Raw genomic sequence first — 52,939 nt, forward strand, 5'->3', positions numbered from 1 at the left:
CCACCGCGTTCATGTCGTCCGGGTTCGTGATGGTCTGCATGGATGCACGGTTCAGTGTGCCGTCCGGATTCACGGCCACCTTGCCGGAGGTATCGGGGACCTGCTTGACACATACAATAATCTTCATTTTAACCTTTACCTCCTACTCTTATTTCACGCCCAGGCGGCTGGAAATAACCATGCGCTGGACCTCGGATGTACCTTCGTAGATCTCGGTGATCTTCGCGTCGCGCATCATGCGCTCCACGGGATACTCACGGGTGTAGCCGTAGCCGCCGAAGAGCTGCACGGCGCGGCGTGTGACGTCCGAAGCGGACTCCGCCGCATACAGCTTGGCCATGGAGGCATCCATGGCGTAATCCTCATGCAGCTGCTTTTTGCAGGCAGCGGCATAGACCAGATACTGCGCCGCCTGCATACGGGTATGCATATCGGCGATCTGGAACTGTGTATTCTGGAACTGGCTCAGGCGCTTGCCAAACTGGACACGCTCCTGTGTGTACTTCACGGCCTCGTTGACCGCGCCCTCGCCCAGACCCAGTGCCTGGGCGGCGATACCGATACGGCCGCCGTCCAGCGTCTGCATGGCGATCTTGAAGCCCTTGCCTACCTTACCCAGCAAATTCTCCTTGGGGACAATGCAGTCCTCGAAGATCAGATCGCAGGTAGAGGAGCCGCGAATACCCATCTTCTTTTCATGCTTGCCGGTGGAGAAGCCGGGGAAGCTCTTTTCCACGATGAAGGCGGAAATGCCGTGGTTGCCGGCCTTTTTGTCGGTCATGGCAAACACCACGAAGGTTTCCGCCACATTACCGTTGGTAATGAAGCACTTCGTGCCGTTGAGCACATAGTGGTCGCCTTCCAGCACGGCAGTGGTCTGCTGGCCGGAGGCGTCGGTGCCGGCGCCGGGCTCGGTCAGGCCGAAGGCGCCCAGCTTGCGGCCGGAGAGCAGGTCGGGCAGATACTTGCGCTTTTGCTCTTCCGTACCGTTTTCAAAAATGGGCGCGCAGCACAAAGAGGTATGCGCGGAAACGATGACTGCGGTGGTACCGCAAACCTTGGCCAGCTCCTCCACGCACATGGCGTAGGAGAGAACGTCGCCGCCGGCGCCGCCGTATTCCTTGGGGAAGTAAATGCCCAGCATACCCAGCTTCGCCATCTTCTCGACGGTCTCCGTGGGGAACCGCTCTTCCTCGTCGAGCTCCTCAGCCAGAGGCTTGACCTCGGTCTCGGCGAATTCACGGTACATCTTGCGGAGCATCTGCTGCTCGTTTGTCAGATGAAAATCCATACCATCCACTCCTTAATAATATAGAAATTATTTGGAATAATCGTAGAAGCCCTTCCCGGACTTACGGCCAAGCAGGCCGCCGCGAACCATCTTGCGCAGCAGCAGCGCGGGACGATACTTGGGATCGCCGGTCTCGCCAAAGAGCGTCTCCATGATGGCAAGGCACACATCGAGGCCGATGAAATCGCCCAGAGCCAAGGGGCCCATGGGATGGTTGGCGCCCAGCATCATGGCCTTATCGATATCCGCCACGGAGGCAACGCCAGTCTCCACAAGGCCGGCGGCCTCGTTGATCATGGGGACCAAAATCTTGTTGACCACAAAGCCGGGGGCCTCCGCCACCTCGACAGGCTCCTTGCCGATGTCCTGAGAGAGCTTGTAAATCGTATCAAAGGTCTCCTGGGTGGTGTTGGCGCCGCGAATGATCTCCACCAGCTTCATGCTGGGCACAGGGTTGAAGAAATGCATACCGATGACGGGGTGCTTGAGGCCAAGACCCATCTCGGTGATGGACAAAGAGGAGGTGTTGGAGGCAAAAATGGTGCTCTCCTTGCAGATGCCGTCCAGCTCGCCCAGCAGTTCCTTCTTGGTGGCCATCTCTTCCTTCACGCACTCGATCACCAGATCCACATCGGCGCAGGCGGACTTCTCCTCCACCAGAATGTTTGCCAGCAGCGCGTCCATGGCCTCCTGGGCCATCTTGCCTTTTTCCACGCGCTTTTGCAGGGAGGCGGCCAGCTTATCCTTGTGCTTTTGTGCGGACGCAACGGAGCTTGCATACATCAAAGCGGTGTGACCCTTTGCGGCAAAAACCTGCGCGATGCCGCTGCCCATGGTACCTGCGCCAAAAATTGCTACTTTCATAATGTTCCTCCTGTTATAAATTTCAATCGTTTCGATTCCCCTTCACATCGTCCTTTGACCTGCGGGGAAAGAGCAAACACGAGACTTTGCTAATTTACTCACAAACTTTATTATAGGGTCCCCGGGGCCATTTATCAAGTCAAACTTGCCCGATGCACCCGTCAAATTTCGTTTTTTTACACTTTATACAAATTTATTTCTAAATTTTATACAAGTCGTTAATCTATTAACACATTATTGCAGTCTGTCCCATCCCTTCTTGCCGGGAAATCATTTACAGCGATGGTTTTCTGTGGTACAATCACCATCGCGGCCGGTTTTGGACGGCCGTTTTGTTTTCAACAAAAGACAATCAGCCCGGGAGGATATTCCTTATGCGTATGCGGAAAAAGAAAAATCTGGTCCCCCGAATGGACCGGTGCGGTGACTTTTTGATTCGGGACCCTTATGAGCGGCAGGGCAAATGGCGGGAACTGATGCCCCAGGCCCGGGAAGTCCGGCTGGAGCTGGGCTGCGGAAAAGGGCGCTTCACCGCCGGTACGGCGGCAGCGGAAAAGGACGTTTTATTTATCGCGGTGGAGCGGGTGCCGGACGCCATGGTGGTCGCCATGGAGCGCTGCGTCAGAGCCGGGCTCACCAATGTGTATTTCATCGACGCCGACGCGGATCAGCTCCCCTGCTTTTTTGCCCCCGGCGAGGTGGACCGCATTTATGTCAACTTCTGCGATCCGTGGCTCAGCAATCGCCACGCCAAGCGCCGCCTGACCCACGGGAATTTTCTCAAGCTCTATCGGCAGGTCTTGAAAATGGGCGGGCAGCTGCACTTTAAAACGGACAATCAGCCGCTATTCGAGTTTTCCGTGGAGGAGATCCCCGCCTTCGGGTTTACCCTGTCGGAGGTCACACAAAATCTCCACGAAAACGGCCCCGTGGGCGTCATGACCGACTATGAAGCCAAGTTTCATGAGCAGGGTCTGCCCATCTACCGGTGCGTTGGCACCATGATTCCATGGGAGGAACCCTTCCCCGCAAGCCCCCATACTGTGGCGGACCGCTGGCTGGACGCCTTTGCCGCTACCGTCTCCGAGGCGGATCTGGGCGCGCATGTGCTGGCGGAGGAGCAGGCTCTTTGGCATGTGTTCTCCCAGCGTCTTGTTCCCTGTCTGGAGGGCGCGGCAGCCCGGGAAGCGCTCTCAAGGCTTCCGGACGCTTCTTGCTACGTTTTCTGCGCAAACCCGCCCCAGGACCATTTAAAGCAGGTGCGGCCCATTGCCGTGGGTGAGATTGCCGCTTTGCCCGCGGAGGAGACTTGGTATCTGATGGATAAGGATTTTTCATGGACCTACGTCCATACCGGCGCGGCGGATTGCGGGCCATACTTTTGCAAGCTGGACTCTTAAGACCAAAAAAAGACAGTGCTCTGCAATCAGAGCACTGTCTTTTTATATGTGCGAAGGAATCAGGCCTTCTTGGCGATCTCGGTCAGCTGGGTGAACGCAGCAGCGTCGTTGACAGCCAGCTCGGCCAGCATCTTGCGGTTGATCTCGATGCCGGTGGTCTTGAGACCGTGCATGAAGGAGGAATAATTCATTCCATTGATCTTGCAGGCAGCGGAAATACGGGTGATCCACAGGGACCGGAAGTCACGCTTCTTCAGCCGACGACCGGCATAAGCGTAGCTCAGGGACTTCATAACTGCCTGATTGGCAACCCGGAAATGCTTGGACTTAGAACCCCAATAGCCCTTGGCCATCTTCAGGGTTTTACTTCTTCTTTTGCGCGTCATCATCGCGCCTTTTACTCTAGCCATTGTGTAAAGCCTCCTATTCTAAACGTCTCGTATCTTACTTGTAAGGGATCATCTTGCGGACAGCGTCCACATTGGTGGTATCCGCATAGCCGCCGGCACGCAGACGACGAGTACGCTTGGTATCCTTCTTGGTCAGGATGTGGCTCTTGAAGGCCTTGGCGCGCTTGACCTTGCCGGTCTTGGTGAGGTTGAATCTTTTTTTGGCGCCGCTATGGGTTTTCAGCTTAGGCATGGTGGTAGCTCCTTCCGTGTGTTTGAAAATCTTTGGTTATTTATGATTTGCCAGCCTTGGGAGACAGGAAGATCGACATCATGCGCCCTTCCAGCTTGGCGGATTTGTCCAGATTGGCGGTCTCGGCACACTGTTCGGCAAACCGGCCCAGTATTTCTCTGCCGATGTCGGTGTGAGCCATCTCACGGCCGCGGAAGCGGACGGAGACCTTGACGCGGTTGCCGTCGGCAATGAACTTCTGGATATTCTTGAGCTTCGTGTTGAAATCTCCGATGTCGATGCCCGGAGACATCCGGATCTCCTTGATCTCGACCACATGCTGATTCTTTCTGGCTTCCTTTTCCTTCTTGCTCTGCTCAAAGCGGAATTTACCGTAGTTCATCAGCTTGCAGACCGGGGGGACAGCCTGAGGAGAGATCTTAACCAGATCCAGACCCTGCTCATCGGCAATTTTGAGCGCCTCAGCGGGCGTCACAATGCCGAGCTGCTCGCCCTCGGAGCCGATCAGTCGGATCTCCTTGTCACTGATCTCTTCGTTCAGTTCATGCACTAACTTAGCTATAGTCGAAGCACCTCCATTTCAAAATAACAAAACGCGGACACCAAATCCGGCATCCGCGCAACAACAAACTGCCGCATAGGCAGTTGATCACAACGATGTTAACCTCTTTGCCGGTGGCTGGAGGTGAGGCGGATGCAAGCAGCCTTCTTTGTTTTGCTTGTTTAGTATATCAGCCCAATCCTTCTTTGTCAATAGAATTCTTTTCCTTTTTTCTGTATACTTTTCTCCTCTTTGGAAAGAATAGCGTCTGTACTCAAAAGAGCCGAAAGGGGGTGTCCTTATGCAGAGTCGTGACAATAACCAGAATCGCACGCAGAACGAGCGTAACCAGAATCAGCAGCAGAACCAGAATGAGCGTAACCAGCAGCAGAACCAGAACGAGCGCAATCAGAAGGAAAATCGCAAGTAACTCCCCTCTCTTCCCTTTCCAGACACGCGGCGGATGATACCTCCCGCCGCGTGTTTTTTCTTTCCCTCTTGTCTTTCCGGAATTTGGTGTGATATGATGAAGAAAAATTTCACATTTCAGGATTGGATGAATCACGATGACACGTCAAGAAAAGCTCCCCGGCTACCTCTTTGCCCTCTTTACCATCACCGTATGGGGCTCCACCTTCATCTCCAGCAAACTGCTGCTGGAATTTTACACGCCCTCCCAGATCATGCTGACCCGGTTTTTGCTGGCCTACGGCGCCCTTTGGCTGCTGCGGCCCCGGAAGCTGTCCCTTTCCCGGAAGCAGGAAGCCGCCTTCTTTTTGCTGGGCCTTGCGGGCTGCTCCATCTACTTTTACACGGAGAACACCGCCCTTACATACACGCTGGCATCCAATGTCAGCATCCTTGTAGCCGCCGCCCCCATTTTCACCGCGGTTCTCGCCCACTTTACAGGCGAGGAGTCCTTTCGCCGGAGCACATTTTTCGGATTCCTGACGGCATTTTCCGGCGTGGTACTGGTGGTGTGCAACGGCACCTTTATTCTCAAGCTGAATCCCCGGGGCGATCTTCTGGCGCTGGCAGCCGCACTCTGCTGGGCCGTCTATTCCGTTTTGCTGCGGCGGGTAAGTCAGGGGCTGGACCCCATTCTGGTCACACGGCGGACGCTGTTCTGGGGCGTGGTCACCGCGTTTCCTCTGGTGGCGCTGGAGGGACTTCCCTATCCCGTGTCGCCGCTGTCCATGCCGCTGGTCACCGGAAACTTCCTCTTTCTGGGGCTGATCGGCAGCGCGCTTTGCTATGTGCTGTGGAACAAAGCCTTCCACCTGCTGGGCGTGGTATCCACCAATAATTTCATCTATCTCAATCCGTTTGTCACCATCGTGGCCGCCCGCCTCTTTTTAAAGGAGTCCATCTCCCCGCTGGCTCTGCTGGGCGCGATCCTCATCACCGTGGGCGTGGTGGTCTCCCAGCGTCCGGCGAGGCAGGTCGTTTCGCAAACGGCCGAATTCCATTCCTGAGCGAGCGCCGGTCTTTCCCACGGAGCGGACACAAAGCCGCTCCCCCGTTATTTTTTATTTTGGAGAGGAGTCCGTGCCATGAAGAATGTTCGATACGGCAAGTGTGTGAAATGCGGCAGGACCTACGCTGCCGTGCCGGATCTCACCACCTGCACCTGCGGCGGTATTCTGGACATCGTCTACGACTACGATTACATTAAGGAGCGCCTCACCAAGCAAACGCTCGCCGCCCGGAGCGAGCATACCATGTGGCGATACCGGGAGCTGCTGCCGGTGGAGGAGACCACCGCGCCCACGCCCCTGCGGGTGGGCTGGTCCCCGCTGTATGAAGAGCCGCGCCTTGCCGCGCAGTTGGGTTTGAAGCAATTGTGGGTAAAGGACGACGGGCAGAATCCCACCGCCTCCTTAAAGGACCGGGCCTCCGCCATGGCGGTCGCCAAGGCGCGAGAGGCCGGCGCGCAGGTCATCGCCTGCTCCTCCACGGGGAACGCCGCTTCCTCTCTGGCCGGGAACGCCGCGGCGGCGGGCCTTGCAACCTATATTTTCGTGCCGTCCCGGGCGCCCAAGGGGAAGGTGGCCCAGCTGATGACCTTCGGCGCCACCGTCATTTCCGTGCAGGGCAGCTATGAGGACACCTTTGAGCTTTCCAAGGCCGCCATTGACCGCTGGGGCTGGTACAACCGCAACGCCGCCATCAATCCCTACCTCTCCGAGGGGAAGAAAACGGTGTCGCTGGAGATCATGGAACAGCTCCACTGGCAGGTCCCGGATTACATCGCCATCTCCGTGGGCGACGGGTGCACCATCGCCGGTCTTTGGAAGGGCTTGAAGGACCTGTATGCCATCGGCTTTATTGACCGTCTGCCCCGCCTGATCTCCGCGCAGGCAGTGGGCTGCTGCCCCCTGAACCGGGCCATTGAGACGGGGGAGCCCTGGCATCCCATGGAGGAAAACACGCTGGCGGATTCCATCGCCGTGGGCGTTCCCCGGAACGCCGATAAGGCGCTTTCCGCCATTCGGGAATCCCACGGTCTCACGGTCAATGTCTCCGACGCGGAGATCATGGACGCCCAGAAGCTGCTGGGCCACACCTGCGGCGTGTTCGGCGAGCCTGCCGGCGTCACCGGAACGGCAGGCGTGAAAAAGCTTTGTGAGGCCGGGATTTTGGGAAGCGGCGACAGCGTGGTGTCCGTGGTGACAGGAAACGGGCTGAAGGACGTGGCCAACGCCATCAAGGCCTGCGGGGACCCCATCTCCATCCCCTCCGACATGGACCGCCTGCTGGAGGCGTTTTCCGAGCGGGGACTTTCAATCAAGTGAGATGAGATGCGCGCCCTTTCCGGGCACATATTGAAGTTTTGGAACGGCCGCATACTGTTTTTTGCCAAAAAAATGTAAGCGACCGCCCATTTTGATTTCAAATCTTCTTATGTCTGTGAAAAGCAAATTTACTTTACATTATTTGCAATTTCTTGCTTATTCTACAATTTTCGCAGTGCATATGCTGACAAGCGTTTTTGCTTTACAATGTTTTTACAAAAAAGGCGGCTGCCCGTGGGCAGCCGCCTTTTTCGCTTCATCCGGTCGCCGCTCCCGGCGTTTTCCCGCAAAGAATTTTCTCAAACTCCTTTGCGGCGATGCTCAATATCCGGGAGGAATCCTTTACCATGCAGATATGGCGCTCCGGGATGGGTTCCGCCAGGGGGATGCGGAATACCTCGCCCCGCTTGAGCGCGTCCAACGCAAGAGGCTCCGGCAAGAAGCCAAGCCCCAAATCGTTTTTCACCAGCGGCAGGATTTGATCTGCGGTGGCTGCCTCGGTATCCGCCCGCACCGAGAGGTTATGGAGCAAAAACAGCCTCTCGTAAAACCGATAGGTCATGGTCTCCTTTCCCAGCAGGATCAGCGGAAATTCCATCAGCTCGCGGAGCGTCAGCTTCCGTGCCGCAAGGGCGGAAAACTTCGGTCCCCCCACCAAGATCTCCTGAAAGGACCCCAATTGAACTTCCCGCAGAGGACCCTCCGCCCCTGTGGGGGTGGTGACCACCGCAAAATCCACCCGGCCGCCCCGCAGCGCCGCCAGCGCCTGGGGCGTGGAGTCGTTGGTGATCTGCAGGCGGATGCTGGGATACCGCATACGAAATTCCCTCATTTTTTGCAGCAGCATCACGTGCAGCGCCGTCTCACTGGCGCCGATGGAAACGCTGCCGGTCTCCAGCCCGCGGCTTCCGGACAGTTCTTCCTCCGCCGTCTGCAAGTGTTCGCAGGCGACCTGCACGTGGGAAAAAAGCAGCTCCCCCTCCGGCGTCAGCGAGACGCCCCGGTGGGACCGCAGCAGCAGCCGACAGCCAAGCTCCTGCTCCAGCTTGCTCATACACCGGCTCACATTGGGCTGATTGCTTCCCAGCAGATCAGCGGCTTTGGTCAGGCTTTGGTACTTTGCGGCGTAATAAAACACCCGATAATATTCGTAGTTGACGTTCACGGTTTCCTCCAACATGTATATATGACATATACAGCATACCAATAATACCTTTTACATCTGGTTCCCGCCCCAGTATACTGCAGAAGAAGCACAAAATCAATTGAAATGATGAAGCAGGAGGGATCCCTGTGCACTATCAGGACTTTTCCGCCGCCCAGCTGCAAGCGGAGCTGCGGCAGTGTACCGCGCAATACGAGGCGCACCAGCGCCGCGGTCTCTCTCTGGACCTTTCCAGAGGGAAACCGGGAAAAGACCAGCTGGCCCTTTCCATGGACCTGCTGGGCGTTTTGACCGCCCATAGCGTGACCGACAGCGAAAACGGCGTTGACTGCCGGAACTACGGCGGTCTGGAGGGAATCCCGGAAGCCCGGCGTTTGATGGCGGAGCTGCTGGGCGTCCGGGCGGAGGAGGTGCTGGTTGGCGGCAACAGCTCTCTTACGATCATGCACGCCATATTGACCCACGCCATGCTGGACGGCATTGCCGGCAGCACGCCATGGGTCCATGTCCCAGAGCGCAAATTCCTCTGCCCTGTGCCCGGCTATGACCGGCATTTCGCCATGACGGAGCACTTTGGCTTTCAGCTGATTCCCGTCCCCATGCTATCGGACGGTCCGGATATGGATTTGGTGGAACGTCTGGTTGCCGAGGATGAAACCATCAAGGGCATCTGGTGCGTGCCGAAATTCCAAAACCCCACGGGGGTCATGTTCAGCAACGAGGTGATTCGCCGCTTTGCCGCGCTCTCTCCCCGGGCCGCGGATTTCCGCATCTTCTGGGACAATGCCTACTGCGTCCACAGCCTGTACCCCGAGGACCCGGACGAGCAACTCGACCTGCTGCACACCTGCGAAGAGGCGGGGAATCCGGACCATGTCTATGAGTTCTGCTCCACCAGCAAGATGGCGTTTCCGGGGGGCGGCATCGCCGCCGTGGCGGCCAGCCCCGCAAACCTGATTGATTTGAAGCGGGCACTGCAATATGCCACCATCGGTCCGGATAAGCTCAATCAGCTGCGGCAGGCCCGTTATTTCCGGAACAAAGCAGCCGTCCAAGCCCATATGGCCCGGCACGCTGCCATTTTACGGCCCAAATTCGAGGCCGTCGAGCACATTCTAGAAGCGGAGCTGGGTGGGCTTGGCATCGCCGAGTGGACGACTCCCCGGGGCGGATATTTTCTCTCCTTCAACACCTTGCCCCACTGCGCGTCCAGAGTCATCTCCCTGTGCGCGGCAGCAGGCGTCAAATTTACGCCGGCAGGCGCCACCTTCCCCTGCGGGCACGATCCAAAGGACCGCAACATCCGCATCGCCCCGTCCTACGCGGCGCTGGAGGAGATCCGGCAGGCCACAGAGCTTCTTGCGCTGTGCACCAAGCTGGCCAGTCTTGAAGCGCTGCTGGGCGCCGGTTCGGACGGAAAAACGCGCTCATGAGTCTGCCTCCCCGCCCTCGGCGCGGCCAGATGTCGGAGGCGTTTTCCGCCGCCGTCTTTCTCTCCGTCTCCGGTGGCCTTCAGGACGCCTACACCTATCTTGCACGGGGCGAAGTGTTTGCCAACGCCCAGACCGGGAACATCGTGCTTTTGAGTCAGCATCTTTTTCGCTGGGACCTGCCGGGCACGCTGCGGTATTTTTTCCCGCTGGCGTCCTTTGCGCTGGGCGTGGCGGCAGCAGAGGGCATCCGCTGTCGCTGCCGGGACATGGTCCGCTTTCACTGGCGGCAGTGGGTCCTTCTTGCGGAGATTCTTCTTTTGCTGCTTGTGGGCTTTTTCCCGGCGTCTATGAACCTTCCCGCCAACGCAATCGTCTCCTTTTCCTGCGCCATGCAGGTGCAGGCGTTTCGCAAGGTGGACGGATGCGCATTCGCCAGCACCATGTGCATCGGGAATCTCCGCAGCGGCGTGGAGGCGTTTTGCGCCTATCGGCGCACGACGAACCGGGAAATTCTGCAAAAGGCCGGGCGGTACTTCTCCATGATCGTGCTTTTTGCGCTGGGGGCCGGACTGGGCGGCGTATGCATTCCGCTTCTCGGCAAGCGCACGATCTGGCTCTCCGCCCTTTTTCTCACGGGCAGCTTCGGCCTGATGTTTTTGCGGGAAGAGCGGGAGGATTCCCAAACCGCCGAAATCTCCTGATTCATTTCCGCCAGCTTCAATGAAATTCTTTCATTGAAAATGCGGATCAGCGTCCGGCAGCGCTCTTGATCTCCTGGAGCTCAAAGCGATAGGTTTGTGCGGCATCCGGGTATTTGACGTGGTCGACCTTTTCCAGAAACATGGCCAGCGGACGGACCCACAGCTCACCGTCGTCGTACAGCTTGTGGTAAACCACATATTCCTCGCCGGTCTCAGAATGCCTTGCAAGCTCCTCCACCAGATAATAGTCGCCCTTAAAATGGCGGTAAACATGCTTTACTTTCACTTCGCGCATCAGTGTTCGTCTCCTTCTTCTGCCGCCGCCTGAACGTTCTTTGTCGCGGCTGTTTGCGCGCGGCAATCGTTTTTCTTTGCGGGGCGTCTTTAAAAAATGTTTAAAAAAGCAACGGATGCGCAAGCTGCGCATCCGTTGTCTCATCTCCCCTTCCGGCGGCTTCGTCCCAACCTCGCGCTATGCGGGCATGGAAAAAACGCTCCGGCGCAGGGCTTTTTTCGGAATTATTCCTCGGGGGTCTCGTCGGACTCCTCGTCCAGGCTGCTCAGGTCAAATTCCAGTCTCTCGCCGCAGTTGGGGCACACGACAGCGCCGTCCTCCAGCACAGAGTCATCAAAATAGATGGTCTCCTCGCAGGTGGGGCAGGTGGTGGCGTAGCAGTCCTCATCCTCGTCCAGATCGTCCTCGTAATACTCGTCCTCGTCTTCGCCGAAAACGACATCCTCCACGTCCTCCAGATCGTCGCTCACGGCGTCCAGGCCGTCGGCCAGCTCCTCCTGCTCATTGTGCAGGTCCTCCAGCTCCAGTCCGATATCCTCCAGCACGTCGATCATGGCGGCAAGCAGCTTGCCCTCCTTCTTCTCGGTGTCCAGCTCCATGCCCTCAGCGAGGCCCTTTAAATAAGCAACCTTCTCAGTGATTTCCATAACAGTGCTCCTTTCGTTATTAAAAATGGTGGGTTTTCACAAAAAGTTCCCTGCGCAGGAGAATCAAAAGGGGGGACTTTGTGTCCCCCCTTATTGTTTTACTCCTTGCAGCGGCTCAGATACTCGCCGGTGCGGGTATCAATGGTGATTTTTTCACCTTCGTTGATGAACAGCGGCACCTTGATCTGTGCGCCGGTCTCTATCGTGGCGGACTTGGTCACGTTGGTGGCGGTGTCGCCCTTCACGCCCGGCTCAGTCTCCGTGACCACCAGATCCATAAAGTTGGGCACTTCCACCGCGAACACGCTGCCCTTGTAGCTCAGCAGCTTGCAGAGGGTGTTTTCCTTCACGAACTTGAACGCATCGCCCAGCACATCCCGGTTCAGGGGGGCCATGTCAAAGGTCTCGGGGTCCATAAAGTAGAACAGGTCGCCGTCGTTATAGCTGTACTCGGCCTCCTTGCGCTCCACAGAGGCCTGCTCGAACTTGGCGGTGGGGTTGAACGACTCCTCGCGAATCGCGCCGGTCATCACGTTTCTGTACTTGGTACGGACAAACGCGGCGCCCTTTCCGGGTTTCACATGCTGAAACTCCACGACGGTCATCACTTTGCCGTCCATCTCAAAGGTAACGCCGTTCCGGAACTCGCCGGCAGTAATCGTAGGCATAGGTTTTCCTCCTCACAAATCTGACGAGAAAACGACCTGCGGGAGGACATTTTCTCAAATTCCCAATATTCAGTAAAACAACCGATAACATTTTACCGTATGTTGCCCGCTATTGCAAGTATTTTTCAACCATTTCCTGGTTTTTTTAAGCGTCTTTTGCCACTTTGCGGCGGTAAGCGGCCTTAAACGGCGCCTGCATGGCATGAAGCACCTTTTGCCAGCACGTGACGGCGCCGCCCACCGGCTCCACCATCAGGGCAAGGACCCCTGCGCGATTGGCGGCCAGTACGTCCGTGAGCAGTTTGTCCCCCAGCATGGCCGTATGGGCCCGGTCCGTGCCCGCGCGGCGCATGGCCTCCTCCAGTCCGCGTGTGGAGGGCTTTTGGGCATGGCCTTGATAGGGTACGCCCAGACTGTCGCAAAATGCCGTTACCCGGTGGCCCGAGCGGTTGTTGGAGACGATCATAAACGCAATATCCGCCGCCTTCAGCTCCGCGATCCACGCGCGCAGGCTGTCATCCGGTTTTGACGTTTTTCTCGCCGCTAACGTATAATCGAGATCGCTGAGGAGCAGGCAGATCCCCCTGCTTTTCAGATATTCCGGCGTAATTTCCGCATAGCGGTCCACCAAACAGTCCGGGACGAGGGAAAACGGCATAACGAGCTCCTTATCCGCATAAAAATGATTGATGAACTCAGTATAACAGTTTTCGCCGCATCATACAAGGGGGGAATCCAATTTGCAGATTTATCTGGCTGTGACACCGGATGAGGCGCAGGATGCGTCCGCATACAGTCGCACGTTGGCCCACGTGGCCTACCGCATCGGAGGCGATTCCGTTTTGCTGCGGCAAAATCTGCTGCTGCGGACACGGGGTGGGCTGCTGTCCATCAGCGACCGGGAGGCGCCCCACATCGCGGACCCGGACGCCCTTTGCGCGGCGGCGGTGCGGGAGTGCGGCCGGTGGGGCTACACCGGCGTGGTTTTGGATTTTGAGGAAGCGCCACGGCCGGACCGGCTCGCCTTTGCGGAAAAGCTTGGCAGCGCCCTCGCCGCCGGGAAGCGGACGCTGTATCTGCCGGAATCCTACGCCGCAGCAGGCAAAAATGCGGTGATCCTGCTGTGCACGGCCCTCTCCGGCGGAAATTTCTCTCAGCACTTGCAGGAAACTGCTACTTTGCGGGGCGGCGCGGGGCGGGTGGCACTGGATATGCAGCGGCTGCGGATGGATTTTCGCCTTCCGGCCCGAAACGGCGAGGGGTAGCCTCTGTCCGCGGAGGCGCTGCGTGGGCTCATGGAGCGCGAAGCGCCCACAGTCTTTTTTTCTCAGGATCTGTGCGCCCGGTACTTCACCTATGTCAAGGACGCCAGCGCCCATTTCGTTCTCTTCGACGACGCCGACACGCTGCGCCAAAAGCTGCGCATCGGCGCCGGCATGGGCTTCAACGCCGCGTTTTTCATGTGGCCGGAGGTGCGGGACCTCGCCACGAAGCTGTTTTGCCGCGGATCGATGTAAAAAGAAAGCTGTGCCAATGGCACAGCTTTCTTTTTACGAATCAATAGAAACGCTTCTTGTTCTTGCGCGCGGCCTCAGACTTCTTGCGACGCTTGACGCTGGGGCTCTCATAATGCTCTCTTTTCCGAACCTCGGCAATCACGCCCGCCTTGGCACAGCTGCGCTTAAAACGCTTCAGTGCACTGTCGATGGACTCGCCGTCCTTCACGTGGATCTCAGACATCTATATTTCCCTCCCTCCGAGGTATCCGGCTATTTCCAGGACACTTTAAGGGCCATAACCTATGGCTTTAACACATGCATTATACCGGGGATACGAAAAGATGTCAAGGGTTTTTCAAAAATTGCCTGTCCAAATTCTGCGTGACCCAGTTAGAATGCCTGCTCACTGGGGCTTCACGATCAAATTGACCAAACGATTTTTGACCAAAATCGTTTTGACGATCTGCATGCCTTCCAAGGCCTTGCCGACCTTATCCACTTCCAGCGCGGCCTTGACCACGTCCGCCTCAAGGCTGTCTGCGGGCACGGAGATGCTCCCCTTCAGCTTTCCGTTCACCTGAACGGCCATATCCACCGTGGCGGCCACCGTCTTGCTCTGGTCAAACACGGGCCACTCGGCCTGACAGCACAGCTTGCCGCTCTTTTTCGCAAAGCCCAGCGTCTCCCACAGCTCTTCGGTAATATGGGGGGCAAACGGATTCAAAAGCAGCAGCAGGTAGCGCAGATCGCCCCGGGTGCAGCCGTTGGCGCTCAGCTCGTTGACCATGGTCATCTGCGCGGCGATGGCGGTATTGAGCTTGAGGTTGTCGATGTCCTCCGTGACCTTCTTGATGGTTTTGTGGATGATGGGTTCGTTGGCGGGCGTCACCGCGTCGCTCTCTCCGGCGCTCTCCGCCAGATTCCAAACACGGTCCAAAAACCGCTTGGAGCCCTTCACGGCGTCCGGAGACCATGTGGCGGCCTGCTCAAAATCGCCCACAAACATGATATAGAGCCGCATGGTGTCCGCGCCGTACTGGGCCACGATGTCGTTGGGATTGACCACGTTGCCCCGGGACTTGGACATCTTCTCGCCGCCCTCGCCCAGGATCATGCCGTGGCTGGTACGCTTGGCGTAAGGCTCCTTGGTGGGCACCACGCCGATATCATAGAGGAACTTATGCCAGAAGCGGGAGTAGAGCAGGTGCAGCGTGGTGTGCTCCATGCCGCCGTTGTACCAGTCCACGGGAGACCAGTATTCCAGCGCCTCCTTGGAGGCCAAGGCGTTTTCGTTGTGGGGGTCCATATACCGCAGGAAATACCAGCTGGAGCCTGCCCACTGGGGCATGGTGTCCGTCTCCCGCTGGGCCGCGCCGCCGCACTTGGGGCAGGTGGTATTCACCCAGTCGGTCATCTTTGCCAAGGGAGATTCGCCGGTATCCGTGACCTCGTAGCTGTCCACCTCCGGCAGCAGCAATGGCAGCTGCTCTTCCGGCAGCGGCACCCAGCCGCACTTGGGGCAGTTCACCAGCGGAATCGGCTCGCCCCAGTACCGCTGGCGGGAAAACACCCAGTCCCGCAGCTTGAAGTTCGTCTTGGGATGGCCGATGCCCTGCTCCGTGACCCACTTTTTCATGGTGGGGATGGCCTCCTTCACCGTCAGGCCATTGAGGAAGCCGGAGTTCACCATGATGCCGGTGTCGTCCTTGAGGGTAAAGGCCTCCTTGGAGACATCGCCGCCCCGGACCACCTCAATGATGGGGAGGGAGAACTTGGTGGCAAACTCCCAGTCGCGCTGATCGTGACCGGGCACGCCCATGACCGCGCCGGTGCCGTAGCTCAAGAGCACATAATCGGAAACATAGATGGGGATTTCCTTTTGATTGGCGGGGTTTACGGCGTTTACGCCCATCAGGCGCACGCCGGTTTTTTCCTTATTCAGCTCGCTGCGCTCAAAATCGGACTTGTGGGCGGCCTCTTCCCGGTAGGCTGCCACCTCGTCCCAGTTGGCGATGCGCTCCTTCCACTTTTCCAGGAAGGGGTGCTCCGGGGAGAGGACCATATAGGTGACGCCAAAGAGCGTGTCGCACCGGGTGGTATAGACGGTCATGGTGTCCCCGGCGGTGGTCCCGAAGTTCACCTCGGTGCCCTCGGACCGGCCAATCCAGTTGCGCTGCTGGATTTTCACCCGATTGATGAAATCCACGTCGTCCAGATCGTCGATCAATCGGTCGGCATACTTGGTGATGGCCAGCATCCACTGGCTCTTCTCCTTCCGGATGACCTCGCCGCCGCAGCGCTCGCAAACGCCCTCCACGACCTCCTCGTTGGCAAGGACAATCTTGCAGCGGGTGCACCAGTTCACGGGCATGGACGCCTTATAGGCAAGGCCCTTTTTGAACATCTGCAAAAAGCTCCACTGCGTCCACTTATAGTAACCGGGGTCGGTGGTGTTGACCTCCCGGTCCCAGTCGAAGGAATAGCCCAGCATGTGCAGCTGCTTGCGGAAGTTGGCGACGTTATCGTGGGTCACCTTGGCGGGATGGGTGTGGGTCTTGATGGCGTAGTTCTCCGTGGGCAGGCCGAAGGCGTCGTACCCGATGGGGAACAGCACGTTATAGCCCTGCATCCGCTTTTTGCGGCAGATGATATCCATGGCGGTGAAGGGGCGGGCATGGCCCACGTGCAGCCCCTGGGCGGAGGGGTAGGGAAACTCGATGAGGCCGAAGAACTTTTCCCGGCTCTCATCTCCGGTGACGGCGGTGAAGGGTTTCGTCTCCAGCCATTTCTGCTGCCATTTTTGCTCGATGGCGGTAAAATCGTACTTCATATCTTTCTCCTTGTGATTGGAAATAATAGGCAATTTAAAACGCCCCTGACCATACGGTCAGGGGCGTTGTCACGCGATACCACCCTGATTCGGCCGTCAGTCGCCCTGCCGGCCCTCAGTGATCGAAAACGATCTGGCCGGTAACGGGGCCGCCGTTTCGCCCTACTATACGTTCAGGCGAAAGACTCCGGGAGCAGTTATACGGACCTCCCCCACCGGCTCGCAGCAGCCGCCGGCTCTCTGAAGGCGGGATGATCCGTCGTTCTTCCCTTCCATGTCTTTATCAGAAGTATTTTACGGAGATTCGCGTACTTTGTCAAGGGAATTTCCGCATTTTCACTATTTTCCCCCGTTTCCCATGCTCAATTGGCGGGGTTTTCCACGGTTGCTCCGCTTATTCCGCAGTCAGCACGCCGCCAAGATCCAAGGGCTTGCCGTCGCTCCACAGCCGCTCCAGAGAATAGAAGGCCCGGGCCTCGGCGGAAAAGACGTGTACCGTCACGCAGCCGTAGTCCAGCAGGACCCAGGTACCGTCGCGGTAGCCCTCCCGGCGAAGGGGTTCCTCCCCCGCCTGCTCCTTCATTGCTTTCTCCACTGCACCGCACAATGCGTTGATCTGGGTGTTGGAGGTGCCGGTGGCGATGACGAAATAGTCCGCCAGCGTGGTGAGGTCCGTGATCTCGATGGCCGAGATCTCCTTGCCCTTTTTCTCGTCCAGGGCCTTTGCGGCAATAATTGCCAATTCCTTTGGTGTCATTCTATGTTTCCTTTCTTTTCTTGGATTCAGGCCGCCGGAGGCGGCTCAATAATCGAAAAATCGGGTTCCGCCGGCGTTTCCGGCTGCGCGGGGGTCTCCGGCTCTTGGGGCGTTGTCTCGCCGCCGGTGGCCGGGGGCGTGGTCGGGGGCGTCGGCGGCGTGGTCGGGGGCGTCGTCGGCGTCGTCGGCGTCGTGGGATTTGTCGTTCCGCCGGGCGTCGTTTCCGTTCCGCCGGAAGGCGGCGCGGTGGTTCCGGGGTCCGTCGTCGCACCGGGGTCCGTGGTGGCACCGGGGTCCGTCGTCGTACCGGGGGCCGTGACGGTGCCGATGATTTCCCCGGTCTCCGGGTCGATCAGATTGCCGTCCTCATCCACCACCGGCTCCGTGCTGGGCGTCTCCACAGGCTTGGAGGGCTTCACCGGCGCCTTGGCGGCCTTGCTGTCCTCCACATGGCCGCTGGTGGAGCTGACGGAACCGTCCCCATTGACGGACATGATGTCAAGGTCGCTCAGCGCAGAAGGCTCCACAAAGGGGCTGAGGTCATTGTTGACCAGATCCAGCAGCTCCTGCGCGTTGGGCACCACATAGGACAGCATGGCGCTGATGGAACGGCTGTAACACATTTTGGGCGTGTTGGGCATGGTGACGAAATTCACGTTCTCCACGCTCAGCCCGCCCATGACGGCCTGCTGCCCAAACCAGCAGAGATTGCTGAAGGAGAGGTCCGTCTCCACATTCTTTTGGAACACCTTGGCAAATTCGTTAATTTTTGTGACGTTTTTCACCTGCAAAAGCTGCTCCACCGTGGCCTTCAAGAACGATTGCTGGGTCTTGATGCGCCCCAGATCGCCGTCGGGGTAGCCGTACTTCATGTTATTGTCGTGGCGGTAGCGGATGACGCCCATGGCCTGCTTGCCGCTGAGGAGCTGATAGCCCTTATCGATGTGAATGGAGAGGTCCTGCAGGGGGTCGTCGTAATTCATGTTCCGGGGCACGTCGAAGTAGACGCCGCCGATGGCGTCCACGATCTCGCCCACAGCCTCCCACTCCACCACCACCTGATAGTCCGGCTCAAAGCCGACCAGCTGGGCGATTTCCTTGTACAGCGCCTTGATGCCCTTTTCCGCGCCGCCGTTATAATTATAGACGGCATTGATCTTTTTGATGTCCCAGCTGATATTGACCATGGTATCCCGGGGGATGGACATGACGGTGGCCTTCTGGTTGGTGACATCGTAGCTTGCCAGCAGCATGGTGTCCGTATTACCGCCGCCGCCGGTGTCTCTGCCGAGGATGAGGACGGTATAATAGTCCTTGCTCTTGCGCTCGCCCCCGGCCTTGGGGCGGACTCCCTCGCCGTAATCCAGTTCCTGTTTGGATTCGCCCTTGGTGCCGGGCAGCTCCGGGCGGACGAACAGGCTTTGGCAGGCCGCCACCACGCCCAGCACCACCGCCAAAATGATTGCCACGACCACCAGCAGCTTCTGGCGGCGGTTCAAGCGGCTCTTTTTCTGCTTTTTCGGTTTTTCTTCCAGACGACCCCCGCCCGCTTTTTTCTCTACTCTATGTCTTTCCACGGTATCTCTATCCTTTCAGTGCGTCCCGCGCCTCAATCGTCGCGTGGTGCACGGGATTGCCCATTTCCTGCATCTCTTTGACCGTCATCTCCAGCCCCAGCAGCAATCCCTGATCCAGATTCTCATAGCAGGCCTTGCGCAGGGTCTCCACTCCGGGAAAGTCTCTGGTCGGCTCGATGTAGTCGGCGAGATAAATAATTTTTTCCAGCAGCGTCATGCCGGCGTGGCCGGTGGTGTGCCACCAGATGGCGCGGTAGATTTCCTCATCCACGCCAAACACGTCCCGCGCCACGGCGGCGCCGGTCTTGGCATGGAGCAGCTTGAGCGCGGTTTGCTCCAGCTCGTCCAGCGGGATGTCATACTGCCGACAAAGGGCCAGCTGCGCCGCCATATCCAGTTTTTTCGTGCAGTCGTGCAGCAAGGCCGCCACCCGGGCCTTCTCCACGTCCGCGCCGTACCGCTCCGCCAGATGGATGGCCTCCTGCTCCGTGCCCAGCACGTGGGGGATGCGCTTATGCTTGAGGTAGCTCAGCGCCACGGGGCGCAGCTTAAGAAGCGGCAGGTGACAGAGGTTCGCGCCGGTCCCATAGAGGTTTTCCCGCAAAATGTATCCGTATACCGCCGGGGGAAGGCGTTTACTGCCCTCGCCCGCCGCCAGCTCCTCCCGCAGGCGGGTGGAGGAGACGTCGATAACGCCGGGGATGGTGAGGGTGAACAGCCGGGCCGTGGGGAAGCGTTTGTACAATGCGTCCCGCTGGGCGGAAAACAGTTCTTCCGTGTCCTCCTCCGTCCGGCCGAAGGCGGCGATCCCCGCCAGCGACAAGATGCGCTCCGGCTCGTGCCACGCTTGCAGCGTGAGGAACATATCCGTCCCCATCAAAAGCCACAGCTCATCCCGCGAATACTGTGCCTTCAGCTGGGCGAGGGTATCGGCGGTAAAGCTCTTCCCCTCCCGGTGGACCTCCAGATCCAGTACTTCCACCCGGTCCCCCAGCCCCAGCGCTTCCGCCGCCAGACGCGTCATTTCCAGACGCTGATCGGGGGTGGGGCTTCCGGCGGGCAGCGCCTTATGGGGCGGCAGTCCCGCCGGGACCAGCAGCAGTTTTTCCAGTTTCAGCAGTTCAAATACCGCCCGGGCGGCCGTGACGTGACCCAAATGGGGCGGATTGAAGGTGCCGCCATAAATACCGATTTTCATACGAAACCTTCCTGTGTGATTTGAAATGGGCGCTCAGTCTTTCTTCGCCCGCTGCGGCTTGCTCTTGACCAGCTGAATGCGCTTTTCCCGGGGCTTGGAATGACTCTCCCGGTACAGCACAAACTTCGTGCCGATGACCTGCACCACTTCGCTGCGGGTGATCTTTGCCAGTTCTCCCGCCGCGAGGCGCGCGTCGTATTCCACATTGTTTTCCAAAACCCGGCCCTTGATGAGCTCCCGGGCCTCCAGCGCGTCGTCCGCCTGCTTGACAAGGTTTTCGCCGATGCCGTCCTTGCCCACCTGCAAAATGGTGTCGATGGTGTTGGCCAATCCTCGCAGCTGGGCGCGCTGTTTGCTTGTCAGTTCCATATCATTCTCCTAAATATTTTTATAGACGTTTACTGCTTCCAATAAGTTTCCAGTTTTTCGACAAAAGCCGCCAAAGCCCTGCCGCGGTGAGAAAGCTCGCTCTTTTCCTCCGCCGTCAGCTGGGCGAAGGTCTTTGCCTTTTCCGGCACGAAGAACACCGGGTCGTATCCAAAGCCGCCCTCGCCCATGGGGGCAAAGGCGATGGTCCCCTCGCACCGGCCCTCCGCCGTCAGCTCATCGCCGTTTGGAAAGGCGCAGGCAATGGCACAGGCAAAATGGGCCGAGCGAGTGGTCTGCCCCCGCATGCTGTTTAAAAGCAGCGTGTAGCGCCCCCGGTCGTCCAGCCCCTCCCCGCCGTAGCGGGCGGAGTAGACCCCGGGGCCACCGTTCAGCGCGTCCACGCAAAGGCCGGAGTCGTCCGCGATGGCGGGAAGTCCCGCAGCGGCGCAGATGGCCTTGGCCTTCAGCATGGCATTTTCCGCGAAGGTGGTTCCGGTCTCCTCCACGTCCACGGTGACGCCCACGTCCGCAGGACTCGCCACCTCCACGCCAAAGCGGGACAGGATGGCGCTCATCTCTTTCAGTTTGCCCGGATTGTGGGTGGCAAGCACAAATTTCATACCGTCTCCTCCTCTTGGGCCAATCGGTCCAGTTTTCGATTTCGCAGCGTCAATAGCAGATCCACGCTCACCATCAAAACATCCACCACGTAAAACGCCACCACGTAGGTCACATTCCCGCTGATGAATTTTCCGGCCAGACCACAGAAATACCCCACAATGATGCACAGCTCAAAGGGCACGCTCTTCCCTTTCGCCGTCCGCGAGCGGAGGGACTTGGCAATATTGAAGGGCCAGGAGAGGCCAAAGCAAATGAGCATCAGCATCTCAAAGACCTGCGTCATGCCCTCTCACCCTCCAGCAGTGCTCGCTGCATTTGCAGCAGTTCTTTGTTTCCCTTGGCGCAAAGGCCCACCAGCGCCTGCTGCTCCAAAAGCGTGAAGGCCCGGCCCTCGCCGGTGCCCTGCAGCTCGATCAGCGCGCCTTCTTCGTTCATGATGCAGTTGAGATCCACCTGCGCGCGGCTATCCTCGCTGTATCGAAGGTCCAGCATAGGCTGCTCGTCCACGATACCGGCGGAGACGCCGGTGACATAGTGGCAAATGGGGTCCTCCGCCAGCACGCCGCGCTCCACCAGATTCCGGCAGGCCAGCGCTAAGGCAATGAATCCGCCGGTGACGGACGCGGTCCGGGTGCCGCCGTCCCCCTGCAAAACGTCGCAGTCCACGGTGATGGTCCGCTCTCCCAGCTTGGCAAGATCCACGGCGGCGCGGAGGGACCGGCCCACCAGCCGCTGGATCTCGGCGCTGCGGGGGGAGAGCTTGAGCTTGCTGACGTCCCGCTTACTGCGCTCCCGGTTGGCCCGAGGCAGCATGGAATACTCCGCAGTCACCCACCCGGTGCCCTCCGCCACGTGGGAGGGCGCCTTCTCCTCCACGCTGGCGCAGCAAAGGACCTTGGTGTCGCCGCAGGCGATCAGGCAGCTGCCCTCCGCAAATTTTACAAAGTCTGTGGTAATTTGAATGGGGCGCAGCTCGTCTGCCGCCCGTCCGTCAATTCTGGTCATGGTTTCTGATCCTCTTTTCCATCTTGTATCAACCGTTCCGGCGCATTTCCCCCGCCCGGTCATCCTCCTCAGATGATGGCCTCCACGTAGCTTTTCGCGTCGAAGGGACGAAGATCGTCGATTCCCTCGCCCACCCCCGCGAATTTCACCGGCACACCCAGCTCCCGGGCGATGGCCACGACGATGCCGCCCTTGGCGGTGCCGTCCAGCTTGGTGAGCACGATGCCGGTGAGACCGGCGGTCTCCTGAAAGGTCCGCGCCTGAATGAGTCCGTTTTGCCCCGTGGTGGCGTCCAGCACCAGCAGCGTCTCCCGGTCGCAGCCGGGGCACTCCCGGTCGATGATCTTGGAGAGCTTGGCAAGCTCCGCCATGAGATTGGCCTTGTTGTGCAGGCGGCCCGCCGTGTCGCACAGCACCACGTCCGCGCCCCGGGCCTTGGCGGCTTGCAGCGCGTCGAAGAGCACCGCGCCGGGGTCCGCGCCCTCATGCTGGCGAATCAGCTCGCAGCCGGCCCGCTCCGCCCAGATTTGCAGCTGGTCCGCCGCCGCCGCGCGGAAGGTGTCCCCCGCGCAGAGAAGGACATGCTTGCCCTTTTTTTTCAGCTGGTAGGCCAGCTTCCCGATGGAGGTGGTCTTGCCCACGCCGTTGACACCGATGAACAGCACCACGCTGGGCTGGGTACTGAGAGAGAGCGCCGTGTCGTCCACGGACATCTCCCCCGCCAAGATCTCCCGCAGCGCGGCGCGCACCGCCTCCTGCTCGTGGAGCTTCTCCTTCCGGACCCGCGTACGCAGCTTTTCCACCGCGTCCAGCGCGGTGTCCATGCCGATATCCGCCAGAATCAGCGTCTCTTCCAGCTCCTCAAAAAACGCCTCGTCGGCCTCCGTAAAGCCCGAGAACAGATTGGCGGTAATTTTTTTCAGTTTATCAAAAAAGCCCATGAACGTCCGTCCTTTGCCTGATTATTTTGCCTTGTAGTCAATTTCCGTACCGCAGTTTTTGCAAAATTCCCCGGGATCGTTTCCAAGCCACGCCCCGCAGCGGGGGCAGCGCACCAGCAAAACGTCCAGCGCAAGGCCCGCAAGCACCAGCAGCGCGCCCGGCGCCATCGCCGCTTCCCCGGCAAAAACCATCGTCGCGATTCCCCCGGCAAGCACACACATGGAAAGCCTCCGCCGCTTCCGCAGGCTCATCACGCCGCCTCCTCACTGAATTTTCAGCTCCTTGGCCATATCGTTGAGATTGATGGTCAGCATCTTGCTGACACCCTGTTCCTGCATGGTGACGCCGTAGAGCACGTCAGCCTCCTCCATGGTGCCGCGGCGGTGGGTGATGACGATGAACTGCGTCCTGCCTGCCAGCCGACGCATATAGCGGGCGTAGCGGGTGACGTTGGCGTCGTCCAGCGCGGCTTCGATCTCGTCCATGACGCAAAACGGCGTGGGATGGACCTTCAAAATGGAGAAGTACAGCGCAATGGCCACGAAAGCCTTCTCTCCGCCGGAGAGCAGGGAGATGGTTTTCAGCGTCTTGCCGGGGGGCTGGGCCTTGATCTCAATGCCACAGCCTAAGATATCCGTCTCGTCCTCCAGCTCCAGCGTGGCAACGCCGCCGCCGAACAGCTCCCCAAAGGTAACTCGGAAGCTCTCCGAGAGCAGCTTGAACTGCTCGGCAAAGATCACCGTCATTTGATTGGTGATCTCCTCGATGATCCGCTCCAGTTCGCCCTTCGCCTTGGCCACGTCGTTGCGCTGATCGCTCAGGTAGGTATAGCGGCCGTTCACCCGGTCAAATTCCTCAATGGCGCCGATGTTGATGGCGCCCAGCGCTCCGATGTCCCGTTTCAGCTCGCCGATGCGGCGGGTGGCCTTGGGGATGCTCTCCAGCTCTACGCGCTGGGCCTGCGCGTCGGAATGGCTTAGCTCATAGTGTTCCCACAACCGGTCCAAAATCTGCTTTTCCTCCAGCGCGGAGGTGGAGAGCTTCGCCTCCAGCCGGGAGGCGGCCCGCTCCAGATTCAGCAGCGTTTCATTCATTTCCTGACTTTCCCTGTTCCGGGCGGTACGCTCCGCCTCCAGCGCGATCTTCTCCTGATTCAGCGCCGTGAGCGCGTCGCGGAAGGCTTCGCCCCGGGCGGTGAGGTCCGAAAGCGTCTCCCGGCGCTTTGCGATCTCCCCGTTTGCCTCCTCGATCCTGCGCTGATAGGCGCGAAGGGTTTCCTCCTTCTGCGTACGGTCCCCGGTGAGGTCCGCCGCCACCTGACGCAAATCCGCGGCGCGGCGGGCGGTGGACGCGCGCTCGGCGGCAAGACCCGCCAGCTCCGTCTTTTTCCCGGTGATCTCCTCCGTCAGCGCGCCGGAGCGCGCCAGCAGCTCCGTCTGGCCGGAAAGCGCCTCCTCAATTTCGCGGCGGCACGCTTCCGCCACGGCGTCCTGCTCTCGGATCTGGACCTCCACCGCGGCGGACTTCGCGGTGTTGTCCGCAAGGCGGCCTGTGAGACTCTCCAGCTCCCCGTCCAGATCCTCCAGCTTCTCCCGGAGGGATTGCAGCAGGATATCGAAATGGTTTCGGATACCCTCCAGCCGCAGCACCTCGTCCTCGGCCCGGCGGCGCTGGGCCTCCGCCGTCTCCAGCTCATACCGGGCGGCGGCAAGCTCGCGGTTTGCCGTTTCCTCCGCCTCCTTGGCGGCGGAGAGCTTTTGGCGCATACTGTCCGCGCGGTCGTGGAGCTTGGCGAGCTCTGCGGCGCGGCTGAGCACGCCGGCGGACCGATTGGTGCTGCCGCCAGTCATGGAACCGCCGCGATTGATGACCTGCCCGTCCAGCGTCACGATGCGAAACGCATTGCGGTACTTACGGGCCATGGCGATGCCGCAGTCCATGTCCTCTACGATGACCGTCCTGCCCAGCAGGTTTTGGAAGATATTGGCATACGCCCCGTCAAATTGTACCAGGCGGGAGGCAAGGCCCACGAAGCCGAATTCCTTCTCCACGCCCCGCTCCCGCAGCTCGTCGCCCCGGATGGCGGTCAGCGGCAGGAAGGTGGCGCGCCCGGCGTCCCGCTGCTTGAGAAAGCCGATGGCGGCTTTGGCGTCCTCTTCCCGGTCCACCACGATGTTTTGAAGGCCCGCGCCCAGCGCGATCTCAATGGCCAGCGAATATTGCTGCTCGGTTTTCATCAGATTGGCCACCGGCCCGTGAATGCCCCGCAGGCTGCCCTTGGCCTGACAGACCAGCCTGACGGCCTTGGAAAAGCCCTCGTATTCCTTCTCCATCTCCGTCAGCAATCGGATGCGATCCTCCAGCGCGCCATTTTCCATGGTGAGCTTCAATCGCAATTCTGCGGCGGCGGCGGCTTTTTTCTCCCGCTCCTCCATCCGCAGGGCATGCCCGGCGATGATATTGGCGGCGGCAGTGGCGTCGTCCTGCGCATTTTCCAGTGCGCGGCGGTTGGTTTTGGACTCCTGCGCGCGATTTTCTAATTCCTGCTCGGCGGCGGTCCGCTCTGCCTGCGCGGCTTGAATGCGCTCCTCCACCTGACTTTTTTCCGCCGCCATGGCGGCGCTTTCCGCCCGGCAGTCCGCGCAAGCGGCCACGGCCATCGCCTCCCGGCCCCGCAGCGTCTCCACCTGAGACTGGGTGCCCCCCGCCTGCTCCGCCGCCTCCCGCGCCCGGGACAGCAGACTCTCCAGCGCGGTTTGCAGCGTCTCGATCTCCCCGTCGATCTCCGCAACCCGGGCCTCCTGCTCCGAAGCCTGCTTGGCAAGACCCCGGTTGCGGTTTTCCGTTTCCTCCAGCTCCGTCCGCGCCCGGGCAATGTTTTCCTCCTGATGGGCGATGGTGCTCTCCAGCACGGCGACGGCGGATTCCTGCTCCTTTACCTGTCCCTCCAGCGCGGCGGCTTCCCCGCGGACGCGCTCGGACGCCATGTCCTTTTCCCGCATCTGCTCGCCGTAGCGCTCCCCCTCGGCATAGAGGGCGTCCAGCGCGATGCGCGCCTCGTCCCGGGCGGTCTGGGCGGCGGCAAAATCCGCCTTGAGCTTCTGGGTGCCCGCCTTGAGGGCATCCAGATTTTCAAGCCACAGGGAAATTTCCAGAAGCCGCAGCTCGTCCCGCAGCACCAGATACTTCTTCGCCTTTTCCGCCTGCTCCCGGAGGGGCTCCACCTGCAATTCGAGTTCCGAGATTTTATCGTTGATGCGCACTAAGTTTTCCTCCGTGCGCTCCAGCTTGCGCTCCGCGTCCTCTTTCCGGTGGCGGAACTTGGAAATGCCCGCCGCCTCCTCAAAGATTTCCCGGCGCTCGCCGCTTTTGGCGGAGAGGATCTCGTCGATCTTGCCCTGCCCGATGATGGAGTAGCCCTCCTTGCCCATACCGGTGTCCATGAACAGCTCCATCACATCCCGCAGGCGGACGGACTGGCGGTTGATGTAATACTCGCTCTCCCCGCTGCGGTAGTAACGGCGGGTGACCGCCACCTCCGCTTCCTCCATGGCGGGGAAAATATGCTCTGTATTGTCGATGACCAGCGTTACCTGCGCAAATCCAACCTGAGAACGCTTTTCCGTTCCGCCGAAGATCACATCCTCCATCTTGGCGCCCCGCAGGCCCTTGGCGCTCTGTTCGCCCATGACCCAGCGGATGGCGTCGGAAATGTTGGATTTTCCCGAGCCGTTGGGTCCGACGATGGCGGTAATGTCCTCGCCAAAATTCAAAACCGTCTTATCCGGGAAGGACTTGAATCCCTGAATTTCGAGTGCTTTTAAGTACACGTTCTCACCTCTGCGAATCAACATACTATAACTAGTATATTATATCAGGAAAGTACCCGCATTTCAAGGAAAACCGAAAAAGGGACGCCGGCACACAAAACCGGCGTCCCTTGGTCCGGGCGGCGGGGCCGTCCGCGTCTCATTTTTGTTTTCTCTCCTGAATCTGGCGGTAAAGGCAGGCAAGGCCGTCAGCCAGGCCGCCCACCTGATCGATCAGTCCCAGTTTTACCGCCTCCTCCCCATAAATGACGCTGCCCACATCCGCCGCCATATCGTCCTTTTTCAGCATCAGGGATTGGAACTCCTCGGCGGAAATGTGGCTGTGACCGGAGACGAAGGCCACGATCCGATCCTGCAAACGCTGAAAATAGCTGTATGTCTGGGGCGCGGCGATGACGGTGCCGCTCATGCGGACCGGATGGATGGTCATGGCGGCGGAAGGCACCGCGAAGCTGCGCTGCGCCGCCACTGCCAGCGGTACGCCGATGGAGTGGCTTCCGCCCAGCACGATGGAGACGGTGGGCTTCGTCATCCCGGCGATCAGCTCGGCGATGGCAAGGCCCGCCTCCACGTCCCCACCCACCGTATTGAGCAAAAACAGCACGCCATCCACCTCTCCGGTTTCCTCCAGCTTGGCAAGAAGCGGCAGTACGTGCTCGTATTTGGTGGTTTTCGCGTTGTTGGAGGCCGTGGTGTGCCCTTCAATCTGTCCGATGATGGTGAGGCAGTAAACGGTGCCCTGCGGCGTTTTTGTGAGCGCGGAGCCAAAGTCCAGAATGCCCTGGGTCGTCTCCTCGTTCTTGGAGCAATCTTCCGCCGGCTGGTTTGCTTTTGTCGTTTCAGTCAATTGAATCCCTCGCTTTCCCTGCTATTGTCCGCACTTTTCGAAAAACTACACATAGCAATTGAATGAACGGGAAACGGTTGAAATTTTATGGAAATTTTACTATACTGTTCTTGTGTGTATTACCCAGGGGAACAGTCCCCAGTATGAAAGGAACGAGGAGAACAACATGAGACCGGATGGAACCCGGGTGCGGGGATTGACGCCCATTGTGCAGGCGCTTCCCTATATCATGCCAAAGCGATTTGACGCGCAGAACTGGGCCAGCGATTACGTGGACGAGGAGACCTTGCGGACCTATATTCGGGAAAAGCGCCGGCAGGGCCGTAGCGTCACGCACATGAGCATTCTGGCAGCCGCCTATTTCAAGGCGGCGCTGGAAAACCCGAAGGTAAACTATTTCGTGATGAACCGGAAGGTTTATCAGCGGAATCATTTTTCCTTCAGCTTCGTGATCCTTAAGACCCGGGCCGACGGCACGCCGGACGAAACGGCGCTGAAGGTCTTTCTGGACCCGGCGGACGACGTGTTCACCATCAGCCGGAAGATCCGCGAGCACGTGGACCGGAACTTGGAGGCCGCGCACAATAATCGCACCGACCGGTTTGCCAATACGGCGTTCGCCGTTCCGGGCCTTGCCCGGTTCGTGTTTTGGACGGCGTATCATCTGGACCTGCACGGGCTGCTGCCCAGAAAGATCATTGACCTCAGTCCCTTCCACACCAGTTTGTTCATTACAAATCTGGCGTCCATCAACACCCGGTTCATTTTCCACCACTGCTACGAATTCGGCACCACCAGCCTGTTCATCTGCATGGGCAAGCCGGTAAGCGATCCCGCCTGTCCCGCGGGGAGCCGCAAAAAGCAGCTGCCCCTCGGCGTGGTGATGGATGAACGGATTGCCACCGGAATCGAATATTCCCGCTTTTTCGCCGCCTTTGAACGGTATCTCAAGCAGCCCGAGCTGCTGGAAAACCGGCTGGACGGCAAGGAACTTCCGCTTCCGGCGGGCGTGTGAGGCATGGATATGAAAAAGACGTTTAAAAAACGGGTCTGGGCGTGGCTGCTGCACACCCGGCTCTACTTGCAGGCGCTGGTCAAATGGCTGGTGCTGGCCCTGGCTGCGGGACTCACCTGCGGCTTTGTAGGCTCTGTATTTCACATCGGCGTCCACCATGCCACCGCTTTGCGGGCGGCCCACCCATGGCTTTTATGGTGCCTTCCTCTGGCAGGGCTGCTGATCGTGGGCTTTTATAAGCTGACCCGAACCGAAGGGCAGGGTACAAACGACATCATCGACGCGGTCCATTTCGGAAAGGGGCTGTCCATCTTCCTGCTGCCCGCCATTTTCCTTGGCACGGTGCTTACGCACCTGTGCGGCGGTTCCGCCGGACGGGAGGGCGCCGCGCTGCAAATGGGCGGCACCATCGGGTATCATCTGGGCCAGCTGTTTCGTTTGGACGACCGGGACCTGCGCATCGCCACCATGACGGGCATGGCGGCCTTCTTCTCGGCGCTCTTTGGAACGCCGCTGGCGGCCACCGTGTTCGCCATCATGGTCATCAGCATCGGCGTGATGTATCACGCAGCCTTTATCCCCTGCCTCACCGCCTCTCTGGTGGCTTTTGGCGTGTCGCTTTCCATGGGCGTTGCCCCCACCCGCTTTGCGGTGACGGCTCCCCCGCTGGAGGCTTGGATGCTGGTGCGGGTGGCGGGATTGGCGGCGCTGTGCGCGCTGGTGTCCGTGCTCTTTTGCAGCACGCTCCACTTTGCGGAGCGTCAGATGCACCGCGCGCTCCCCAACGCCTGGGTCCGGGTCTTTGTGGGTGGCGGGGCGGTCATCGCCCTGACCTTCCTCTGCGGGACCACGGATTATAACGGTGCGGGCATGGAGTTGGTCACCGCCGCGGTGGAACAGGGCGCCGCCCATCCCGCAGCCTTCCTCTGGAAAATTCTCTTTACCGCCGTGACGCTTTCCGCCGGCTTCAAGGGCGGCGAGGTGGTCCCGTCGTTTTTCGTGGGCGCCACCTTTGGCTGCATGGTTGGCCCGCTGCTGGGGATTCCCGCGCCCTTTGCCGCCGCGGTGGGTCTGGTGGCCGTATTCTGCGGTGCCGTCAACTGCCCTGTGGCTTCCATTTTCCTCTCGGTGGAGCTGTTCGGAGCCGAGGGTCTGCTCTATTTTGCGCTGGCCTGCGGCATCAGCTACATGCTCTCCGGCTACAACGGGCTTTACTCCAGCCAGACCATCCTCTATTCCAAGCTCAAAGCGCAATACATCAACGTTCACACCAACGCCCACCATGCCGGGGCTCCCCACGCCAAACCGCCGGTGGCCGGCAGTGTGAAGGAATAAAATCCCGCCTCCTGCGGCATACTGTCGGAAACAACATTGCCCCGGGAGGCGCTATGATGGAAATTCTTACGCAAATCGGCCTGACTCTTCTCACGTCCCTGCTGTCCATCGCAGCTTTGTTCCTTCTTGCAAAGCTGATGGGGACCAAGCAGGTTTCCCAAATGACCATGTTCGACTACGTGGTGGGAATCACCATCGGCTCCATCGCGGCGGAGCTGGCCACGGAGCTGGAACAGCCCGCAAAGCCCCTGACCGCGCTGATCGTCTATGCCTTCACAGCGCTGGGGATCTCTCTTCTTACCAACAAGTCCATCAAGGCACGTACGCTGGTGACCGGCAAGCCGCTGGTTTTGCTGGAAAACGGTGTGATCTACCGGGAAAACCTGCTGAAGGCCCGACTGGATCTCAATGAATTTCTGACCTACTGCCGCATTGGCGGCTGGTTTGATCTCAACCAGCTGCAAACGGCGGTGCTGGAGCACAACGGCGTGGTGAGCTTTCTGCCCAAGGAGACGGACCGCCCCGCCACCCCCACGGATCTGGACCTGAATCCGAAGCAGTCTCTCGTACAAACGCCCTTTGTGATTGACGGCAAGCTCCTCTCCGACAATATCCGCCAGGCGGGGAAAGAGGAAGCCTGGGTCCACCGCTCCCTGCTGCGGCAGGGCTACCGGGACGAAAAAGAGGTCTTTCTCGCCGTGTGGGACGGCGGAGAGCGGCTGTCGGTATTCCCCATGGACCCAAAGAAAGCAAAAAAAGAGGGCTAAACAGCCCTCTTTTTTCATAGAATAGACCGGGTGATTTGATGTGATGAGAAACTGCGACTGCGATCCGCTGGCCTTCACCACCGCCGTCAACACGCTGGCGGTATCCATTGCCGGGCGACTGAACGACGCGGACCTTTCTTTGGCCGCAGCGGTTTTTACCCAGCTGGGAGACACCCTGGCTACCATTGCCGTGCAGCGGGAGCGCTGCAATAACGAGGAGGAGTCCGTGGTCTGAGACCGCCGCTCCCCCTCATTTTTATAGGCCCAGCAGCCGACGGGCCACCGTCACATTTTCCTCTTCCATTTCCTGCAGCCGCTTCACCGCCGCCGCCTGCTCCGTGGGGTGGGCGGCTTTTTTCAGGCAGCAGTCGATCATCTCCCGCAGATTGTCCGCCGTCAGGGCGTCCAAATCCGTGAAGCACTCCTGCCCGATATAGCGCAGGAATGCGGAAACCTTGGGATCGTACACCACGCCCGCCAGCGGAATCCCCTGTCCCGCGGCAAAAATCAGCGCGTGGAGCCGCATGGAGACCACCGCCTCCATGCGGGAAAGCGCCCCGATGATGGTGCCGGCCCCGCCGGCGTCGCTGAGGAAATAGTGGGGAATATCCAGTCCCTTGGCGGCCAGCTGTCCGGCCCCGGGGTCCTGATGCTTTTCCACCGCCACGAATACCGGCGTCAGTCCATAGGTCTCATAAGCATAGCGAGCCGCCGCGCCGAACAGGGGTGCCTTCTCCTCAAAGCCTTTCCAGCGGCGCAGTGCAAAGCAAAGATACTTGCCATGGGTTGGGATGCCCGCCCGCAGCAAAACGCTGTCCGTCTCGGCGTCGGAGGCCTGGCGGAGCGTGAGTGCCGGGTCCGCCGTGAGCAAAATCTCCGGCTGCGTGACTCCCATCGAGCGCAGCTCCTCCCGGGAGTCCGGTTCCCGCAGGGTAATGACGTCCACGTTCCGGTTCAGCACGGACGACGCCAGCTTCCGATGGTTCTTCCGGGTCACCGGACCGATTCCGCAGCCGTACATCTGCACCTTGCAGCCGGAATGCTTGGCAACCCAGATATTCGCAAGGTAAAACCACAGCGACCGGCGGGAGGTCACATCCTGAATGAGACTGCCGCCGCCGTTGATATAGAGTTTGGCATGGCGCATGGCCCTGTGCCACGCGCCAATGTTGACGCGGCTGACGGATTGCACCCGGTAAGCAAGGCGGGTGCTCTCAGGGTCCTTGGAGAGAACCGTCATGGGCATATCCGGGTCAATGGAGCGCATCTCCTGCAATATGGCCTCTAAAATCGCGTCGTCGCCCGCGTTTCCCCGGCCGTAGGCCCCGCAGATCACAACGCCGTCTCGCGCCGCTTTGGGGCGGCGGTGGCGGCGGAGAATCTCCCCGTAGATATGCAGTTGGGTATCCACCGTTTTCTGGATGGAAAACCGGGTGGACGCCTTCTCATAGAGCTTCTCGCCCATGGCGCAGCGCAGCGCGTCGTCGCTGCCAAGGGCCGCCAGACGCTCTCCCAGCGCGTGCCAGTCCCCCGGCTCGAAGAGATAGCCGTTCACGTCCTGATCGATCAGGTACGGAATCCCGCCCACGGCGGTGGCCACCGTGGCCAAGTGGAAGCGGGCCCCCTCTGTCAGCGCGTAGGGGAACGTTTCGGAAAGGGAGGTCAGCGCGTTGATATCCAGCGCGCTGTAAAACCGGTCCATGCCGCCGCTGATCCAGCCGGCAAAGGTCACCTGATGGGAAACGCCCAGCTCGGCGGCCAGGGCCGCCAGCTTCTCCCGCTCCTCGCCGTCGCCTGCGATGACCAGCCGCAGCCGGCTGCACTTTCGATAGCCCGCGGCAAAGCCACGGACCAGCGTGGACATGTCCTTCACCGGGTTCAGCCGGGCGGCAATCCCCACCACCACGCTCTGCGCGTCCACCTCCGCTCCCAAGCTGCGCAGGTACGGCAGTCGATCTCCTTGCGGCGAAGCGGGTGTAAAGTCTAATCCATTGTATATGGTATAGAAGCGGTCCGGCGCAAATCCCCGAGAAATCAGCAGATCCACCATGGCGTCGGACACGCCGATGCGGTAATCCAGCTGCCGCAGCGCCCACGCGTTGATGTTTCCAAAGGTAAGGCGGCTGAAGGGCCTGCCCATATAGTCCAGCTTATAGTCGCTGTGGACGGTGCTGACCACCGGCACGCCGGTAGCGCTGCGCAGCAGCGCCCCGATCATATTCGCCCGGGACCCGTGGCAGTGGATCAGCTCATACCCGTTTTCCCGGATATACGCGCTCAGCGTGCGCCGGATGCGCAGGATATTGTTGCCGCCGCAGATCATGGTAGGGATGTTCAGGGAGCGGGCCTCCTGGGCGAAGGGGCCGTCCCGAAAGCACACCAGCTGGGCGGTGATGGTCTTATTCAGATTTTGCAGCAAACTCAGCACATGGGTCTTGGCGCCGCCGGAGTCGCCGCCGCTGATGAGATGAATGACCTTCATGAAAAAGCCTTTCTTTTCTTCTTTTCGGAAATGGGACTTGTAGAATCTCAAAAAATATTATACAATGTTTTATAAGCATTGTCCATAACCAGACAAAAACCGGGCGCGCCCGCTATGGAGGAAACCATGGAAGAAAAAGCAAAACGTGTTGGAAAGCTGAACGTCATCGATCTCATCGCCGTCGCGTTGATCGTGGCGGTGCTGGCATTTGCAGGCTGGAAGCTGCTAAACCGCGGCAGCGGTGACGCGGGAGAGGCCGCCATGACCAAGGTCACCTATACCGTGAAGGTGGAAGGCGTGCCGACGGAGCTGTACGAAAACGCCAAGGCGCACCTGCCGTCCCCGCTGATGGCCTCCGGCGAGCTGGTGGGCGGTCAGATTGAGTCCGTTGTAAAGCAGCCCTATTATGTGCTGGGACCCGACAGCGCATGGGTGGAGGACCCGGAGCATGCGACGCTGCTCTTTACCGCCACCACGGAAACACCCACCGGCACGGTGATGACCACCAAGGTGGGCGAGCAGGAAGTGCGTATCGGCAAGACGGATTATATTCTCAAAAGCGAGTATATCGAAGTCAAGGACGGCACGATCATAGACGTCCAGTGGGAGAGCTGATCCAAAAAACGCAAAAAGCAGGCTGTGCCGATGGCACAGCCTGCTTTTTTCTGTAAAGTGAAACAGCTTTTCGCTTCCTGCTACGTCTAAATCTCTGCAAATAGCGGCAGGGTCAGAGCCGCAATTCCAGCAAACCGGCGAAAACGCAAAGTGCTTAGAGCGCGTTTTTCCCCCGGGCCATAAATGTTCCCCGGGGCGTCTCCTCCAAAACCGCGCCGTTTTCCACGGACATGGTTCCCCGCAGCCACACGGACCGGATTCCGCCGGCGGTGACGAAGCCCTCGTAGGGCGTATAGTCCGTATTGGCAGCGCAGTCCTCTGCCCGGATGACATGGCTGCACCCCGGATCATAGACCACGATATCCGCGTCGCTGCCAGGCCACACAGCGCCCTTGCGGGGGAAAAGGCCATAGAGCCGCGCCGGATTTTCACACAGTGCCCTGCACATCTGCCCGGCGCTGATACGCTTTTTTGCCACGCCGTAGGAATAGAGCAGCTCGCCCCGGGTCTCCACGCCGGGAAGGCCGCCGGGAATCTTGGTGAAATCCTCCCGCCCCAGCGCTTTTTGCGCCAGCGTGAAGGAACAGTGGTCGGTGGAAACGGTCTGGATCTCGCCCCGGCGAAGCGCCTTCCAAAGGGCGTCCTGCTCCGTTCGCTCGCGCAGCGGCGGCGCGCAGACGTACCGGGCCGCCATGGACCAGTCCGCGTTAAAATAAACGCTCTCATCCAGCAGCAGATACTGGGGGCAGGTCTCCACATAGACGCGCTGCCCCCGCCGCCGGGCGTGCTCCACTTCCCGGAGTGCCTCCCCATTGGTGAGATGCACGATGACCACCGGGCACTGCGCCGCCTCCGCGATGCGCAGCAGGCGGCTCACCGCCTCCGCCTCCAGATACGGCGGACGGGTCAGCGGGTGGGCGTCGGGGCCGGTCTGCCCGGCGGCCTTCCGCTCGGCGATCATTCCGTCGATCACCCCGGCGTTTTCGCAGTGGACCCCACAGATGCCGCCCAGTGATCGCAGCTCCTTGAGCGCCCAGTACATATCCCGGTCCCCCACCATCATGGCGGGGTAGGTCATATACATTTTAAAAGAGGAGATTCCCCGGGCAAACATGTCGGGAAGCTCCGCTCGGATGGACTCGTTCCAGTCGTCGATGGTCATGTGGAAGCCATAATCGCAGAAGGTGCGACCGTCAGCCTTTTGGTGCCACAGCTCCATACCGTGGTGGAGGCTTTCCCCCTTGTTGGGGCAGGCAAAGTCAATCACGGTGGTGGTGCCGCCCCGGAGTGCGGCGCGGCTGCCGGTGAAGAAGTCGTCGGCCGTGGTGGTACCCGCCACATCCAGGGCAAAGTGGGTGTGGGCGTCGATGAAGCCCGGAAAAAGCAGACAGCCGGTGACATCTGTCACAGCGTCGGCGGCGTCCTTTAGATTTCGCCCCACCGCCGCGATCTTCTCGCCGTCGATGAGGACGTCGGCCCTCTTCATTCCGCCGCCGGAAACCACAGTGCCGCCTTTGAGAAGTGTTCGCATACGCAATCCCTCCACGTTTATTTGTTAGCGAAAGTATAGCATGGCCCTGCCCAAATTTCCACTCGCGACGCCCGATTTTAAAAAGTTTACAGCTTTCCGGGAAATTTTTTGAGATAGCTGTGTCGTGTCACAGCGGCCCAGCAGTTATGGAAACTGGTTCTTTATGGAAAACCATTGTCAAAACGAAACATCCAAGCAGATGATAAAAATGAAAGTTCAGCTCACTTCGCGGCATTGGCGGGTCGATGTGCCGCTTTGCAGTACACGAATGCACCCCACATTTTCTTTGCTCTTGCGCAAAGAAAACGTGCCGTGCACGGTACAAAAGAAAGGCGCTTGGGGTTTGGCCTTTCGCAAGCCTTCGGTGCATCCAGTAAACGCGGCGGCGCGTGGTTGTTTTTGTCCTGGGCAGAGAATCGCATCGTCTCTGCGTCTCCTTTCGCTGCCGCTGGCCTCATGTGAGAAAGTCAGCGGCAGCGGGGACAGTGGCACAGGCCATGCGTCGACTGCCCCCAGCCTGCGGAACTGCAAATTACCGCGTCTATTGGATGCACCGAAGGCTTGCGGAAGACAAAACTCAAAAACGGTTTCTTTTCCACCGCTCCGGCGGCGACTTTTCTTTGCCAAAACAAAGAAAAGTGGGGGCCGGATTTTGCCGCAAAGCGGCGCGTCCCCCGCGCCGGTGGCGCGAAGCAGTCGTCAGCTTTCCCTTTATTGCAGGAATGCTTTGCACAGCACGAAACGAGGGCACCACCGTACTTTGAAACGGTGATGCCCTCAAAACATCCGTATTGGCGAAGTGCAAGCTTTTTTAGACTTATTTCAAATCCGCGTTTTTTTCACAGGCGGCAATGACAGCGTCCATCACGGCGCCCCGAAAGCCCGCTCTTTCCAGCGTCCGGACACCCTGAATGGTGGTGCCGCCGGGGGAACAGACGGCGTCCTTCAGCGCGCCGGGATGCTTGCCGGATTCCAGCGCCAGCTTGGCAGAGCCCAGCACCATCTGCGCGGCGAACTCCATCGCGGAGGCCCGGGGCAGCCCGCAGGCCACGCCGCCGTCCGCCAGCGCCTCCAGAAACAAATCCACGAAGGCCGGTCCGCAGCCGGAGACCGCGGACCCCGCGTCGATCAGCTTTTCCGCAAGGGCGGAAAACCGTCCCGCGCCGGCCATGCACTCAAGAAACGTCTGCTCCTCCGCCGCACTCACGCCATCTCCCACAGCGTAGAGCACCATCCCCTCGCCAATGGCCGAGGGCGTATTGGGTAGAATCCGGATGACCGGGTAGCTGCCGCCGGCCAGCTCACAGATGCGCTCCATGGTAAGCCCCGCCGCCATGGACACCAAAATGAACCGGTCCTCTCTCGCGGCGAGAATGGGGGCGATCTCCGCCAGCATCCCGGGCATCATCTGGGGCTTGACGCCCAGAAAGATGTACGTTGCGCGCTTTGCCACCGCAGCGTTATCCACTGCCGCGCAGCCCAGCTCCCCCGCCAGGGCGCTCGCCTTTTCCGGGGTACGATTGGCGAGGAGCACCTGCTCGCCGGAGAGCCGTTTGCAGGCCGCTCGCGCCATGGCGCCGCCCATGTTGCCGGTGCCGATAAATCCAAAAATCTCCATACTCTTTCTCCATCCTTTTTTATCGAAGTGGGCTTACCGAATCTGTCCCTCTCCGTAGATCACATACTTGCAGGAGGTCAGCTCCTCCAGCCCCATGGGACCCCGGGCGTGCATCTTCTGGGTGGAGATGCCGATCTCCGCTCCCAGTCCGAATTCGCCGCCGTCGGTGAACCGGGTGGAGGCGTTGACATAGACCGCCGCAGCATCCACCGCGTCCAGAAAGTGCTGGGCTTTAAAGTAGTTCTTCGTGACGATACTCTCGGAATGGCCCGTGCCGTGGTCATTGATGAAGGCCACGGCTTCCTCCATGTCCTGCACCACTCGGACCGCCAGAATATAGTCGTCATACTCCGCGTCCCAGTCGCTTTCGGCGGCGGGAATCCCGCGCTGCCCCAGAATCGCCAGCGAGGCATCGTCGCACCGCAGCTCCACATGGTACGCATCCAGCAGTGGCACCGCCTTTTCCAAAAACGGCGCGGCCACCTTCTCGTGGAGCAGCACGCACTCCGCCGCATTGCAGACGGACGGGCGGGAGCACTTGGCATTGCAGAGGATGGAGGCGCCCATATCGAGATCCGCCTCGTCGTCGATGTACACGTGGCACACCCCCTCGCCGGTGCGGATCACCGGGACGCTTGCCTCCTTCGCGACGGAGCGGATCAGCCCCGCGCCGCCCCGGGGGATGAGCACATCCACATACCCGTCCAGATGCATCAGCTCCCGGGCGGTCTCGTGTCCGGTATCCTGCACCAGCGAGATGCAGTCCTCCGAAAGGCCCGCCTCCCGAAGGGCGCAGCGCATCAGCTCCGTCACGCAGCGGTTGGAGCGGATGGCCTCCCTGCCGCCCCGCAGCATGCAGACGTTTCCGGATTTCAGGCACAGCGCCGCGGCATCCACCGTGACATTGGGCCGCGCTTCAAAAATGATGGCAATGACGCCCAGCGGCACCATCCGTTTGCCGATAATAAGTCCGTTTGGCCGCGTCTCCATCTTCGTGACGCGCCCGATAGGGTCCGGCAGGGCCGCGACCTGCCGCACGCCCTCCACGATTCCGGCAACGCGCGCGGGGGTGAGCGTCAGCCGATCCAGCATGGCCTCGCCCATTCCCGCCGCTTTCGCGGCGGCCACATCCTCCGCATTGGCGGAGAGCCACTCCGCCTGCCGCTGCGTCAGAATCTGGGCAATGCCCTCCAGCGCCTGATTCTTTTCCGCCGTTTTGGCGCTTGCCAGACGGCGACTCGCCGCCTTTGCAAGTCTCCCCTGCTGTTCCAATGCCGTCATGAAATCTCCTCCCTTTCCGTCGCCAGGAATCGGGTCCCGATGTCCCGGCCCTCCACGATTTCGTACAGATCCTCCATCCGCGCGCCGTTGGTAATGACCATGTCGCAGCCGCCTGCCATGGCAATCCGGGCGGCGGAGAGCTTTGTGGCCATCCCGCCGGTCCCCCGCCACGTACCTGCGCCCCCGGCCATCTCCAGAATTTCCGGCGTCAAATGCTCCACCCGGTGCAGGAGCTTTGCGTCCGGATGGGTCTTGGGGTCCGCTTCGTAAAGCCCGTCGATGTCGGAGAGCAGGATCAGCAGGTCTGCCCCGCACAGCTCCGCCACGATGGCGGAGAGGGTGTCGTTATCGCCAAGGACCTTGTGGTGCCCGGTTTCGATCTCGGCGGAGGAGACGGAGTCGTTCTCGTTCACCACGGGGATCACGCCCATCTCCAGCAGCGCGGAAAACGTGCTGCGCAGATGCGCCGCCCGCTCCGGGTCCTCCACATCGTCGCCCGTCAGCAAAATCTGGGCGACGGAGCGGTTATACTCGGAAAACAGCTTATCATAAATGTGCATCATCCGGCACTGCCCCACGGCGGCGGCGGCCTGCTTCATCCGCAGCTCCTTTGGGCGCTCGGAAAGGTTCAGTTTTGCCGTGCCCACGGCGATGGCCCCGGAGGTCACCAAAATGACCTCGTGGCCCATTCCGTAAAGGTCCGCCAGCGCCCGGACCAGATGCTCCATGTTCCGCAGGTCTACACTGCCGGAATCATGGGTCAGCGTGGAGGTTCCCACCTTCACCACAATGCGATGCTTTCTCGTTTCCACCGTCAAGTCCCTCCGGTATCCCAAAATGATATGTCAGTATACCACGGGCCGGGCAAAAAAGAAAGAGTCCGGCCCCCATCGTTTTCATCTCCTTCACGCACAAAAACACCCCTTCGTGTCCGCAATCCTTTGCGCTGCCAAGAGACCGGGCCGCAAGCGCCGCATTTTTGGGCAGGAAGTCCATGGATTCTCAGTTGATTCCGCTTCCGCCGTGTCGTATACTGTAAGGAAAGCGGGACTGCCTCCCGACGGGGACCGTCAGCCGTGCGAAATTGAAAATTTGGAGGAAACAACGATGAAATACGGCCGTACCTATAATTTCTCCGCCGGTCCCGCCATGATGCCGGAAGAGGTGCTGGAGGAGATTGCCGCGGAAATGATGAACTACCGGGGCAGCGGCATGTGCGTGATGGAGATGAGCCACCGCTCCAAGGCCTTTGAGCAGATCCGGGACGCGGCGGAAGCCAACCTGCGCAAGCTGATGAACATTCCGGCCAACTACCGTGTCCTCTTCGTGCAGGGCGGCGGCACCGTGCAGTTCGCCATGGTGCCCATGAACCTGATGAAAAACGGCGTTGGATGCTATGTGGAAACCGGCGCGTGGTCCAAAAAAGCCATTGCAGAGGCGAAGAAGTACGGCGAGGTGCGGGTGGTGGCCTCCTCTGCCGACCGGAATTTCTCCTATATCCCCGACTGCTCCGATCTGGACATTCCGGAGCGCGCCGACTACGTTTATATCTGCGAGAACGAGACCATCAACGGCACCACGTACCACAAGCTGCCTAACACCAAGGGGCACCTCCTGGTGGCGGACCAGTCCTCCATGTTCCTCTCCCGCCCCTGCAACGTCGCGGACTACGCCTTGATCTGGGCCGGCGTGCAGAAAAACGTGGGGCCTGCGGGCATGGCGGTGGTCATCATTCGGGAGGATTTGCTGCGGGAGGACCTGCCTCAGTTCGTGCCCACCTATCTCAATTATAAGACCCACGCCGACAGCGACTCCCTTTACAACACCCCCAACTGCTGGGCCATCTATTGCTGCGGCAAGGTCTTTGAGTACCTGCTCGCCCACGGCGGACTGGAGGCGCAGGCGGCGCGCAACGCGGAAAAAGCCGCCGTTTTTTATGATTTTCTGGACAACAGCCGCTTCTTCACCGGCGCCGTCCGGCGGGAGGACCGCTCTTTCATGAACGTTCCCTTCGTCACCCCCTCCAAGGAACAGGACGCCGCCGTGGTTTCCGCCGCCACCGCCGCCGGCTTTGACAATCTGAAGGGCCACAAGAGCGTGGGCGGGCTGCGGGCCTCCATTTATAACGCCATGCCCAAAGAAGGCGTCGAGGCGCTGGTGGACTTCCTGAAGAAGTACGAGGCAGCCCAAAACTGATTCCTCCGAGGCCATTTTTGAGTAACGTAATGTTCCAAATCGTTTCACCATTTGGAACATTACGTTACTTTTTTGTTAACCGTTCTGCAAATGTAAAGAATTAAAATGCGATTTATCGCTTTTTTATATTGGTCGTTTTGCTTAATGTTTAACAATCAATTCTGGCAAATCTCAACAAATACCACGCCTGTTTTCAGGCGGCTCTTTGATATTTTTGCGAGTTGGCACGAAAATTGCTATATAATACTTGCATGAACGCTTTCGACGGGCCGCCTCGGCTCCGCGAAACGCTGTAACAGTTTTACGGAGGTACATATTTATGAATGAAAAGCCCATCCTCGGTGTTTTGCTTGGTAATTCCGCCGGGGTCGGCCCGGAATTGGTTGCCAGGCTGAGCGTGCAGAACACATTTCAGCAGTACTGCCGTCCCGTTATCATCGGTGACGTGCGGATGTTTGAGCGCGGATTGCAGGTCATCGGCGGCGAGGTTCCCCACTACGTCGTCTACGATTTGAGCGAGTGCGACTGGGAGCGGGGCTACCCGGTGCTGGATCTTAACAATCAGGACCCGGCGCAGGTCCCCTATGGCGAGGCAGTGGCCTACTGCGGCAAAAGCGATCTGGAGCAGCTGGACACCGGCATCGCGCTGTGCAAGGCCGGCGTGATTGAAGGCTTTGTCTTTGGTCCTTTCCACAAAGGCGCCATGAAGCTCTCCGGAATGCACGACGAGAGCGAGCACAGCTATCTTGCTCACAAATTCCAGTTGACCACGCCCTACGGCGAGATCAACATGATGGACGAATTGATGACCGTCCGCGCCACCAGCCACATTCCTCTCAAGGACGTGAGCGCCCATTTGACCGAGGAGACCCTGCGGGAGGCCATTGAGCTGGGCGAGATCACCGGCGAAAGCTTTGGCAGCAAGCCCCGCATGGCGGTGGCCGCGCTGAATCCCCACTGCGGCGAGTTTGGCCTGTGCGGCCGGGAGGAAGTGGATCTGATCGCTCCCACCGTGGAAAAGGTAGTATCTGAAACAGGATGGAACGTTACCGGCCCCTATTCCGCCGATACGCTTTTCATTCGGGCGCTGAACCATCAGGAGTTCGACGTGGTGGTGACGCTCTTCCACGATCAGGGCCAGATCGCCCTGAAGCTGGTGGGCTTTGAGCGCTGCATCACCGTAGCGGGCGGACAGCCCTATCCCATCGCGACCTGTGCCCACGGCACCGCCTTCGACAAGGTGGGCACGGGCACCGCAACCACCACATCTTTTGAGCGGGCCGTCAAGGCCGTCGCCAAAATGGCCGTCGCCAAACGGGCGCAGTAAGGCAAGGAGGAAAACATGGAAAACAGGAAATGGAATCTCCAAATGCTGATTCCGCTTGCCACCACAGTCTTTTCGCTGGTATTTATCGTTGTTGGCATCAAAGATTTCGGCTTTTGGACCAATCAGCCCACCGCCGCGTTCTTCCCCATCATCATTGCCTCCGTGCTGCTTCTTTCCAGCATCGCCTGCTTTGTGCAGCTGTCCAAACCCGGCAATGCCAAGACCGTCCGCTACAACCGCGATGAAATGATGGTCATTCTGGGCGCCGCCGGCATCCTCCTTTGCACCCTGCTCGTCGGTCTGGTCCCCAGCTGCCTTCTCTATATCTTCCTGTGGCTGAAGTTTGTGGAGCACGCTCCCTGGAAGGCAATCATTGTCATTGAGATCATTATGGCCGCCATCATTCTGGGCGTGTTTGTTTCCTGGCTTCAGGTCCGTTTCCCCACGGGTCTGCTGGGAAGTTTTCTGTAAGGAGCGGTAGACATGGAAAATATTTCTGCTTTGCTGTCGGGTTTTCAAGTCGTTCTGACGCCTGAAAACATCGGCGTTTGCATGCTGGGCGCGGTTTTGGGCCTGATCGTGGGCGCAATGCCCGGCATCGGCTCTCTGGCAGGCGTTGCACTGCTGCTGCCCCTCACCTATAAGTTCAACCCCACCACCGCGATCATCATGCTGGGCGCCTTGTACTACTCCAATATGTACGGCGGCTCCTTCAGCGCGATTCTTTTGAACATCCCCGGCGACTCCCCCGCCATCACCACCGCGCTGGACGGCTATCCCATGGCCAAAAAGGGCCGCCCCGGTCAGGCCCTGGTGGCCGCCAACACCGCAAGCTTCATCGGCGGCACCATCGGCATCCTCATCCTCACCTGCACCGCCTCGGGCCTTGCCAATCTGGGTTTGAAGTTCGGCTACGCCGAAATGACGCTGGTGCTGCTCATCGCCATGACCTCCATCAGCTGGCTGATCGGCGAGAACCCCATCAAGGGCATCGTCATCACCATGCTGGGAATTCTGGTGGCCTCCATCGGCATGGACACCCTCACCGGTGCTCCCCGGTATGACTTTGGAAGCATGTACCTTCTGGGCGGCATTCCCTTTACCCCCTTCGTCATCGGCTGCGTGGGCTTCGCGCAGGTCATCAAGCTCATCAACGAGCGCGCCGCCGATGAAAAGCAGCGCCAAGGCGAAGAGCGGAACGTCAAGCTGTCCATCAAGGATTCCATGCTGACGAAACACGACTTCCGCCGCATCCTGCCGCCCATCCTGCGCTCCGGCATTCTGGGCACCTTTGTGGGCGTGCTGCCCGGCTCCGGTGCTACCACCGGGTCCATGATGGGCTACGCCATGCAAAAGAAGTTCAAGAGCGAAGAGCCAATGGGCACCGGCGCCATCGAGGGCATTGCCGCTTCGGAGGCAGCCAACAACGCAGCCGCCGCCGGCGCCTTCGCACCGCTCTTGGCTTTGGGTATCCCCGGGTCCGGCACCGGCGCCGTACTGCTGGGCGGGCTCATGATGTGGGGACTCAATCCCGGACCGCTGCTGTTTGACAGCAACCCCGAATTCTGCTGGGGCCTGATCTCCTCGTTGTATCTCGCCAACATCTTCACCCTGCTGGTGGCCATTTTGGTCATCCCCTTCCTCATCAAGATCCTCAGCGTGCCTGTGAAGTACATGATCCCCATCATCACCTGCGTGTGCATTGTGGGCGCGTACTCCACCTCTAACTCCATGTACGGCGTGATGGTCATGTTCGTTTCCGGCATTGTGGGATATCTGCTGGAAAAGAACGGCTTCCCCACCGCCCCCATGCTGCTGGCCTTCGTGCTGGCTCCCATGCTGGAAAAGAACATGCGCAAGGCGTTCATCGCCTCCCAGGGCAGCTTGAAGGTATTTGCGGATTCTCCGCTGAAGGTGGTTCTGCTGGCGATCTTCCTGATCCTGATTTTTACCCCCATCGTAAAAAATATCCTGCGCAAGTCCAAGGCAAAAAAGACGGCGGCTTCCGTTTAAGCCCCGCCCCATCAACTTGTTCCCCAATTGTAATTTACATAAAAGGAGAATTGTCATGAAAAAGGTTTTATCACTCACACTTGCACTGCTGATGGTCCTGTCCCTGGCCGCCTGCGGCGGCTCCAAAAAGGAAGAGGCTCCGGCCCCCACGGGCGGGGACGCTCCCGCGGCGGAGGGCTTCGTGCCCGACAAAACCGTTACCTGGATCTGCACCTCTTCCGCCGGCGGCGGCTCCGACATCTTCACCCGCAAAATCGGTGAGATCATGACCAACGACGATCTGGTGGGCGGTCAGACCATCGTGGTCTCCAACGAGACCGACGGCTCCGGCGAGGTCGGCCGCAACAAGGTTGCCACCATGAAAAACGACGCCGACTACACTCTTTTGACCTTCAACTCCGGCGATCTGATGCCCATGGTCACCAACACGAAAAACCGTTCCTCCAACTTCCGCATTCTGGCGATCATGGCAGTGGATAAGCAGCTCATGTTCTCCTGCCCCGCCTCTGACTCCAAAACCGACTACGCCAAAAACGGCGGCGATCAGGGCGATTTCGCCGCCGCCATCGAGGCCGCCAAGAACGGCACCTTCGTGGTCATCGGCGGTTCCAAGGGCGACGACATCACCACTTACAACAAGCTCCTGGAAGAGGTCGGCCTGACGGAGCAGCAGATGGGCTACATCACCTACGACTCCACCTCCGACGCCATCACCGCAGCGCTGGGCGGCAACGTGGACTTCGTCATCTCCAAGCCCGCCGCCGCTTCCCAGTATGTGGAATCCGGCGACCTGACCCCCGTGCTGGCTCTGGCAAACGAGCGGTACGCCGGCAATCTCTCTGACGCCCCCACCCTGTCCGAGATCGGCGACTACGAGAACGTGGAAGTCCCCGTGTGGCGCGGCGTGGCGGCTCCTGCCGCGATGAGCGACGCAGCTGTCGCCTACTGGTCCGACGTTCTGGGCAAGGTCTCCACTTCCGACGCCTGGCACAGCGAGTATCTGGAAAAGAACCAGCTGATCGACGAGTACAAGGATACCGCCGCCGCTACCGAGTATGTCACCACTTACGAAGCTGACTACATGGCTGCAAACGGCTTGAGCTAATCACAGCTTTATAGTATACTGGGAGCGGGCCTGCCAACGCGGTCCCGCTCCCCATTTTATGAAAGCTGCGAAAGGAGACTGCCTGTGGTCAACGTTCTTTTGATCGTTCCCGATCCCACGATGATTCAATCCGTGGAAGCCCGGCTGCAAAATTTCCGGCACAGTGAGGTGCACATTGATGTGACCCACTATTTCGGTACGCCGGATGCCTTGGGGCAGATGGCGAACTATGACGTGATCGTGGCCCGGGGCATCACCTATCGCAAGCTGTGCGCCCTGTATCCGGACAAGCACATCACCAACCTCAATTTCGACGGAACCGATATTCTGGAGGCGCTGGTCCACTGCCGGGACGCTTACCATCCCTCCTCCATCGGCCTTTGCATCAAGCGGGACGAGCTTTACGCCCTTCTGCCCGCGCTGGAGGAGCTGTCCCACGCCAAAATTTCTCTCTACGAGGTGGTGGATGAGCCCAGCGCTTACAGCGCCGTGGACGCCTGCCAGCGGGACGGCATGGAAGTTGTCGTCAGCGGCGGAACCGTAGGCAACATCTGCCGGGCCCGGAGCATTCCCTATACGTACATCGATATCCGCATGGAGACCATGGAGCGGGCGCTGGAGGAAGCGCTGAAAGCGGCCCGCAGCATCAACACCGAGCGGACGAAAAGCAACATCATCCGCATGATTCTTGACAGCAGCGAGGACGCCGTGCTTGCCGTGGATGAGACTGGCCGGATTCTGGAGGCAAACGGGCAGGCATACCGGCTCTATCAGCTGGCCTTCTTACAGCAGTGGCAGGGTCGCCCCGTCCGGGAGATCAACCCCGCGCTGACCTTCATCGGCAACGAAACGCCCCCCTGCCGGGACGGCGAGGAGAGCATCCTCAATTTAAACGGCGAAAAATATTACGTGAAATATAAGCTGATTTCCGGCGAGGCCTCCGGCATCGGTACCCTGATCACCACCAGCGCCGCCGCAAAGATCATGCAGGAAGAGCGGCAGCTCCGCAAAAGTCTGGTGCGCAAAGGACTGACGGCGAAGTACTGCTTCCGGGACATCATCGCCGCCAGCGACGAGATGAAAAAGCTGGTGGATATTGCCAAACAGTTTAGTCAGGCCAACTCCAATGTGCTCATTACCGGCGAGACCGGCACGGGCAAGGAGCTTTTTGCCCACAGCATCCACGCCGCCAGCCGCCGGATGAATCAGCCCTTCGTGGCGATCAACTGCGCCACGCTGCCGGAGGCATTGCTGGAATCGGAGCTGTTCGGCTATGAGCCGGGCGCCTTTTCCGGCGCATCCCGGGAGGGAAAGCCCGGTCTTTTCGAATTGGCCCACCGGGGCACCATTTTTCTCGACGAGATCGGGGAGATCCCCGTTGCACTGCAGGCAAAGCTTTTGCGGGTACTGCAGGAAAAGGAGATCCGCCGGGTGGGCAGCACAGCCGTCATCCCCGTGGACGTGCGGGTGATTGCCGCCACCAACGTAAACATCCAATCTCAAATTGCTCAGGGGCGGTTCCGCAGTGATCTTTTATACCGGCTCAACGCACTGGAGATCAGCATCTCTCCCCTGCGGGAGCGGCGGGACGACATCCTGCCCCTCATTGAGCACCAGCTTCGCATCTTTGCGGCGGAGCAGGGCAAAATGCCCCCGCTTTTGAACCCTGCCGCCCAGCAGATCCTGCGCAGTTATGCCTGGCCCGGAAATGTACGGGAGCTGCGAAACGTCTGCGAGCGTCTGGCTGTTCTATACACCTCCGCCGTCATCGACGCGTCCACTCTGGCGGAGATGCATCTTTGCTTTTCCGCCGTCTCCCGCGCCGACGCCGGAGAGAGCGTCCCCTTGTCCGCGCCGGATTCCGCCCCGCTTTACGGAATCCCGGTATTCAAAAAGAAGAAAGATGTGGCTCAGGAGTTGGGAATCAGCCGCACGACCCTCTGGCGCATGACCAAGCGGCAGGAGGCCGGGCAGGCCCGGAACATCCCCCAATCCGGAGACACGACCCAATCCCAGGAATAACGGAGCGCGCTGCGCTCCGGGAGGAAATATGACGACTGCTGTTTTTACGCTGGCAGTCAGTGCGGCAGTGGGCTGGTGCTTTCAAAAAGCCAAAGTCCCCGCCGGGATGATGATAGGCGCCGTGGTTGCGGCAGCCGTGCTGACGGCGGCGTTCCGGGTAGGCTATGTGCCGCCCGCCACCAAAAGCATTGCGCAGGTCATTGCCGGAGCGTTTATCGGCTGCTCCGCCAGCCGGTCGGACCTGCAGCAGCTGCGCGTTTTTTACAAGCCGGTCCTCATCATCACAGCATCATTGCTGACCGTCAATGTGGTAATTGGTTTTTTACTCTTCGCGACAGGTTATTCCGACCTTTTGACCTGCCTAATCTGCGCGGTGCCCGGCGGAATCACGGATGTGACGCTGATTGCCGTGGACCTGGGGGCGGACGCCTCCAAAGTATTGGTGATCCATTTTTGCCGCCTGATCGTAGGTCTCGTGGTGTTCCCGCTGCTGGTGCAGCGCTTCACGCCCCCACTCCCAGCGTGCGCTGACACGGAGGCGGATGGCAGCGAATCGGACGCGCTGCCGCCCCGGCGCAGTGCGCTCCACCTGCTGGTAGCACTGGCGGTGGCGGCAGTGTGCGGCTGGGTGGGAAATTGGCTGAAGATTCCCGCAGGCATCATTCTCTTTTCCCTGCTGGGCTCCTTCGCCTTGAAATTCTGCGGTTTCCGCGTCAATTTTCCAAGCTGGCTGCGGCGGGTGGCACAGGTGCTCTCCGGCGCCTATGTCGGATGCCTGCTGGACCCCACCCACTTCGGAAACCTCACGCAGGTGTTCTGGGCGGCGCTCATCACGCTCTCCGTGCTGCTGGTCAATGCCATCACCTTCGGGAAGCTGCTAAAGCGTCTTTTCCAAATTCCGCTGCGGGAGGGGATGCTGATGCTGACCCCGGCCGGCGCGTCGGACATGGCGCTTATTTCTGCGGATATCGGCGTCAACAGTCCCCGGCTGATTTTGGTGCAGATTTATCGTATGCTGATCGCAACCGCGATTTTCCCCCAGCTCTGCCTGCTGCTCGCAAGCGCAATATAATCCCAGCGCCCTCCCCGTCCGTTCCGGACAGCCATTGCAAGGCTCCATCCAAGACCACCCGCCGTTGGCGGGTGGTCTTTTCGCAAGCTCCGCGGTCGAATGCGGCGGGGCATCCGGCCCTTTTGCGGAAGTTCCCCCGCCCTGGGGCCTTCTACTGGACGCTCCGTGAGCAAGCAGGCAGTTTGCACAGTCTCCGGCAAGTGCTTGCAAGTCGTTTCACAATTCTTACAAATTTTACGGCAGACCGAAATTTTTGAAAAATACCCCTTGACATTTTATCGGCAATCCCATATTATAATAAAAAGTTAGCAATCGCTAACTGTTATTTTGGGGTCCATAGTTAGTCTTAGCTAATTAAGTGAACAGGGCAAGGAAGGATGATCTATGATGCCGTTAACTCTGGCAAACGTGGGTGAGCGCAACCTCATCAAAAAAATCGGCGGGAAGCCGGAGGTGCAAAGGCACCTTGAAAATCTGGGCTTTGTGACCGGCGGCAGCGTAACCATCGTCAATACGCTGCGGGGCAGCCTGATCGTGCGGGTCAAGGAGTCCCGGGTGGCGCTCAGTCACGAATTGGCGCAAAAAATCATGGTTTGATTATTATAACGACAGAGATTTGAGGAGGATTCCGGTGTGAAAACATTGAAGCAGGTGAAAATCGGAGAAGATGCCGTGGTGGTGAAGCTCCACGGCGAGGGCGCTGTGAAGCGCCGCATCATGGACATGGGGCTGACCCGGGGCGTGGCGGTGCGCGTGCGTAAGGTTGCCCCTCTGGGCGACCCCATCGAAGTGACGGTACGAGGCTACGAGCTTTCCATCCGCAAGGCGGATGCGGACCGAATTGAGATCGAATAAATTTTTGAAAACAGGGCCGCTAGCGGTCAATTTTTTTAAAGCGTAAGTTAGTCTAAGCTAATTAAAAGAGAGAGGAATTTGCAGCATGGATTTGAGAATTGCCCTCGCCGGCAACCCCAACAGCGGCAAGACAACGCTGTTCAACGCGCTGACCGGCTCCAACCAATCTGTCGGCAACTGGCCCGGCGTCACCGTGGAGAAAAAGGAAGGCAGGCTGAAAGGGCACAGTGACGTCACCATCACGGACCTGCCCGGCATCTACTCCCTGTCCTCCTACACGCTGGAGGAGGTGGTTGCCCGCAACTATTTGATCGGCGAGCGTCCGGAGGCCATCCTAAACATCATCGACGGCACAAATCTGGAGCGCAATCTATACCTGACCACGCAGCTGACCGAGCTTGGCATTCCGGTGGTGGTGGCCATCAACATGATGGATATCGTTTCTAAAAACGGCGATCAGCTCCACGTGGCGGAGCTTTCCCGGGAGCTTGGCTGCCCCGTGCTGGAAATTTCCGCATTGAAAGGAATCGGTATCGTGGAGGCGTCCGAAGCCGCAATTGACGCAGCAAAGGCCGGCAAGACCATCCCCATGCACGCCTTCTCCGGCGCGGTGGAACACGCCCTTGCCCACATTGAAGAAGCCGCTGTGCACGCGATGCCCGCCGAACGCCAGCGCTGGTATGCCATCAAGATTTTTGAGCGGGACAAGGCGGTGCTCTCCCAGCTGAATATCCCATCCGATGTGCTCGCTCACATCGAACAGGACATCAAAGCCGCCGAACAGGAGCTGGACGATGACGCCGAGAGCATTGTCACCAATGAGCGGTATGTGTACATCGCCTCCATTTTAAAGGGCAGCTACCAAAAAAGGCGGGCCGGAATGCTGACGGTCTCCGACAAAATTGACCGTGTCGTCACCAACCGCTATCTGTCCCTGCCGATTTTTGCCGCGGTGATGTTCATTGTCTATTTTATTTCCGTCACAACGCTGGGTACCGTCGTCACCGACTGGACCAATGACACGCTCTTTGGCACATGGATTCAGCCGGGGATGCAGGGCCTTTTAGAAACCATCGGAGCTGCCAAATGGGTGGTCTCCCTTGTGGTGGATGGCATTTTAGGCGGCTTGGCCGCTCCCATCGGGTTTGCTCCGCAGATGGCCATTGTGTTCCTGTTCCTGTCCTTTTTGGAGGATTGCGGGTATATGTCCCGGGTGGCCTTCATCATGGATCGGATTTTCCGCCGCTTCGGGCTGTCCGGGAAGAGCTTTATCTCCTTCATGATCGGCTCGGGCTGCGGCGTGCCGGGTATTATGTCCTGCCGCACCATTGAAAACGAAAAGGACCGGCGGATGACCATGATGACCACTACCTTCATCCCCTGCGGCGCAAAGCTTCCTGTCATTGCGCTGATTTCCGGCTTTTTAATGGGCGGCGCGTGGTGGATGGCGCCTGCCATGTATTTCGCGGGCATTGGCATTGTGATGATCGCCTGCATCATTCTCAAGAAAACGAGGAGCTTTTCCGGCGACCCCGCCCCCTTTGTCATGGAGCTGCCCCAGTATCATTTCCCCTCCCTCAAGGGAATCCTGCTCCATGTTTGGGAGCGTGTGTGGGCATTTTTGAAGAAAGCGGGCACCATTCTTTTCCTCTGCTGCGCCGTAATGTGGTTTTTGGGCAACTTCGGCATACAGCATGGCGTGTTTGGTCTGGTGGATACGGAATCTTCTTTTCTGGCCGCCATCGGAGGGGCCATCGCGTGGATCTTCAAGCCCCTCGGCTTTGGGACATGGCAAGCCGTGGCAGCGTCTCTCAGCGGCTTTGTGGCGAAGGAGGGCATCGTCTCCACCATGGGCGTTCTCAGCGGCCTTGGCGAAATTGAGGCGTATACGCTCTCCATGCACCAGCAGTTTGCCGCCTTCTTCCCCACCAGCATCGCCGCCGTGTCCTTCCTGTGCTTCAACCTGTTTGACTCCCCCTGCCTTGCCGCGATCTCCACGATGTCCCGGGAAATGGGGTCGAGAAAGTACTTCTGGGGCGCCATCGCCTTTCAAAATCTGCTGGCCTATTGCGTTGCGCTGATGGTTTATCAGCTCGGCGGTCTGGCGGTTGGACAGGTGGCCTTCAGCGGCGCTACCGTGGCGGCTTTCGCGGTGCTGGCGGCGCTGGCGTGGCTGTTGTTCCGGCCCAATCCCTACGCAGGGCGCCCGCAGGCGGCAGACTGCCCCGCCATGTAACCGGGTTTTTACCAATACACAATCATTCTTTCTACTTCATTTTAATAGGAGGTCTTTTTTATGCTGCATTGGATCTGTGCAAATCTCGCAACGATTTTCGTCTGTGCAATTTTGCTTCTTCTTTCCGGCCTGATTGTTTTTCATCTCATTCAAAACAGGCGAAAGGGCAAGACGGCCTGCGGCTGCGGCCATTGCGAAATGAGCGGTCATTGCGACCGCTGCGGCCGGTAATCGAAACGCTTGCATTCCATGGTTTGCCGTGTTATCATAAAATTATGATGAGGCGCAAAGCCTTGTCAACTATACCATTTTAGGAGACTGCTGTTTGAAAAACAACGCCTTGGAGATTGTCGGCTGACCGGGAGGTTTGCTGAAACAGTCTCACGAACCTCCCAAATTGAATCCATCAATTTTAGGAGGAAAAAATGATGCAAAACGATTTTACCATCCGTTTGGAAACCACAAGCGATTACCGCAATGCCGAAAATCTGACACGCGAGGCCTTTTGGAATGTTTACCGCCCCGGGTGTCTGGAGCATTATGTCCTGCACACCTTTCGTCAAAGGCCGGACTTTGTTCCGGAGTTGGATTTTGTGATGGAACGCCGCGGCAAAATGATCGGGCATGTGATGTATGTCCGTTCCGAAATTCATGCCGACGACGGACGGACCATTCCCATCATGACCTTCGGCCCCATCAGCATTGCACCGGAATGCAAGCGCCAGGGCTATGGAACGCTTCTGCTGCGCCACTCCATGAACGAAGCCAAAATTTTAGGCGCGGGCGCCCTTGCCATCACCGGCAACCTCGACTTCTATGGCAAATCCGGTTTTGTGGTGGCCTCGAATCGCGGCATCCACTACTTTGCCGAACCGCGAGACGCCGAAGTGCCCTATTTTCTGATCTGTGAGCTGGAGCCCGGATTTCTCCGCGGCGTCTCCGGCACCTACAAGGACCCGGAGGGATACTTTGTGGACGAAAAGGAAGCAGACGCCTTCGACGCGCAGTTTCCGCCCAAAGAAAAGCTGAAGCTGCCGGGGCAGCTCTTCTAAATCAAACGATCTCCAGCAAGTGCGGTGCAGTCAGTGACTGCACCGCACTTTTTTGGGCAGTTATACGGCGTTCAAACGCTTTGCTGCGTGATTCCGGTTTTCCATTGCCTGTTCCATGCGGATACAGAACTACGCCTTGCTGCTGTTACCCTCGCCCCCGATACTCGCTTCGTATAATTTCGTCCATTTCTTCGGGGCTTTCCTTGCAGCCGCCCTCCAGCCACATCTCAATCATTTTCGTAATGCCGGCACGGAAAAATTCGCAGTGATACGCAATGAATCTGTTTTGAAAATGCGCCTGCGCCTGCTTCGTGTCGTAAAGCAAAACCTTGTATTCGCGGTTGTAGCCCAGCTTAAAATAGGTTTTATAGAACTGTTCGGGCCCAGTAGAAACAGCCGCTAAGGGCCCAGCAGAAACAGCCAATCTCAGCTCAAAAGAAAAAGCCATTACCAAAACCTTTCAGACTCCTTATACTGGATAGTGACCAAACAACCCAGTA

At 59.2% G+C, this 52,939-nt stretch carries 55 protein-coding genes, 1 pseudogene and 1 other annotated feature; of the genes and pseudogenes, 24 read left to right on the forward strand and 32 right to left on the reverse strand.

From position 1 onward, the window contains the following. The 3 genes and pseudogenes from PHI30_RS06590 to PHI30_RS06600 all read right to left on the reverse strand — a co-directional run. Window positions 1–127 (reverse strand): annotated as a pseudogene (locus PHI30_RS06590) (electron transfer flavoprotein subunit beta); the annotation flags it as partial. A gap of 21 nt (window positions 128–148) precedes the next feature. After that, window positions 149–1,291, reverse strand: coding sequence for an acyl-CoA dehydrogenase (locus PHI30_RS06595; RefSeq protein WP_300025599.1), 1,143 nt, complete (start codon window positions 1,289–1,291; stop codon window positions 149–151). Between the two features lie 27 nt (window positions 1,292–1,318). Then, window positions 1,319–2,155 carry a 3-hydroxyacyl-CoA dehydrogenase NAD-binding domain-containing protein gene (locus PHI30_RS06600; protein WP_300025602.1) on the reverse strand — a complete coding sequence of 279 codons (837 nt, stop codon included), beginning with the start codon at window positions 2,153–2,155 and terminating at the stop codon, window positions 1,319–1,321. A 374-nt stretch (window positions 2,156–2,529) separates the two neighbouring features. Here PHI30_RS06600 and trmB point away from each other — a divergent pair, with 374 nt between their 5' ends. Next, window positions 2,530–3,555 carry a tRNA (guanosine(46)-N7)-methyltransferase TrmB gene (gene trmB, locus PHI30_RS06605; RefSeq protein ID WP_300025605.1) on the forward strand — a complete coding sequence of 342 codons (1,026 nt, stop codon included), beginning with the start codon at window positions 2,530–2,532 and terminating at the stop codon, window positions 3,553–3,555. 59 nt (window positions 3,556–3,614) lie between these two features. On the opposite strand, the gene rplT is transcribed toward trmB, so the two are convergent. The 4 genes from rplT to PHI30_RS06625 form a co-directional block, all read right to left on the reverse strand. Further along, window positions 3,615–3,965, reverse strand: a complete 351-nt coding sequence (gene rplT / locus PHI30_RS06610) for a 50S ribosomal protein L20 (protein WP_300025607.1) — start codon at window positions 3,963–3,965, stop codon at window positions 3,615–3,617. A gap of 34 nt (window positions 3,966–3,999) precedes the next feature. Continuing rightward, the gene (gene rpmI, locus PHI30_RS06615) at window positions 4,000–4,197 is read right to left on the reverse strand and encodes a 50S ribosomal protein L35 (RefSeq protein ID WP_300025609.1); all 198 of its coding nucleotides are present in this window, start codon (window positions 4,195–4,197) and stop codon (window positions 4,000–4,002) included. Between the two features lie 40 nt (window positions 4,198–4,237). Then, the gene (infC, locus tag PHI30_RS06620) at window positions 4,238–4,747 is read right to left on the reverse strand and encodes a translation initiation factor IF-3 (protein WP_300025610.1); all 510 of its coding nucleotides are present in this window, start codon (window positions 4,745–4,747) and stop codon (window positions 4,238–4,240) included. A gap of 265 nt (window positions 4,748–5,012) precedes the next feature. Next, window positions 5,013–5,303 (reverse strand): hypothetical protein, encoded by a 291-nt coding sequence (locus tag PHI30_RS06625; protein WP_300025612.1) that lies wholly within the window; start codon window positions 5,301–5,303, stop codon window positions 5,013–5,015. A gap of 1 nt (window position 5,304) precedes the next feature. Here PHI30_RS06625 and PHI30_RS06630 point away from each other — a divergent pair, with 1 nt between their 5' ends. Beyond that, window positions 5,305–6,213 (forward strand): DMT family transporter, encoded by a 909-nt coding sequence (locus tag PHI30_RS06630; protein ID WP_300025615.1) that lies wholly within the window; start codon window positions 5,305–5,307, stop codon window positions 6,211–6,213. Between the two features lie 78 nt (window positions 6,214–6,291). Next, window positions 6,292–7,533: a threonine synthase gene (locus PHI30_RS06635; RefSeq protein WP_300025617.1), complete on the forward strand. Its 1,242-nt coding sequence runs from the start codon at window positions 6,292–6,294 to the stop codon at window positions 7,531–7,533. Between the two features lie 256 nt (window positions 7,534–7,789). Here the strand turns inward: PHI30_RS06635 and PHI30_RS06640 are convergent, their stop codons facing one another. After that, a complete protein-coding gene (locus PHI30_RS06640) occupies window positions 7,790–8,713 on the reverse strand; it encodes a LysR family transcriptional regulator (protein ID WP_367186347.1) in 924 nt (307 codons plus the stop codon). 113 nt (window positions 8,714–8,826) lie between these two features. Between PHI30_RS06640 and PHI30_RS06645 the strand changes: the two genes are divergently transcribed. Continuing rightward, the gene (locus PHI30_RS06645) at window positions 8,827–10,131 is read left to right on the forward strand and encodes an aminotransferase class I/II-fold pyridoxal phosphate-dependent enzyme (RefSeq protein ID WP_300025620.1); all 1,305 of its coding nucleotides are present in this window, start codon (window positions 8,827–8,829) and stop codon (window positions 10,129–10,131) included. Continuing rightward, on the forward strand, window positions 10,128–10,832 hold the full coding sequence (locus PHI30_RS06650) for a YoaK family protein (protein WP_300025623.1): 705 nt from the start codon (window positions 10,128–10,130) through the stop codon (window positions 10,830–10,832). The genes PHI30_RS06645 and PHI30_RS06650 overlap by 4 nt, the downstream gene beginning before the upstream one ends. A gap of 46 nt (window positions 10,833–10,878) precedes the next feature. On the opposite strand, the gene PHI30_RS06655 is transcribed toward PHI30_RS06650, so the two are convergent. The 4 genes from PHI30_RS06655 to PHI30_RS06670 all read right to left on the reverse strand — a co-directional run bounded on the left by PHI30_RS06655 (window position 10,879) and on the right by PHI30_RS06670 (window position 13,100). After that, window positions 10,879–11,127 (reverse strand): DUF1653 domain-containing protein, encoded by a 249-nt coding sequence (locus PHI30_RS06655; protein ID WP_300025626.1) that lies wholly within the window; start codon window positions 11,125–11,127, stop codon window positions 10,879–10,881. Window positions 11,128–11,351: 224 nt separating this feature from the next. Next, window positions 11,352–11,774 (reverse strand): CD1247 N-terminal domain-containing protein, encoded by a 423-nt coding sequence (locus PHI30_RS06660; RefSeq protein ID WP_300025629.1) that lies wholly within the window; start codon window positions 11,772–11,774, stop codon window positions 11,352–11,354. 98 nt (window positions 11,775–11,872) lie between these two features. Next, window positions 11,873–12,442 (reverse strand): elongation factor P, encoded by a 570-nt coding sequence (gene efp, locus PHI30_RS06665; RefSeq protein ID WP_300025631.1) that lies wholly within the window; start codon window positions 12,440–12,442, stop codon window positions 11,873–11,875. Between the two features lie 145 nt (window positions 12,443–12,587). Further along, the gene (locus PHI30_RS06670; RefSeq protein ID WP_367186348.1) at window positions 12,588–13,100 is read right to left on the reverse strand and encodes a YqeG family HAD IIIA-type phosphatase; all 513 of its coding nucleotides are present in this window, start codon (window positions 13,098–13,100) and stop codon (window positions 12,588–12,590) included. A gap of 82 nt (window positions 13,101–13,182) precedes the next feature. Between PHI30_RS06670 and PHI30_RS06675 the strand changes: the two genes are divergently transcribed. Beyond that, window positions 13,183–13,707, forward strand: coding sequence for a hypothetical protein (locus PHI30_RS06675; protein WP_300025633.1), 525 nt, complete (start codon window positions 13,183–13,185; stop codon window positions 13,705–13,707). Between the two features lie 30 nt (window positions 13,708–13,737). Beyond that, a complete protein-coding gene (locus tag PHI30_RS06680) occupies window positions 13,738–13,959 on the forward strand; it encodes a hypothetical protein (RefSeq protein WP_300025635.1) in 222 nt (73 codons plus the stop codon). Between the two features lie 40 nt (window positions 13,960–13,999). On the opposite strand, the gene rpsU is transcribed toward PHI30_RS06680, so the two are convergent. The 13 genes from rpsU to PHI30_RS06745 form a co-directional block, all read right to left on the reverse strand. Next, window positions 14,000–14,182 (reverse strand): 30S ribosomal protein S21, encoded by a 183-nt coding sequence (gene rpsU, locus PHI30_RS06685; protein WP_091132569.1) that lies wholly within the window; start codon window positions 14,180–14,182, stop codon window positions 14,000–14,002. Window positions 14,183–14,344: 162 nt separating this feature from the next. Then, window positions 14,345–16,771 (reverse strand): leucine--tRNA ligase, encoded by a 2,427-nt coding sequence (gene leuS, locus PHI30_RS06690; protein WP_300025641.1) that lies wholly within the window; start codon window positions 16,769–16,771, stop codon window positions 14,345–14,347. A gap of 56 nt (window positions 16,772–16,827) precedes the next feature. Beyond that, window positions 16,828–17,055 (reverse strand) — a binding site (T-box leader). Between the two features lie 110 nt (window positions 17,056–17,165). Next, window positions 17,166–17,528: a ribosome silencing factor gene (gene rsfS / locus PHI30_RS06695; RefSeq protein ID WP_300025643.1), complete on the reverse strand. Its 363-nt coding sequence runs from the start codon at window positions 17,526–17,528 to the stop codon at window positions 17,166–17,168. Window positions 17,529–17,554: 26 nt separating this feature from the next. Further along, window positions 17,555–19,105, reverse strand: coding sequence for an LCP family protein (locus PHI30_RS06700; RefSeq protein WP_300025646.1), 1,551 nt, complete (start codon window positions 19,103–19,105; stop codon window positions 17,555–17,557). A 7-nt stretch (window positions 19,106–19,112) separates the two neighbouring features. Then, window positions 19,113–20,303, reverse strand: a complete 1,191-nt coding sequence (yqeK, locus tag PHI30_RS06705; protein WP_300025648.1) for a bis(5'-nucleosyl)-tetraphosphatase (symmetrical) YqeK — start codon at window positions 20,301–20,303, stop codon at window positions 19,113–19,115. 33 nt (window positions 20,304–20,336) lie between these two features. Further along, window positions 20,337–20,672 carry a ribosome assembly RNA-binding protein YhbY gene (gene yhbY / locus PHI30_RS06710; RefSeq protein ID WP_300025651.1) on the reverse strand — a complete coding sequence of 112 codons (336 nt, stop codon included), beginning with the start codon at window positions 20,670–20,672 and terminating at the stop codon, window positions 20,337–20,339. A 29-nt stretch (window positions 20,673–20,701) separates the two neighbouring features. Beyond that, window positions 20,702–21,292: an XTP/dITP diphosphatase gene (locus tag PHI30_RS06715; protein ID WP_300025654.1), complete on the reverse strand. Its 591-nt coding sequence runs from the start codon at window positions 21,290–21,292 to the stop codon at window positions 20,702–20,704. Continuing rightward, complete coding sequence (locus tag PHI30_RS06720; RefSeq protein WP_300025657.1) at window positions 21,289–21,576, reverse strand: hypothetical protein; 288 nt, start codon at window positions 21,574–21,576, stop codon at window positions 21,289–21,291. The genes PHI30_RS06715 and PHI30_RS06720 overlap by 4 nt, the downstream gene beginning before the upstream one ends. Continuing rightward, window positions 21,573–22,298, reverse strand: coding sequence for a ribonuclease PH (gene rph, locus PHI30_RS06725; protein WP_300025659.1), 726 nt, complete (start codon window positions 22,296–22,298; stop codon window positions 21,573–21,575). The genes PHI30_RS06720 and rph overlap by 4 nt, the downstream gene beginning before the upstream one ends. A gap of 68 nt (window positions 22,299–22,366) precedes the next feature. Further along, window positions 22,367–23,239 carry a signal recognition particle-docking protein FtsY gene (gene ftsY / locus PHI30_RS06730; RefSeq protein ID WP_300025661.1) on the reverse strand — a complete coding sequence of 291 codons (873 nt, stop codon included), beginning with the start codon at window positions 23,237–23,239 and terminating at the stop codon, window positions 22,367–22,369. 21 nt (window positions 23,240–23,260) lie between these two features. Continuing rightward, window positions 23,261–23,491, reverse strand: a complete 231-nt coding sequence (locus PHI30_RS06735) for a hypothetical protein (protein WP_300025664.1) — start codon at window positions 23,489–23,491, stop codon at window positions 23,261–23,263. A gap of 12 nt (window positions 23,492–23,503) precedes the next feature. After that, entirely contained in the window at window positions 23,504–27,094 is a 3,591-nt protein-coding gene (smc, locus tag PHI30_RS06740; protein ID WP_300025669.1) for a chromosome segregation protein SMC, read from the reverse strand. A 115-nt stretch (window positions 27,095–27,209) separates the two neighbouring features. After that, complete coding sequence (locus PHI30_RS06745; protein WP_300025672.1) at window positions 27,210–27,917, reverse strand: ATP-dependent Clp protease proteolytic subunit; 708 nt, start codon at window positions 27,915–27,917, stop codon at window positions 27,210–27,212. Between the two features lie 166 nt (window positions 27,918–28,083). Between PHI30_RS06745 and PHI30_RS06750 the strand changes: the two genes are divergently transcribed. From PHI30_RS06750 to PHI30_RS06765, 4 genes are read left to right on the forward strand one after another with little or no spacing between them, the layout of a single operon-like run. Further along, on the forward strand, window positions 28,084–28,932 hold the full coding sequence (locus tag PHI30_RS06750) for a hypothetical protein (protein ID WP_300025674.1): 849 nt from the start codon (window positions 28,084–28,086) through the stop codon (window positions 28,930–28,932). A 9-nt stretch (window positions 28,933–28,941) separates the two neighbouring features. Beyond that, a complete protein-coding gene (locus tag PHI30_RS06755) occupies window positions 28,942–30,267 on the forward strand; it encodes a chloride channel protein (RefSeq protein ID WP_300025677.1) in 1,326 nt (441 codons plus the stop codon). Between the two features lie 56 nt (window positions 30,268–30,323). Beyond that, window positions 30,324–31,034 (forward strand): DUF421 domain-containing protein, encoded by a 711-nt coding sequence (locus tag PHI30_RS06760; RefSeq protein ID WP_300025679.1) that lies wholly within the window; start codon window positions 30,324–30,326, stop codon window positions 31,032–31,034. Window positions 31,035–31,077: 43 nt separating this feature from the next. Beyond that, a complete protein-coding gene (locus tag PHI30_RS06765; protein WP_300025739.1) occupies window positions 31,078–31,269 on the forward strand; it encodes a DUF6774 domain-containing protein in 192 nt (63 codons plus the stop codon). A 21-nt stretch (window positions 31,270–31,290) separates the two neighbouring features. Here the strand turns inward: PHI30_RS06765 and csaB are convergent, their stop codons facing one another. Continuing rightward, window positions 31,291–33,516 (reverse strand): polysaccharide pyruvyl transferase CsaB, encoded by a 2,226-nt coding sequence (gene csaB, locus PHI30_RS06770; protein WP_300025682.1) that lies wholly within the window; start codon window positions 33,514–33,516, stop codon window positions 31,291–31,293. Between the two features lie 126 nt (window positions 33,517–33,642). On the opposite strand from csaB, the gene PHI30_RS06775 reads away from it, so the two are divergent. Then, window positions 33,643–34,131, forward strand: coding sequence for a DUF4330 domain-containing protein (locus tag PHI30_RS06775; protein WP_300025684.1), 489 nt, complete (start codon window positions 33,643–33,645; stop codon window positions 34,129–34,131). 154 nt (window positions 34,132–34,285) lie between these two features. Here PHI30_RS06775 and hydA read toward each other — a convergent pair whose 3' ends face one another. From hydA to proB, 5 genes are all read right to left on the reverse strand, one after another. Next, the gene (gene hydA / locus PHI30_RS06780; protein ID WP_300025687.1) at window positions 34,286–35,662 is read right to left on the reverse strand and encodes a dihydropyrimidinase; all 1,377 of its coding nucleotides are present in this window, start codon (window positions 35,660–35,662) and stop codon (window positions 34,286–34,288) included. Window positions 35,663–35,878: 216 nt separating this feature from the next. Beyond that, the gene (locus PHI30_RS06785; protein WP_300025690.1) at window positions 35,879–36,289 is read right to left on the reverse strand and encodes a hypothetical protein; all 411 of its coding nucleotides are present in this window, start codon (window positions 36,287–36,289) and stop codon (window positions 35,879–35,881) included. Between the two features lie 190 nt (window positions 36,290–36,479). Next, complete coding sequence (gene proC, locus PHI30_RS06790) at window positions 36,480–37,280, reverse strand: pyrroline-5-carboxylate reductase (RefSeq protein WP_300025692.1); 801 nt, start codon at window positions 37,278–37,280, stop codon at window positions 36,480–36,482. 33 nt (window positions 37,281–37,313) lie between these two features. Then, on the reverse strand, window positions 37,314–38,561 hold the full coding sequence (locus PHI30_RS06795) for a glutamate-5-semialdehyde dehydrogenase (RefSeq protein WP_300025694.1): 1,248 nt from the start codon (window positions 38,559–38,561) through the stop codon (window positions 37,314–37,316). Then, complete coding sequence (gene proB / locus PHI30_RS06800; protein WP_300025697.1) at window positions 38,558–39,373, reverse strand: glutamate 5-kinase; 816 nt, start codon at window positions 39,371–39,373, stop codon at window positions 38,558–38,560. The genes PHI30_RS06795 and proB overlap by 4 nt, the downstream gene beginning before the upstream one ends. 295 nt (window positions 39,374–39,668) lie before the next feature. Here proB and serC point away from each other — a divergent pair, with 295 nt between their 5' ends. The 12 genes from serC (at window position 39,669) to PHI30_RS06860 (ending at window position 52,439) form a co-directional block, all read left to right on the forward strand. Then, the gene (gene serC, locus PHI30_RS06805; RefSeq protein WP_300025700.1) at window positions 39,669–40,757 is read left to right on the forward strand and encodes a 3-phosphoserine/phosphohydroxythreonine transaminase; all 1,089 of its coding nucleotides are present in this window, start codon (window positions 39,669–39,671) and stop codon (window positions 40,755–40,757) included. 319 nt (window positions 40,758–41,076) lie between these two features. Then, the gene (locus PHI30_RS06810; protein ID WP_300025704.1) at window positions 41,077–42,084 is read left to right on the forward strand and encodes a 4-hydroxythreonine-4-phosphate dehydrogenase PdxA; all 1,008 of its coding nucleotides are present in this window, start codon (window positions 41,077–41,079) and stop codon (window positions 42,082–42,084) included. Between the two features lie 15 nt (window positions 42,085–42,099). Next, window positions 42,100–42,555, forward strand: a complete 456-nt coding sequence (locus PHI30_RS06815; RefSeq protein ID WP_300025706.1) for a tripartite tricarboxylate transporter TctB family protein — start codon at window positions 42,100–42,102, stop codon at window positions 42,553–42,555. Window positions 42,556–42,567: 12 nt separating this feature from the next. After that, on the forward strand, window positions 42,568–44,097 hold the full coding sequence (locus tag PHI30_RS06820) for a tripartite tricarboxylate transporter permease (RefSeq protein WP_300025709.1): 1,530 nt from the start codon (window positions 42,568–42,570) through the stop codon (window positions 44,095–44,097). Window positions 44,098–44,152: 55 nt separating this feature from the next. Then, entirely contained in the window at window positions 44,153–45,202 is a 1,050-nt protein-coding gene (locus PHI30_RS06825) for a tripartite tricarboxylate transporter substrate binding protein (RefSeq protein WP_300025712.1), read from the forward strand. A gap of 84 nt (window positions 45,203–45,286) precedes the next feature. Continuing rightward, the gene (locus PHI30_RS06830) at window positions 45,287–47,224 is read left to right on the forward strand and encodes a sigma 54-interacting transcriptional regulator (RefSeq protein ID WP_300025715.1); all 1,938 of its coding nucleotides are present in this window, start codon (window positions 45,287–45,289) and stop codon (window positions 47,222–47,224) included. Window positions 47,225–47,252: 28 nt separating this feature from the next. Then, a complete protein-coding gene (locus PHI30_RS06835; protein WP_300025717.1) occupies window positions 47,253–48,296 on the forward strand; it encodes an AbrB family transcriptional regulator in 1,044 nt (347 codons plus the stop codon). A 384-nt stretch (window positions 48,297–48,680) separates the two neighbouring features. Then, on the forward strand, window positions 48,681–48,893 hold the full coding sequence (locus tag PHI30_RS06840) for a FeoA family protein (RefSeq protein WP_300025718.1): 213 nt from the start codon (window positions 48,681–48,683) through the stop codon (window positions 48,891–48,893). A 36-nt stretch (window positions 48,894–48,929) separates the two neighbouring features. Next, window positions 48,930–49,151: a ferrous iron transport protein A gene (locus tag PHI30_RS06845; RefSeq protein WP_300025721.1), complete on the forward strand. Its 222-nt coding sequence runs from the start codon at window positions 48,930–48,932 to the stop codon at window positions 49,149–49,151. 85 nt (window positions 49,152–49,236) lie between these two features. Continuing rightward, the gene (gene feoB, locus PHI30_RS06850; RefSeq protein WP_300025724.1) at window positions 49,237–51,387 is read left to right on the forward strand and encodes a ferrous iron transport protein B; all 2,151 of its coding nucleotides are present in this window, start codon (window positions 49,237–49,239) and stop codon (window positions 51,385–51,387) included. Window positions 51,388–51,447: 60 nt separating this feature from the next. Then, complete coding sequence (locus PHI30_RS06855; RefSeq protein ID WP_300025727.1) at window positions 51,448–51,618, forward strand: FeoB-associated Cys-rich membrane protein; 171 nt, start codon at window positions 51,448–51,450, stop codon at window positions 51,616–51,618. A 197-nt stretch (window positions 51,619–51,815) separates the two neighbouring features. Beyond that, entirely contained in the window at window positions 51,816–52,439 is a 624-nt protein-coding gene (locus PHI30_RS06860; RefSeq protein ID WP_367186349.1) for a GNAT family N-acetyltransferase, read from the forward strand. A 145-nt stretch (window positions 52,440–52,584) separates the two neighbouring features. On the opposite strand, the gene PHI30_RS06865 is transcribed toward PHI30_RS06860, so the two are convergent. Then, entirely contained in the window at window positions 52,585–52,887 is a 303-nt protein-coding gene (locus tag PHI30_RS06865; RefSeq protein WP_367186350.1) for a TetR-like C-terminal domain-containing protein, read from the reverse strand. Window positions 52,888–52,939: the final 52 nt, after the last annotated feature.

Source organism: Oscillibacter sp. (assembly GCF_028693505.1).
Classification (GTDB): Bacteria; Bacillota; Clostridia; order Oscillospirales; family Oscillospiraceae; genus Oscillibacter.

What these genes read in the sequence shown, in the direction of transcription:
- rph (WP_300025659.1), bottom strand. Translation starts at nt 22,298, where the DNA reads ATGACCAGAATTGACGGACGGGCGGCAGACGAGCTGCGCCCCATTCAA.
- smc (WP_300025669.1), bottom strand. Translation starts at nt 27,094, where the DNA reads ATGTTGATTCGCAGAGGTGAGAACGTGTACTTAAAAGCACTCGAAATT.
- rpsU (WP_091132569.1), bottom strand. Translation starts at nt 14,182, where the DNA reads ATGTCTGAGATCCACGTGAAGGACGGCGAGTCCATCGACAGTGCACTG.
- efp (WP_300025631.1), bottom strand. Translation starts at nt 12,442, where the DNA reads ATGCCTACGATTACTGCCGGCGAGTTCCGGAACGGCGTTACCTTTGAG.
- csaB (WP_300025682.1), bottom strand. Translation starts at nt 33,516, where the DNA reads ATGAAGGTCATTCATCTCATCAGCGGCGGCGACTCCGGCGGCGCCAAG.
- PHI30_RS06810 (WP_300025704.1), top strand. Translation starts at nt 41,077, where the DNA reads ATGAATGAAAAGCCCATCCTCGGTGTTTTGCTTGGTAATTCCGCCGGG.
- PHI30_RS06735 (WP_300025664.1), bottom strand. Translation starts at nt 23,491, where the DNA reads ATGAGCCTGCGGAAGCGGCGGAGGCTTTCCATGTGTGTGCTTGCCGGG.
- PHI30_RS06650 (WP_300025623.1), top strand. Translation starts at nt 10,128, where the DNA reads ATGAGTCTGCCTCCCCGCCCTCGGCGCGGCCAGATGTCGGAGGCGTTT.
- PHI30_RS06755 (WP_300025677.1), top strand. Translation starts at nt 28,942, where the DNA reads ATGAAAAAGACGTTTAAAAAACGGGTCTGGGCGTGGCTGCTGCACACC.
- PHI30_RS06760 (WP_300025679.1), top strand. Translation starts at nt 30,324, where the DNA reads ATGGAAATTCTTACGCAAATCGGCCTGACTCTTCTCACGTCCCTGCTG.
- yqeK (WP_300025648.1), bottom strand. Translation starts at nt 20,303, where the DNA reads ATGAAAATCGGTATTTATGGCGGCACCTTCAATCCGCCCCATTTGGGT.
- serC (WP_300025700.1), top strand. Translation starts at nt 39,669, where the DNA reads ATGAAATACGGCCGTACCTATAATTTCTCCGCCGGTCCCGCCATGATG.
- PHI30_RS06855 (WP_300025727.1), top strand. Translation starts at nt 51,448, where the DNA reads ATGCTGCATTGGATCTGTGCAAATCTCGCAACGATTTTCGTCTGTGCA.
- PHI30_RS06630 (WP_300025615.1), top strand. Translation starts at nt 5,305, where the DNA reads ATGACACGTCAAGAAAAGCTCCCCGGCTACCTCTTTGCCCTCTTTACC.
- trmB (WP_300025605.1), top strand. Translation starts at nt 2,530, where the DNA reads ATGCGTATGCGGAAAAAGAAAAATCTGGTCCCCCGAATGGACCGGTGC.
- PHI30_RS06600 (WP_300025602.1), bottom strand. Translation starts at nt 2,155, where the DNA reads ATGAAAGTAGCAATTTTTGGCGCAGGTACCATGGGCAGCGGCATCGCG.
- PHI30_RS06795 (WP_300025694.1), bottom strand. Translation starts at nt 38,561, where the DNA reads ATGACGGCATTGGAACAGCAGGGGAGACTTGCAAAGGCGGCGAGTCGC.
- PHI30_RS06865 (WP_367186350.1), bottom strand. Translation starts at nt 52,887, where the DNA reads ATGGCTTTTTCTTTTGAGCTGAGATTGGCTGTTTCTGCTGGGCCCTTA.
- PHI30_RS06635 (WP_300025617.1), top strand. Translation starts at nt 6,292, where the DNA reads ATGAAGAATGTTCGATACGGCAAGTGTGTGAAATGCGGCAGGACCTAC.
- PHI30_RS06595 (WP_300025599.1), bottom strand. Translation starts at nt 1,291, where the DNA reads ATGGATTTTCATCTGACAAACGAGCAGCAGATGCTCCGCAAGATGTAC.
- PHI30_RS06840 (WP_300025718.1), top strand. Translation starts at nt 48,681, where the DNA reads ATGATGCCGTTAACTCTGGCAAACGTGGGTGAGCGCAACCTCATCAAA.
- proC (WP_300025692.1), bottom strand. Translation starts at nt 37,280, where the DNA reads ATGGAGATTTTTGGATTTATCGGCACCGGCAACATGGGCGGCGCCATG.
- yhbY (WP_300025651.1), bottom strand. Translation starts at nt 20,672, where the DNA reads ATGGAACTGACAAGCAAACAGCGCGCCCAGCTGCGAGGATTGGCCAAC.
- PHI30_RS06680 (WP_300025635.1), top strand. Translation starts at nt 13,738, where the DNA reads ATGGAGCGCGAAGCGCCCACAGTCTTTTTTTCTCAGGATCTGTGCGCC.
- PHI30_RS06640 (WP_367186347.1), bottom strand. Translation starts at nt 8,713, where the DNA reads ATGTTGGAGGAAACCGTGAACGTCAACTACGAATATTATCGGGTGTTT.
- PHI30_RS06765 (WP_300025739.1), top strand. Translation starts at nt 31,078, where the DNA reads ATGAGAAACTGCGACTGCGATCCGCTGGCCTTCACCACCGCCGTCAAC.
- PHI30_RS06715 (WP_300025654.1), bottom strand. Translation starts at nt 21,292, where the DNA reads ATGAAATTTGTGCTTGCCACCCACAATCCGGGCAAACTGAAAGAGATG.
- PHI30_RS06820 (WP_300025709.1), top strand. Translation starts at nt 42,568, where the DNA reads ATGGAAAATATTTCTGCTTTGCTGTCGGGTTTTCAAGTCGTTCTGACG.
- PHI30_RS06670 (WP_367186348.1), bottom strand. Translation starts at nt 13,100, where the DNA reads ATGCCGTTTTCCCTCGTCCCGGACTGTTTGGTGGACCGCTATGCGGAA.
- PHI30_RS06825 (WP_300025712.1), top strand. Translation starts at nt 44,153, where the DNA reads ATGAAAAAGGTTTTATCACTCACACTTGCACTGCTGATGGTCCTGTCC.
- PHI30_RS06720 (WP_300025657.1), bottom strand. Translation starts at nt 21,576, where the DNA reads ATGACGCAGGTCTTTGAGATGCTGATGCTCATTTGCTTTGGCCTCTCC.
- PHI30_RS06775 (WP_300025684.1), top strand. Translation starts at nt 33,643, where the DNA reads ATGGAAGAAAAAGCAAAACGTGTTGGAAAGCTGAACGTCATCGATCTC.
- rpmI (WP_300025609.1), bottom strand. Translation starts at nt 4,197, where the DNA reads ATGCCTAAGCTGAAAACCCATAGCGGCGCCAAAAAAAGATTCAACCTC.
- PHI30_RS06750 (WP_300025674.1), top strand. Translation starts at nt 28,084, where the DNA reads ATGAGACCGGATGGAACCCGGGTGCGGGGATTGACGCCCATTGTGCAG.
- ftsY (WP_300025661.1), bottom strand. Translation starts at nt 23,239, where the DNA reads ATGGGCTTTTTTGATAAACTGAAAAAAATTACCGCCAATCTGTTCTCG.
- PHI30_RS06655 (WP_300025626.1), bottom strand. Translation starts at nt 11,127, where the DNA reads ATGCGCGAAGTGAAAGTAAAGCATGTTTACCGCCATTTTAAGGGCGAC.
- PHI30_RS06835 (WP_300025717.1), top strand. Translation starts at nt 47,253, where the DNA reads ATGACGACTGCTGTTTTTACGCTGGCAGTCAGTGCGGCAGTGGGCTGG.
- PHI30_RS06660 (WP_300025629.1), bottom strand. Translation starts at nt 11,774, where the DNA reads ATGGAAATCACTGAGAAGGTTGCTTATTTAAAGGGCCTCGCTGAGGGC.
- PHI30_RS06860 (WP_367186349.1), top strand. Translation starts at nt 51,816, where the DNA reads ATGCAAAACGATTTTACCATCCGTTTGGAAACCACAAGCGATTACCGC.
- rplT (WP_300025607.1), bottom strand. Translation starts at nt 3,965, where the DNA reads ATGGCTAGAGTAAAAGGCGCGATGATGACGCGCAAAAGAAGAAGTAAA.
- feoB (WP_300025724.1), top strand. Translation starts at nt 49,237, where the DNA reads ATGGATTTGAGAATTGCCCTCGCCGGCAACCCCAACAGCGGCAAGACA.
- rsfS (WP_300025643.1), bottom strand. Translation starts at nt 17,528, where the DNA reads ATGACACCAAAGGAATTGGCAATTATTGCCGCAAAGGCCCTGGACGAG.
- hydA (WP_300025687.1), bottom strand. Translation starts at nt 35,662, where the DNA reads ATGCGAACACTTCTCAAAGGCGGCACTGTGGTTTCCGGCGGCGGAATG.
- PHI30_RS06815 (WP_300025706.1), top strand. Translation starts at nt 42,100, where the DNA reads ATGGAAAACAGGAAATGGAATCTCCAAATGCTGATTCCGCTTGCCACC.
- leuS (WP_300025641.1), bottom strand. Translation starts at nt 16,771, where the DNA reads ATGAAGTACGATTTTACCGCCATCGAGCAAAAATGGCAGCAGAAATGG.